The following is a 57671-nucleotide window of genomic DNA, read 5'->3' on the forward strand; positions in this document are numbered from 1 at the left end:
CGGCATTGGTCTTGAAGACACCGACGGCGCGCGCCATCCGGCCGATCTCGTCGCCACGTTCCGCATGTGCGACCGCGACCGACAGATCCCCAGCCGCGAGCGATGTCATCGCGCCTTCAAGACCGCGCAGCGGCCACGTGATGGAGCGCCCGACCAGCCAGGCCAGCAGCGCGGCGAGACCGATAACGCCGCCGGCGACAAGGCCTGTCCGGATTTCAAGCGCGCTGTTTTCGGATTCCAGATCGTCAACAAACACGCCAGTGGAAATAACCATATTCCAGGGCGGGAAGCTCTCGACATAGTTCATTTTGGGCACCGGAATCGTGGTGCCCGGCCGCGGAAACAGCGACTGCACGATACCACCGCCCTCCGCGGCTTTGGTGAACAGATCCCGCACCGTATAGTTGCCTGCCGGGTCCTTCATGTCGAAGCGGTTCGTGCCTTCAGCTTGCGGCTGCGGCGGAAGCGCGATGAGTGTGCCATCGGTCAGGTAGGCAAATATGTAATCACCGGCGCCATATCGCATGGCGTGCAGGCTCTGCCGGAAATCCTCCACGGCGGCCGCATGGGTCAGTTTACCGGTCACTTCCTGTGCACGCAGACTGTGTGCGATCCCGTTGGCGACCTGAACCAGCGCGTGCAGCTCGGTCGCGCGGGCGTCCAGGGCGCGGTTTTTCTCGATGTGCAGGGCATCGACGATCGTCGCAAGGAAGCCAACGACCAGCAGGGCGACCATCCCCTGCAGTCGCAGGGCGAGCGGGATGTTGCGCAGGCGGGTCATCGACGGTCCTCGGTTTATGAAACACCGGGGATCATTCAGGATAAAGATGAAAAAGCAGTTAAAATCGGAGGACACGCGCAAAAATGGCCGCCGGCGCGTTGCACGACGGTCAGCCGATCACGAATCCAGAGGAGACATCGCGTAGGCTGCCTCGGCCAGCGCGACCGCGGCTGCGTTGTCCGCCAAATCGGCGATCGGCTTCCGCCCGTCCTTCAGCCGTTGCAGCGTGTCCCGCACGAAAGTCGGATAGAAATGCACGTTGGTCAGCTTCATCGGCCGCGTGCTGCGTTTACGATCGTTGGTTATGATCTCCAGCGTGCTGTCATCGCGCGCGGCGAAGTAATGGTTTTCCGTGCGGATGGAGTAATGCAGGTCGAACACCGAATTCGGCGCCGGATACAGATATCCCGTCTCTACCATGCAACTCGCCCCGCCGCCTTGCATCAACACGACGGCATGGTCCTCAATGGTCAAATGGGCGTTGCGGTTGGACATCATCGCGCCGGTCACGGTCAGATCCGCCCCGGGCAGCAGCACGCGACACAGATCCAGGAAATGCACGCCCAAATTCAGCAACGGGCCGCCGCCGGAGGTCTTGCGGTCGATCACCCATTCGACCTGCTGCTGGTGATACCGGTCCACCATGCCGCCGACGAACTTGAACGTGATGTACTGGACCGGTTCGTTCATCGATAAGATCGTTTCGACCAACGGGCTGTAGCGGATCACGTAGGGCACTGCCGCGAACACCCCCGCCGCCGCCGCCCGTGCGGCGATGTCGGCGGCCTCCGCTGCGTTGATCGCGCATGGCTTCTCCATGGCGAACGGGATGCGCTGGTCGATCAGGAACCGAGCCAGTTCGGCCATGTCGCAATGCCGAGCGAGCGCGAAGGCGAAGTCGGGCTTCAGGGCCGCGCACATTTCCCGGTAGTCGGCGAACGCCTTGCAACCGGCCTTGGCCGCTGTCGGTTCGGCCCGTGCCAGGTCGGGATCGCTGACGCCGACGATGGCGACGTCCCCCATCTCCAGGCATGGATTGAGGAAGAACGGGGTATGCCAATGAGAAACCCCGATCAGGACCACGCGCATGATGCTTCCCCCCTTTTGCCGGATCATTCCCTGGCGCATCGTGGCGGTTCCCGCAAGCCAAGAGGATCGCGATGATCACCCTGTCGGAGAATTTCCGCGCGCTGTTTTATACACCGTTCTATGCGGCGCACGCGACCGGCGCCTATGCGCGGCAAGGCGTGGAGGTCGAGTTTCGCCTGTCCTCCGATCCCGGCCGCACCGCCGCCGCGCTGCGTTCGGGGCAGGTCGAGGTGATGTGGGGCGGTCCTTTGCGGGTGATGCTGACGCATGACGCCGATCCATCCTCCGACGTCGTCTGCTTTTGTGATGTGGTTGCCAGGGATCCATTTTTCGTCATTGGCCGGGAACCACGCCCGTCTTTCCGGCCCGCCGACCTGACTGCTGTCCGCTTGGGCACTGTGTCCGAAGTCCCGACGCCGTGGCTGTGTTTGCAGGATGATATCCGCCGCGATGGCGCGGACCCGTCCGCGGTGACGCGGGTTACGGACGGGACGATGGCCGAGAACACTGCCGCGTTGCGTGCGGGAAAACTGGACGCCGTGCAGGTGTTCCAGCCATACGCGGAGGAATTGCTCGCCTCCGGCGCCGGGCATCTTTGGTATGCGGCAGCCAACCGCGGCCTGACCGCCTATACCACGCTGGTGACAAGGCGGTCTGTCCTGGAACGGAAACGAGACGAATTGCTGGGCATGGTGCGGGCAATGCATCAGACGTTGCGTTGGATCAGGGCAACGCCGGGGGCCGAAATCCAGCAAGTGCTGGCCAGTTATTTTCCCGACGTGCCCGCCGCGATTTATGCGGCGGCGATCGACCGTTACCGCGCGCTGGACCTGTACGGACCTGATCCGGTGACCCGCCGTGAGGGCTTCGACAGGCTCGCTGCGGCCATGCGGTCCGGCGGCGCATTGAAGCGTGACGTGCCGTTCGAGGCCTGTGTGGACAACAGTTTGGCCGAACAGGTGGTCGGCGAGGGGGCGTGATGGACACGATCACGGCCCACGGTCTGCGTATGCCTCGCCTCGGCCTGGGCACGTATCGCATGACCGGCGCGCGTTGCCAGGCCGCCGTGGAGTCGGCGCTGGCCCTGGGTTATCGCCATATCGATACGGCCCAGATGTACGGGAACCAGGATGCCGTCGGTGCCGGCTGGCAGACGTCCGGCGTGGTTCGCGAAGACATCCACCTGACCAGCAAGGGGCATCACGCCATCCAGGACCCGGACCAGATACGCACTGCGTGCGCCGAGAGCCTGAGTCTGTTGCGGACCGATTACCTGGACCTCTACATGCTGCACTGGCCGCGTCCCGGCACCAACCTTCCCGCGGCGCTGGAGGCGATGATGGGTCTGCGCGACGCGGGATTGGTCAGGCAGATCGGTGTGGCGAACTGCACGGTGGCGCATCTCCGCGTGGCGATCGAGGACGTGCGCGCGCCGATCGTGTGCAACCAGATCGAATACCACGTGCTGATCGATCAAACGCCGGTGCTAACTTATATGCGTGCGCACGATCTTCCGGTGATCGCCCATGTACCCCTCGCGCAGGGGATGCTGGCCGATCATGAGGCGTTGGCGACGATCGGACGTCGTTACGATATCAGCGCGGCGCAAGTAGCGCTGGCCTGGCTGCTGGATCAGCCGGATGTCGCCGTTATCCCGAAAGCCGAACGACGCGAAAGCCAGTTGGCGAACCTTGAAGTCCTGTCGTTGCGGTTGGACGACGCGGATCGTGCGGTGATCGCCGCGCTGCCGAAGACGTTGCGTTGCGTAAATCCGCCCTTTGCCCCGAGGTGGGATTAGCTGGCCGCCGGTTCAGTCCTCAATAATCACCGCCTTCTCGATCACCCTCAGGGCTCCGGCTGCCATCGTGGCGCCCTGTTCCACCAGCGCGATCGTCCGAGCTTCCGCGGCCCGCACCTGCGCCAGCCGATCCAGCACCTGACGCAGCCGGCCAGCCGGCACCACCACCACGCCATCGGCGTCGCCGACGATCACGTCGCCTGGCTCTATATGGACGTCCCCCAGCGTGATCGGCGCGCCGACCACGCCGGGCCCGTTCATCGCCGGTGAGTTCGGTTGGATCCCCTGACAGAACACCGGCAATCCAGTCGCCACGACCCCAGCCTTGTCGCGTGCCAGCCCGTCGGTCACGAACGCCGCGACACCCTTGTTCTTCATCATGCCGGCAGCGATATCGCCCAGCACCGCCGTGCGGGTATAGCCGTCGTTCGCGACGACGATCACGTCGCCTGGTTGGGCTTCCGACAGCGCACCGAACATCGCCACGATATCGGCGGGATAGGCAAACGCGGTCAGGGCCGGGCCGACGAACGAGGCGTTCATCGGGTCGAGCGGTTTGATGCGGTAGTCCAGCGCCCCGCGCCCGTCCATTGCGTCCGCCAGATGCGAGGTCTGGGCGCCGCGGAATGCCTCGATCAAGGTCTTGTCGGGGCGGCGAAACCCGCGATGGATCGTCAGTAGCGGTGGGTTATCAAGCACTTTGTTTTCTTCCCCGTGGTCTATCGGTGGTTATTCGGCGCCCCATCCGCCGTCGATGACAAGGCTTTGTCCGGTCATGAACGCCGAGGCATCGCTGGCCAGGAACACCACGCCACCCGCCATATCCAGCGGCGTCGCGAAGCGTCCCAGCGGGGTGCGGTCCAGCAGCCGCTTGCCATGGACGTCGTGTTCGAGAAGCCCGTGCGTCAGGTCGGTATCGACCCACCCTGGCGCCAGCGTGTTGACCCGCACCTTCCGCTTCGCCCAGTCCAGTGCCAGCGCCTTGGTGAACATCTCCACCCCGCCCTTGGATGCGCAATACGGACCCGACCGAGGCAACCCGCCATGCCCGGCGACGGAACTGACATTGATCACCGACCCGCCTTCGCCGATCGCGCCGCCGAGATGTTTGCAGCACAGGAACACGCCGGTCAGGTTGACGTCGATGATGTCCTGCCATTCGGCGAGCGTGGTGCGCTCGATCGTCTTGAAGATTGCGTTCACGCCGGCGTTATTGACCAGGACATCGATTTTGCCGTGGCGCTGCAGCACCGCGTCGCGCAGGGCGAGGACGTCGGGTTCCTTGGATACGTCGGCGGTCTGAATGGTTGCCTTGTCGCCGATCGCGGTGGCGGCTTCTTCCAACGTGGTGCGGGTGCGGCCACTGAGCACCACCGTGGCGCCGTGGCGGGCCAGCCCTTCCGCCATGCCGCGGCCGATGCCTCGCCCGGCACCGGTGACGACGCAGACCTTGCCGGTCAGATCGAAGTCCTTGCTCACCAGTTGGCTCCGTTGCGGGCGATACGTTGTGCGAGGCTCCAGCGATGCACTTCCGACGGGCCGTCGTAAATGCGGAAGCCGCGCACTTCGTTGAAGATTCGGGCGACCAGGGTTTCGCCGGTGACCCCCTGTCCACCCAGCACCTGCACGCAACGATCGACGACACGCCAGACAGCTTCCGAGACGAAGACTTTCGCCATCGAAGATTCGGTGCCGCCGCGTTCGCCCTGATCCAGCAGCCAGGCGGTGTGCAAGATGGACAGCCGGCTCATGCGGATATCCATTTCGTTGTCGGCTAGCATGAAGCCAACACCTTCGTGGCCAATCAGCTTCGAACCGAACACTTCCCGCTTCAACGCGTAATCCGTGGCGATCTTGTGCGCGCGTTTCGCGGCACCGAGCCAGCGCATGCAATGGGTCAGCCGGGCGGGGGCGAGGCGAACCTGGGCGTAGCGGAAGCCTTTGCCGGGTTCCCCCAGGATGTCGGTGGCGGGGATGCGGACGTTGGTGAACCGCACGACCGCATGGCCGCCGGCGAAGGCGCTGTCCAGGCTATCCATCGCTCGGACGATCTCGATGCCGGGCGTGTCCATGTCGGCCAGGAACATCGTCGCGTGGCCGTCTTCGTCCTTTGCCATGATGATGGCAAAGGCGGCGCCGACCGCGCCAGTGATGAACCATTTGTCGCCGTTGATGACGTAATGATTGCCGTCCTTCACCGCTGTCGTCAGCATCGCCGAGGGGTCCGATCCGGCGCCGGGCGCGGGTTCGGTCATGCAGAAGCAGGACCGTGTCTTGCCGGCCGCCAAAGGCCGCAGCCAACGGTCCTTTTGTTCGGTGGAAGCAACAGTCTCCAGCAGGTGCATGTTGCCTTCGTCGGGTGCGAAGATGTGCATGGCGACGGGACCAAGCAGGGAGTATCCGGCTTCCTCGAACACCACGGCCTTGCCGACATGGGACAGGCCCATGCCGCCGTATTCGACACCGACATGGGGGGCGACAAGGCCCTCGGCTGCGGCGAGAGCGACCAGTTCGTGGCGGAATTCTTCTGTGGGGCCGTGATGGGTCTGCCGGTTATCGCCTTCCAGCGGAATGATCTTGTCGTGGATGAACGCGCGTGTGCGTTGCTGTAGTTCCACGAGGTCGGGGGGGAGGGAAAAGTCCATGCGGCAATCCTCTGGAGTCGTGGATGGCCGGGTCACGCCCGGCCATGACGGGTTAAAAAGCGCGTCCTTGGGCGATCTCGTGGGTGAATTCCAGGATACCGGTGCCGATGCCGGTCAGCGGCGCGTAACGCGGCTCCTGCGTCACGCCGGTGCGGTAGCGCAGGCCAAGCTGCAGGAAGATGACGGACAATTTGTACATCGCCAGCACGCGGTGGAACAGGAAGTCGGACATGTCGCTGCCGGATATGCGGGCGTATTCTGCCACGGCGTCCTGACGCGAGCATAGACAGGCCTCGACCGCCGGCATCTGCTCCATGTCGTGCATGGCGGGTGGATCGTCGGCGTGGATCCAGTAGCTCAGCAGGGTGGCGAAATCGAACAACGGATCGCCGCGCGTGCCCTGGTCCCAGTCAATCACGGCGCGCGGAGAAAAATCATCCGGATCCAGGATGATGTTGTTGAGTTTGAAATCATTGTGCAGCAGCGCAGGCGGACCGTCCGGCACGATGTGCTGTTCCAGCCACAGACCGACATCGTTGTGCAGGCTTTCGGTCCCTTCCTGCATCGCCACCAGCCCGCGCTTGCGCCAACCGGACACGCCTCGCGCCAGAAACCCTTCCGGACGCCCCAGATCATCCAGTCCGACCGCCTTGGTATCGACGGCGTGAATGGCGGCGATGGTTTCCAGCAGCATGCGGGACAGCCGTGCTCCGACCTCCGGCCGATGCGCGAGTTCGGGTGGCAGATGCTCGCGGATCACCAGGCCAGGCCGGTATTCGATGATCTGGAAGCGCTGTCCGATGATCGACGGGTCGTCGCACAGATGCAGACCTCGCGCGATGAACGGCAACGCGTCGGGCAGACGGGACAAAATGCGAAACTCACGTGCCATGTCGAAGGCGCCGGCCGGCAGTTCGCCCATCGGCGGACGGCGCAGCACGGCGGGTTTGCCATTCAGGTGGATCAGATAGTTCAGGTTGGCCAGGCCGCCGGCGAACTGGCGCGGCGGCGGATCGGCGTCCAGGCGATGGCCGTGTGCCGCCAGATACGTGCGAACCTTGGACCAATCCAAGGGGACACTGTCAGCGGCGGACCGCAGGCCGGTTTCGGTTGGCACGAATCCTCCTGTTCTTGATGCGATCGTTCAATACAGCAGCAGGCCTTGGAGGGTCTAATCGGCGGCCTCGCCAAACCCGACCAGCATCTGGCCTTCCTGCACCATCTCTCCCGCCGCGCACGAGACTGACGCCACGATTGTATCGGCGGGCGCCGACAGGCGGAACACTGTCTTCATCGCCTCCAGCACCACCAGCACCTGGCCGCGCACCACGTGGTCGCCCACCGTCGCCATGACCTGGGTCACCAGACCCGGGATCGGCGCCACCAGGCGGTCGCCGGCATCCTCTTCCTCATCGGCCGCTGCCAGCGGGTCCGGCAGCGTCAGCCGCCATGTCGAACCGTGGTCCCGCAGCGTCACCACATGCTGGTCGAGCATCGCGCTGACCGTCCGCCAGACGCCATTTAGCGACACGCGCAGTCGTCCGCCGTCCAGGCGTTCCGCGTTGCCCAGAATGTCGCCGATCCGCCATTTGCCGTCTTCGCGTGTGATCGAAACCGGATAGCTTGTTTCCCCGTCGGTAAATTCCAGCACCCGCGCCGGCGTTGTGTTCAGCCACCACAGGTCGGTGGAGTCCCATGGGTCGTCGCCCGCCGGCGGTTCGGCGCTCAGCACGGTCAGGGCCGCCATGGCCAGGATGTCCGCTGGTGGTGCCGTTTGGGCGGCCAGTAGTGTTGCGCCCTCCCGAGCTATAAAGCCGGTATCGATGCCGCCGGCCGCGAAATCCGCGTGCGCGGCGATGCGCCCAAGCAAATCGAGATTGCTGGCGACGCCGACCACCGCGCAATCGGCCAGCGCCTGCTGCATCCGACGCAGAGCGGTATCCCGCGTGGGACCGTAGCAGATCAGTTTCGCCAGCATCGCATCGTAATGGATCGACACCGTATCGCCCGTGGCGAAGCCGGTATCGACACGCACTCCGTCCGTCTCGATTGGGGTTCGGAACAGAGCCAGCCGCCCGACGGAGGGGGCAAAATCCCGCGCCGGGTCCTCGGCATAGATGCGGGCCTCGATGGCGTGGCCGGTCAGCGTGATCGCCGACTGCGCCACCGGCAGGACTTCGCCTGCGGCCACGCGCAACTGCCATTCCACCAGGTCGAATCCGGTGATCATTTCGGTAACCGGATGCTCGACCTGTAGCCGCGTATTCATCTCGAGGAAGAAGAAGCCGTCGGTATCGGCAACGAATTCCACCGTTCCGGCCCCGACGTAGCCGACCGCTTTTGCGGCTGCGACGGCGGCCGATCCCATCTGTTCCCGCTGGGCCGATGACAGTCCGGGCGCGGGCGCTTCTTCCAGCACTTTCTGGTGCCGGCGTTGGGCCGAGCAGTCGCGTTCGAACAGGTGGACCGCATTGCCGTGGGTGTCGGCGAAGACCTGGACCTCGATATGCCGTGGCCGTTGCAGGTAGCGTTCCACCAGCACCCGGTCGTCACCGAACGCGGATGCTGCTTCCTGTCGAGCGGATTCCAGCGCGGCGGCGAATTCTGTTGCGGACGCGACGACTCGCATGCCGCGTCCACCGCCGCCGGATACCGCCTTGATCACCACCGGAAAACCGATCCGCGCTGCCTGATCCGCCAGGAACGCGGCGTCCTGCCGATCCCCGTGGTAGCCCGGCAGCAGCGGCACCTCGGATTTCTCCATCAGTGCCTTCGCTGCCGACTTCGATCCCATTGCCCGCATCGCCGAGGCCGGTGGACCGACGAACACAATGCCCGCTTCGGCACAGGCATCGGCGAAGGCCGGATTCTCGGACAGAAAGCCATAACCCGGATGGATCGCGTCCGCGCCGGCCGCCAGTGCCGTTTCAATAATCCGGGGAATATTCAGATAGCTTTCGCGTGCTGGGGCCGCCCCAATCGGATAGGCCCGATCCGCCGCCAATACGTGCAGCGCGCGAGCGTCAGCTTCCGAATAAACCGCGATCGTTTCAATACCCATGCGTCGGGCGGTGCGGGCGACGCGACAGGCGATTTCGCCTCGATTGGCGATCAACAGGGAGCGGAACATGCCGGTCACATCCGGAACACGCCGAAGCGCGTATCCTGCAAGGGTTTATTCAGCGCGGCGGATAGCGACAGACCCAGCACGCGGCGACTGTCGGCAGGATCGATGATACCATCGTCCCAAATCCGCGCACTCGCATAATAAGGATGTCCTTGCGTATCATACTGCTTTCGGATGGGTGCCTTGAACGCCTCTTCCTGTTCCTTGGTCCAATCGGCGGACCCGCTGCGGACGGTCGTCAAAACGCCGGCGGCCTGTTCGCCGCCCATCACCGAAATCCGCGCATTCGGCCACATGAACAGAAACCGCGGATCGTACGCTCGGCCGCACATACCGTAGTTACCCGCGCCATAACTGCCACCGATGATCATCGTGATCTTCGGAACGGCGGTGGTCGCGACGGCCGTAACGAGTTTAGCACCATCCTTCGCGATGCCGCCGGATTCATATTTGCGCCCAACCATGAATCCGGTGATGTTCTGAAGGAAAACAAGCGGAATGTTCCGCTGGCTGCACAGCTCGATGAAATGCGCGCCCTTCAGGGATGATTCGGAAAACAGGATACCGTTGTTGGCGACGATTCCGATCGGGTAACCGAACAGGTGCGCGAACCCGCAGACCAGAGTGGTGCCGTACAGCCGCTTGAACTCATCGAAGTCACTGCCATCGACAATACGAGCAATGACTTCCCGCACGTCGTAGGGGGCTCGCAAATCGACCGGCACCACACCGTGCATTTCCGCCGGATCGTATCGGGGCGGTTCGGGTGCCCGTCGCTCCAGGACCGCCGGCTTCACGCGGTTCAGCCCGGCCACGATACGCCGGCAAATTGACAGCGCGTGGTGATCGTTCCGAGCGTAATGATCCACCACGCCGGAGGTGCGGGCATGGACGTCCGCGCCACCTAAGTCCTCAGCCGAAACGATCTCTCCCGTCGCTGCCTGCACCAATGGCGGGCCGGCGAGGAAGATCGTGCCTTGTTTGCGCACGATGATGCTCTCATCGCTCATGGCGGGCACATAGGCGCCCCCGGCTGTGCAGGACCCCATGACGACGGCGATTTGGGGAATCCCTTCAGCCGACATGTTGGCCTGGTTGAAGAAGATCCGGCCGAAATGGTCGCGATCGGGGAAAATCTCGTCCTGCATCGGCAGAAACGCACCGCCGGAATCCACCAGGTACAGGCAGGGCAACCCGTTCCGGCGCGCAATCTCCTGCGCCCGAAGATGTTTCTTGACCGTCATAGGGAAGTAGGTGCCCCCTTTGACGGTGGCATCGTTGGCGACGATCACACATTCCCGCCCCGACACCCGGCCGATGCCGGTGACGATACCAGCCGCGGGGACGTCGCCGCCATACAGTCCGAACGCGGCCAGTTGGGAGAATTCCAGAAATGGCGAACCCGGATCGATCAACGCCGCCACGCGATCTCGCGGCAGCAGCTTGCCGCGTGCGACGTGGCGTTCACGCGCGGCCGCGCCGCCGCCTTGGGCAATGTCGCCAACACGGGCGCGAAGGTCAGCGACCAAGCCACGCATCGCCTCGGCGTTGGCAGCGAAGTCGGCGGAGCGGGGAGAGATATCGGAACGAATCGCGGCCATCTAACGAGACACCTCTTCCCGACGAGACAACGGTAGAGCCATCACGCCGTCTCCGCGAACAACTCACGTCCGATCAGCATTCGCCGGATCTCGCTTGTTCCTGCCCCAATTTCATAAAGCTTCGCATCCCGTAACAACCGCCCCGTTGGATAGTCGTTGATATACCCGTTCCCGCCCAGCGCCTGGATTGCCTCCAGCGCCATCCATGTCGCCTTCTCCGCCGCGTAAAGAATGGCCCCGGCAGCATCTTTCCGGGTGGTTTCCCCGCGGTCGCACGCCTTCGCCACGGCGTAGACGTAGGCCCGCGCGGCGTTCATCGTCGTGTACATGTCTGCCAGCTTGCCCTGCATCAACTGGAATTCGCCGATCGCCTGGCCGAATTGCTGACGCTCATGCACGTACGGCATCACGACATCCATACAAGCCTGCATGATCCCCAGCGGCCCGGCCGCCAGCACCACACGCTCATAATCCAGCCCGCTCATCAGCACGTTCACGCCGCGCCCGATCGTCGAAAGAACGTTCTCCTCCGGTACCTCGCAGTCCTCAAACACCAGCTCGCAGGTGTTCGATCCGCGCATCCCCAATTTGTCCAGCTTCTGCGCGGTGGAGAATCCCTTGAACCCTTTTTCCACCAGAAACGCCGTGATTCCCCGCGGTCCCGCCGCCATATCGGTCTTCGCGTAGATCACCAGGACATCCGCGTCCGGCCCATTGGTGATCCACATCTTGCTGCCGTTCAGCACATACCGGTCACCGCGGCGATCAGCCCGCGTGCGCATTCCCACGACATCCGATCCCGCGCCCGGCTCGCTCATTGCCAACGCGCCGACGCGGGTCCCGTCGATCAACCCCGGCAGATACCGCCGCCTCTGCGCGTCCGACCCGTTCCGGGAAATCTGGTTGACGCACAAATTCGAATGCGCCCCATACGACAGTCCCACCGACGCCGACGCTCGGGAGATCTCCTCCATCGCCACCACATGCTCCAGGTAGCCCATGCCGGCGCCGCCGTAGTCCTCCGGCGCCGTCACTCCCAGCACGCCCAGCGCCCCCATCTTCGGCCACAGATCCATCGGGAACGCGTTGTCCAGATCGATCGCTGCCGCCCTGGGTGCGATTTCCGCCGCCGCGAACGCCTCGACCGAGGCGCGCAGCATGTCCGCGTTCTCCCCCAAATCGAAGTTCAGTCCCGGCAGGCTGGCCATCGCATGTTCCCTTCCCAATGCGACCGCACACTGCCCCACCCATCCGTCCTCGCCAAGCACGCTCGACTCGGAGCCGTTGTTCCTGCTCGTCATGCGCCGTGATAAGTACCATGCATGCCCGATTTCCGGTTTCTGCACGCGGCCGACCTGCATCTCGACAGCCCCTTGCGAGGCCTCGAGGCCGACCCCTCTGCCCCCGCCGAACTGATCCGCGGTGCCACCCGCCGAGCTTTGGGGTGCCTGGTGGATCTCGCCATCGACGAAAAAGTTGATTTCGTCCTGATCGCCGGCGACATCTACGACGGCGACTGGCCGGATTTCGGCACGGGACTGTTCTTCGCCGCGCAGATGCGCCGCCTGGCCCAGGCCGAGATCCCCGTCTTCGCCATCCGCGGCAACCACGACGCCGCCAACCGCATGACCCGTTCCCTGCGGATGCCACCGAACGTCACGATCTTCGACCATGGCAAAGCCCACACAATCCGGCTGTCAGCGCTGGAGGTTGCCATCCATGGCCAGAGCTTCGGCGACCCGAAGGAACCGAACGACCTGTCCCGGGCCTATCCGCCGCCGGATAAAAACCTGTTCAACATCGGGCTGCTGCACACCTCGGCCGAGGGTTACGCCGCTCATGCCCGGTACGCCCCGTGTGACCCGGCGCGTTTGAAAGCCCACGGTTACGACTATTGGGCGCTGGGTCACATCCACGAACGGCAGGAGCTTTCCCAAGACCCGTGGATCGTGTTTTCCGGCAACCTGCAGGGCCGTCACATCGGCGAAACCGGACCCAAGGGTGCCACCTTGGTGACTGTCGCCGACCACCGCATCGCTTCGGCCGAGCATCGCGTGCTGGATGTTTTGCGCTGGACCCATATCGAAGTGGACGTCGACGGCACGGCCGATGAGGTGGATGCGCTGACCCGCGTTCAATCCGCCCTGGAAACGGCATTACGGGACGCCGATCCCCGTCCGCTTGCCGCCCGCATTACCCTTACCGGCACGACCGCCGCCCTTTCCGCGGACGGACTGCGGGAAAAAATCCTGAACGAGGCTCAAGGCCTGCCCGGCGAGCACCGGCTATGGCTGGAGTCCGTCAAGCTGAAGACCCGCCCCCCGCGCGACAACACATCCCGCCCGGACAATCTGGGTCGCCTGCTGGCCGAGGTCGACACGATCACCGCCAACTCGCCCTCTGACCTTCTGGGCGACTGGCCCGCCTTGCTGCTGGGGAAATTGCGGGAGGCTTTGCCCGACGACCATCCCCTGCATGCAGCCGCCGCCGGCAATGCCCCGGACATCCTGGAGCAGGCAAAACGCCGCCTTGAAGCCGCCCTGGCCGGCGAATCCTGATGCAATTCGGCAAATTCCGGCTGGAACGTTACGGGCCGTTCGAGCAACTCGATCTTCCGCTCGATCCCACCCCCGGACGCATCAACCTGATCGTCGCCCCCAACGGCTACGGCAAGTCGGTCATCCGCCGAGCGATCACCGAGTTCCTGTTCGGTATTGAAGTTCGGACGCCGATGACTTTCCGCTTCGGCACCGAACGGATGCGGCTGCTCGCGGACATCGTCCATGACGGCGCAACCCGGTCGCTGGTGCGCCGCAAGGGCAACGGCAACACCCTGGCCTTCGCCGACGGCACCGAAGTGTCCATACCTGAAGCGCAACGCCTTCTCGGCGGCGCCAACGAAACGATTTTTCAGGAGTTGTTCGGCCTCGACACCGCGCTGCTCCGCTCCGGCGGCCGGGACCTCATCCGTAGCCAGGGCCGGCTTGGGCAGGTGCTGTTCGCTGCCGGCGGTGGCATGGGCCGGGTGCGCGATCTGTTGACCGAACTGGAGCGGCAGCGCGACGAACTCGGCAAGGCCAACGCGCGCCATCGCTCCCGTCCGATCTGGAACGCCCTGAGCAACTGGGAACAAGGCAACGCCGACCTGCGCCGGACGGCGTTACGGCCGGACGGCTGGACGGCGCTGGAACGGCAGGCGACAGAGGCTGCCCGCGCCTTGGAAGCCCTTCTTGCGGAACAAACCGAAGAAAGCCGTGAACGCGACCGCTTGCGTACCATCGGCGCCTGCCGCCCATGGTTGGATCGCCTGAGGGCCGCACAACACACCCTGACCGAGGCCGCCGACGCCCCGGAGCTGGACGAAACCTTCGAAAAGCGCTGGCGCGACGCGCTGGAAAACGGCGTCAAATCGACCAGTGCCGCCATGGCCGCCCGGACGGAACTGCAGGCAGCGCAGGAAGCTCGCGCAAGGCTGGCATTCGACCCGGCTTGGATCGCCGCCGAGACCGACATCTCGGCGCTGGCCGATTTGCGTGGCCGGGCGCTGGGCGCCGAGGCTGATTTGCCGAAAGTGGTTCGCGATCTGACTGCTGACCAGGCCAGATCGGCCACGCTGCGGCGTGACCTGGGCTGGGACGACATCTTCCCCCTGCCGCCCGCGTCCGTCGTCAAGGACGCGCAACGACGCTTGCAACAACATCTGAAACTCGCCCAGGAAGCTGCGACCGCCGCGGATCGTTTAGCCGATGCCGATCGGCAGGTGACTGCGTCTCTGGCCGAACTGGATGCTTTGCCAGGGCAAAACGACATCACCACGGTCAACGACCTTGCCACGTTACTCCGTGCGGCAGGCGATCCGGCTGCACGCCTGGACATCGGCCGCCGCGAGGTGCGGGATGCTGAGGCTGCGTTGCGTGCCGCATTAAGCGCCATTCCCGACCACACACTGGCGGAATCAGCACTCGGCACCACCGCCGCGCCGTCGGATGCAAGACTGGATGCCGCCGGCAAGGCCCTCGGCCGTGCCGAGACCGCATACGACCGTGCCGAGCAGACGCACGCCGCCCGATTGACCGCCGTCGACACCGAACGCACAAAACTGGCCACATTGGAGCGGGCGGCGATGTTGCCTCCGCCCAGCGCCCTGGCGGCCGCCCGCGCACATCGTGATGCATTGTGGGCGCAATTGTGCCTGCCGATCCCGGCGCATCCCGACCCGTCCGCCGCGGTGGCGCTGGACCGAGCGATACGCGATGCGGACGCGGTTGCGGATGCGTTGATCGCGCACGGCCAGGACGTTGCGGAAGCTGGCGCGATGCGGGTTCGGCTGGATGGCTTGGCTGCCGATCTCGCCACGGATGCGGACGTGGTAATCCGGACGGCAACCGTCCTAATCGACGCCCGCGGCACACTTCTGACCATCGCTCGGGCTGCCGGTGGCGACACCGATGACGTGTCGGCCTTGCGCGCCTTCCTGCGTGCCCGGCAAACTGCCGTTGTTGCCCGCGACGTACGGGATGCCGCCGTGGCCGAACGCGCGGACATCGAGACAAGCCTGGCCTCGCTCGGCCAGCGCCTGGCCGCGGCGATGGACGTGGCCATGCCCGAACTGACGGCACTGGGCGCCCTGCTGGCGGAAGCGGACCGGCGAATCAAGGCCGACCAAGAACTATCTGCCCATCGCAAGACGTTGACGGATCAGGCCGGCAAGCAGCGCACGACGCGCGCGACGGCCGCCGCCGCAGTCACCAAGGCCGAACAGGTGCTGGCAGGTTGGGTTGAGCAGTGGAGACCGGTGGGGACGGCATTGGCACGTCCCGACGGTGAGACCATGACCATGACCGCCGATGCCCTGGTTCGGATCGAGGAACTGCGCGCCATCGAACATCAAGGTGGCGAAGCGCAACGCCGGATCGACGACATGCGGGCCGCGATCGCTTTGCTGGCGGCGAAGGTTGCCCAAGTGTCGGCGTTGTTTCCGGACATGCCCGCCTTGCCACCGATCGAAGCCGCCGCTTCGTTCCAGCAGCGTCTTCAGACCGAACGCCAGGAAGCCGCCCGCTGTGCCGACGCCGACCGCCGGATCGAACAGGCAACTCAAAAGCTGAACCAGGCCGTCGATGACGAACAGATTGCCACCCGTACTCTCGGCGGCCTGCGCGCGGCGCTCCGCACCGAGACCGACGAGCAGGCGGAACATCAACTCCGGCGCTGCCGATCCGTTGCCGCGGCCCGTTTCGACAGCGCCGAGGCGCTGCGGCACCTCGCGGAGCAAGGTGGCGGCCTGAGTATCGAAACCCTATCCGCACGAGCCGCCGAAACCACGCCCGAGGCGGATGCCGCCCGCATCGCCGGCATCGATGCTGCCCATGCAAGCCGCCTGCCTTTGATCGAGGCCGCTCGTGACGCCAGTACCGCCGCCGCGGCTGCACTCGACCAGGCGGGCACCGGCATGGATGCGGCCGAGGCGGCGCAACGGCGGGAAGCGGCGCAGGCGATGCTGGCCCGGACCGCCGAGGAGGCACTGGTGCTGCACGCCACACATGCTTTGTTGCAGACGGCGCTCGATCGGCAGGCCGCCGGTGCCGACCAGCCGCTGCTGGCGCGCATCGGCGCCGTGTTCCGCACCATTACCGGTGGCGTCCAGGCGGGCGTCCGGATCGAGGAGACCAAGGACGGCCAGACGATGGTGGCGCTGGAGGCGGACGGGGTGACGCGGAAATCGCTGGACCAGTTGAGCGAGGGGACCTGCGATCAGTTGTATCTCGCACTACGGATCGCGGCGCTGGAGGATTACGCGAAGACCGCTTCACCGCTGCCGTTCATCGCCGACGATATTCTGCAAACGTTCGACGATCCGCGGACGACCGCGACGCTGCGGGCGCTGTTGGAACTGAGCGAGCGGGTGCAGGTGATCGTGCTGACGCATCATCCGCATGTTGGGGATCTGGCGGCTCGGATTCCGGGGGACGCGGTGCGGGTAATGCGACTGGAAGGGTAGGATGTGCCGCATTCATGTGTCTGACCTTATCCCTCCGGCGGCAGCGTCCGAGGCACGCCGTGATCGTCCACCGCGACCAGTACGAACTCCGCCGCCGTGACCCGCACCCGTTCTCCCTGATTGCGCCGCAGTACATAGGCTTCCACCCCGACGGTGATCGACGTCCGCCCCGTCCTGGTGATGTCGGTATAGACGCACACGACGTCGCCGACCTTCACCGGCTGCAGGAAACTCAGGTTTGACACCGCCGCGGTTGCCACCCGCCCCTTCGCCCGCGTGCCTGCCGCCACGCCGGCCGCCAAATCCATCAGCGACATGATCCAGCCGCCGAAGATGTCGCCCGCGGGATTGGTATCCGCCGGCATTGCCACGGTGCGTAGCGACAGTTCCCCGCGCGGTCCCAGGCTGCTGCTCGGCATGTCGGTATCCTTCTGCTATGATCCCGCCATCATGTCCGAAATCCTGCTTCGCCACGACAGCGACGATATCGCAACCCTGACCCTCAACCGCCCGGCGGCGCGCAACGCGCTGTCGATCGGCCTGATGGAGGCGCTGGACGCCGCACTGGCCGCCATCGCCGAGGACCGTTCGGTCAAAGTCGTTATCATCGCCGCCAATGGACCGGCCTTCTGCGCCGGCCACGACCTGCGCGAAATCCGCGCCACGCCCACCCGAACGGCCTATGAGCAAGTCTTCGCCCTGTGTTCGCGCCTGATGCAGCGCATTGTCCGCCTACCCAAGCCGGTGATCGCCCAGGTCCACGGCGTGGCCACCGCCGCCGGCTGTCAACTGGTCGCCTCCGCCGATCTGGCCGTCGCCGCCGATACCGCCCGGTTCGCCACACCCGGCGTGGATATCGGCCTGTTCTGCTCCACCCCTATGGTCGCGCTGTCCCGTACCGTCGGCCGCAAGGCGGCGATGGAGATGCTGCTGACCGGCGACATGGTCTCCGCGACGCGCGCAAAAGACCTCGGCCTGGTCAACCGCGTGGTCCCCGAGGCGGACCTGCACGACGCCACGCGTGCCCTGGCGGCCCAGATTGTTGCGAAAAGCCCGCTGACCGTGGCGATCGGCAAAGAAGCTTTCTACCGCCAGGCCGAAATGCACATGGCCGAGGCTTATGACTACGCGTCGGATGTCATGACCCGGAACATGCTGGCCCGCGACGCCGCGGAAGGCATCGACGCCTTCCTGGCGAAACGCCGACCACATTGGACCGGGACTTGATCGGGCGCGGCGTCGTCTCTACGTGATCGGGACCGATGACAGACCCATACGAAACTCTTGGCGTCCAGCGCACCGACGATGAAGCAGCCATCCGAGCGGCCTACCGCAAGCTGGCGAAGAAGCATCATCCGGATGTCAACCCCGGCAAGCCGGACGCCGCTACGCGGTTCGGCGAGATCAGTTCCGCCTACGACCTGCTGTCCGACAAGGACAAGCGCGCCCGCTTCGACCGGGGCGAGATCGACGCCGAGGGCCATGAACGCCAGCAGCAACGCCAATACTACCGCGATGCGCCAGGCCAGGAACGCTACGATCCTGCCGGTGGGTTCAGCCAGGAAGACCTGGAAGCTTTCTTCGCTCAGCAGTTTGGCGATGCTGGCCGCCGCTCCGATTGGGGGGCAACCGGCCGTGTCAGACCAGGGCGAGACATGCAGTATTCGCTGACCGTCAGCTTCGTCGATGCGGCTGGCGGCACGACGCGGCGGCTGGCTTTGCCCGACGGCAAGACGCTGGATGTGCGCATCCCGCCGGGCACCGAGGATGGCCATGTCCTGCGTCTGCGTGGCCAAGGCGGTCCGGGATACAACGGCGCCCCCGCCGGCGATGCCCTGATCGAGATCACCGTCGCTCCCGATCCTCGCTTTCACCGCGATGGCGACGATATCGTTACCGACGTGCCTGTCTCGTTGAAGGAGGCGGTGCTGGGTGCGTCGCTGGAAGTCCCGACGATCCATGGACCGGTTCGTTTGTCGATCCCGCCTGGCTCCGGTACCGGCAGCCGGCTACGATTGCGCGGCAAGGGCATCCGGCAGGGGCATCAGTTCGTCCAGCTTCAGGTTGTAATCCCGCCGGGGGATGAGCCGGAACTGGCTGAATTCCTGAAAACCTGGACCCCGAAGGGAAGCTTCACGCCGAGGGAGGGATCATGATGCGCTTCACCGCCGTCATCGCTCTGTTTCCCGACCTGCGGGAAGCAGAACTCCATGCCTGGGTGGAACGCGGCTGGGTGCGCCCCGCGGGGATCGAACCCGACTGGATTTTCCAGGAGATCGACGTCGCCCGCGTGCGGCTGATCCACGACTTCCGCCACACGATGGACGTGCATGAGGAGACGATCCCGCTGGTGCTGTCGCTGCTGGACCAGGTCTACGCGCTGCGCGGCCAGGTGCGGGCGATTGCCCGGGCCGTGGAAGGGCAGCCGGAATCGGTGCGGGCAGCGATCCTGGCGGCGATCAGGGGATAGGCGCCACCTGCACCGCTAGGTATGACATGCCCGGCGACGAACATCCGGACGATCTTTGTGGTCGGATCCGATGAATCCAACAACAGCTTTGGTCGTTTCCTTCTGTCGTCGCCGGCCGACGTTTCATACGTTAACGGCCGCCTTTCGATGTACAGACGGAGAGGATGCTTTACTGTTTCGCACCCCGGTCGCTATGGTACCCGAACAAGAAAGACGGCTGGAATAATCCGGCCGCGACAGGGAGACTCCACGATGAAGACAACCAGCGCGATCTCGCGCCGCCTGGTGTTGGCCGGAAGCGCCGGCCTGCTTGCCGCCCCCCCGATCCTTGGACGCGCCGCCGCCGCCACCCGCGGCGTGACCGATACCGAGATCATTATCGGCACGATGACCGATCTTTCCGGTGTCACCGCGGTGCAAGGCGTCAACAACGCCAATGCCATGCACATGGCGTTCGATGACGTAAACGCGCGCGGTGGGATTCACGGCCGCAAGATCCGCTTCATCGTCGAGGACAACGAATACATCGTCCCCAAGGCGGTGCAGGCGATGAACAAGCTCCTCAATCTCGACAACATCTTTTTCGCGCTCGGCAATGGCGGGACGCCGCATAATGACGCGGTGATGCCGGCGATGTTCGAGAAGAATGTGCCGAATGTCTTTCCGCTGACCTGCGCCCGTTCGATGTACGAGCCGTTCAACCGGCTTAAATTCGGTCAGTTCTCCTCCTATTACGATCAGATGCGGGCCGGCGTGAAATACTTCGTTGAGAAACGCGGCAAGAAGGTCATCGGCTCGATGTACCAGGACACCGATTTCGGCCGGGATGTTCATGCCGGCGTGGTGGCCCAACTGTCGGCGATGGGGTTGAAGCTGGCGGCCGAGACGGCGCACCGGCCGACCGATACCGATTTCAACGCGGCGATCGATCGCCAGCATGATGCCAAGTGCGACCTGGTCTGCATGGGCACCATCGTCAAAGACACCACGATTATCCTGCAGACCGCGCGCAAGATCGGCTGGAAGCCTGATTTCTGCGGTCAGTTCGCCAGCTATTCCACTGCCGTGGCGGAAGCGCCGGGTGAGCCGGCGGAGGGGTTTTACTCGATGGCTCCGGCGCTGTACCGCTATCCGGACGATCCCGAACCGAAGGTGAAGGCGTTCGCCGAGAAGTATCGCAAGACGTTCGGCATCGACGTGAATTATTTGGGCGAGGCTGGCTATACCGCCGCCACGTTTGTCGTTGCGGTGCTGGAAAAGGCCGGCCGCGACCTGACCCTGGACAGCTTCATCAGCGCGATGGAGAGCATGAAAGACTGGCGCGACATCTTCGGTGGGCCGGCACTGTCGATGAGCCCGACCAACCATCATGCGTCCAGCGTGTCATTCCTGTCCCAGGTCAAGGGCAAGCGCTGGGCACCGGTGATTGAGGCGCCGCTGAGCTTCTGAACTGCAAGCGGGCTCTACGGTGCCGCCGGCTGTCTTGCTGGCGGCGCCCGTATGCTGGAAGTGACAGGCGATCTGGTCCCAACGCTTGGAAAGCAGGTGTTGGGACCGGACTGTCAGGACACCGTAATCGCCGATGTAACAAGGGCACCCGTCGTGGTGCCGCTCGCACTCTGCGCCAGCATCCAAAGATAGTAGGTGCCGGCCGTGGCGGGTGCATTGAAGTATTGCCCCCATCCGTTGGTCTGGCCGTCGGTGCTGGCCGCGATCAAACCGGTGGTCGGAAGCGTGGATGCGCTGGCCGACCAGGCGAAGTTGCCCCCGGTCACCGCGGTTGGCGCGGCGGTCGCGGTCATCTGAATGCCGCCGTTCGGTGCCACGCTTGTGCCGTGAACCTGCGTGGCCGCGGCCACCCAGTTGCCTGGCACAACGGTGACGCCCCAGCTTGTCCCGGTGGTGATAGCGGACCATGCACCCGGGCTTGCCGCGGCGCTGGTGGCCTGGACCTCGATGTCGATCGCGGTTGCGCCCGCCAGTCCGGCCAGCGTGTACGGGCTGGTGACCCCTGACACCGTCGTCCAGGTACCAGCGCCGCTCGGGCTGGAGCGCAGGTTGTAGCCGGTCGCCGCGCCGTGGGTGGCGTCGACCACAGGGGCGGCCCACGTGACGGTCAACTTGCTGTTGGTGCCGTCCGGTGGCGGCGCGACGCTGGCGATCACCGGGGCGTTCGGAGCATACGGTCCGCCCGCGGCTGTGGTCAGCGTGCTGGTGGCCGACCATGCGCTGGTGCCGGCGGCATTCGTGCTCTGTATCTGAACGTCGATGGCCGCGCCGGAAGCGAGGCCCGACAGGGTGTAGGGACTGGTGACACCGGATACGATCGTCCAGGTGCCGGCGCCGGAGGGGCTGGATTGTAGGTTGTAACCGGTGGCGGCACCGTGCGTGCTGTCGGCCGCCGGGGCTGTCCAGGTCACGGTCAGACTGCTGCCGGCGCCTTGTGCGAGCGACGCGGCGCCAGGCGTGTTCGGTCCGCCGGTGGCTGTGGTGATCGTGCTGGTGACGGACCATGCGCTGCTGCCGGCGGCGTTCGTGCTCTCGGTCTGAACGTCGATCGCCGCACCAGCCGCCAGGCCTGACAGGATGTAAGGGCTGACGACGTTCGACACCGTCGTCCAGGTACCGGCGCCGGAGGGGCTGGACCTCAGGTTGAATCCAGTGGCGGTGTCGTGGGTGCTGTCGGTCGCCGGGGCTGTCCAAATCACGGTGAGGCTGCTGCCGGGGCCCTGTGTCAGGATCGCGGCGTTCGGCGGGTTCGGTTCGCCGGTGGCCGTGGTGAGCGTGCTGGTAGCCGACCATGCGCTGGTGCCGGCGCCGTTCGCACTCTGGACCTGAACGTCGATTGCCGAACCAGCCGGCAGGCCCGACAGAAGATAGGGGCTGGTGACACCTGACACGGTCGTCCAGGTTGCGGCGCCGGCTGGGCTGGATCGCAGATTGAATCCGGTTGCGGCGTCATGGGTGGTGTCGATTGCCGGAGCTACCCAGGTCACCGTGAGGGCGCCGCCCGGGGCTTGTGCCAGTGATGCGGCGCCCGGCGTGTTGGCTATCAGGGGCGTCGGCGCGGCCGCTGGGGTGTTTCGGGCTCCATAGGCGCGCATCGTGGCCGTTTGCCGGTGCGCTGGGGTTGGTGTGGGACGGTATACTGGCATCTTTGAAATGGGTCCTGTCGACGTCAAAAAAAGCATGTGGTGGTATAGGTGCTGCGCCCATATGTTAGTATAAATATCAAAATTCAAGAGAGGCATCCCTTTGGATCGGCGATAATACCAACGGCCGATGACGTTGACCCATCAGCCTCGCCATGGCCCAGACTGCCGCCGGGACGTGACGAACTAAGAGTCGACTTTAACAGCGGCTGAGTAGAATTCGCGAAAACACCGTAACGCAGTGCGGCGCGAATTTTAGTCAGGATATGTTAATAGAAATAACCAATTCGAGGGGTTCGGCCTAATGTGAGGCAACGCCCAACCAGCGGTCCAACAGGGCAGGGTCGGCAGCGAGCCGGTCGCTGGGGCCGTGGTGAACGACGCGCCCGCGTTCGAGCACGAGGGCGTCGCGGGTAATCGGCAATATCTGGAGGGCATGCTGCTCGACCAGGATGACCGCCATGCCGCCGTCCCGCATCATGTGCGCGATAATGCCCAACAATTCCCGCACGATCAGTGGGGCCAGCCCCTCCAGCGGCTCATCAAGCAGCAGCAGCCTCGGGTTCAGCATCAGCGCCCGGGCGAGGGCGAGCATCTGCTGTTCACCCCCCGATAGCTGGTTGCCCATATTGGCGCGCCGCTCCCGCAGGCGGGGAAATGTCGCGTAGACTTTTTTCAGGCCCCACGGACCGGGGCGGGCGACGACGGTCAGGTTCTCCTCAACGCTGAGCGAGGGGAAGATGTCGCGCTCCTGCGGCACCCACCCCAGGCCGGCCTGCGCTCGGCGGTGGCTGGGCAGGATGCCGAGGTCCTGGCCGTCGAAATGGATATGACCGCGCAACAGCCGGGTCGCCCCCATCAAGGTAGCAAGCAACGTGGTCTTCCCCATGCCGTTCCGGCCGAGCAAGGCGAGGCTGGCGCAGGGTTCGAGGGTGAACGAGATGTCTTCCAGCACGGTCGCGTTGCCGTAGCCGGCCCAGACCCCTTCGACCCGCAGAAGCTCAGCCATGGCCGGCGTCCCCGAGGTAGACTTCCCGGACCCGCGGGTCGGCGGCAATCATGTCCGGCACATCCTCGGTCAGCAGGGCACCCGCGACCAGAACGGAAATCCGGTCGGCGAAGCGGAACACCAGGTCCATGTCATGCTCGATCAGCAAGACGGTGACTTCGCGCGGCAGCCGGGCGATGGTTTCGAACAACTCGCGGCTTTCACCAGTGGGCACGCCGGCCGCCGGTTCGTCCAGCAGCAGCACGCTGGGTTGCGCCGCGAGAGCCAGCGCGATCTCTATCAGGCGCTGCTTGCCGTAGGGCAGGTCCTTCGTGGGCACGTGCGCGACCTCGAGCAGGCCAAGTTGGGACAGCAACGACGCGGCATCGTCGATGGCCTCGCCATGCGCGCTGACAGGGCGCCACCAGTGCCCGGCGATCCCCCGTCGCTCATTCACCGCGAGGATGACGGATTGCAGCGCGGTCATGTCGGCGAACAGCCGGTTGATCTGGAACGTGCGGGCCAGGCCGCGCTTGACCCGGCGATGCTGCGGCTGGCGGGTGACGTCCTCATTCTTCAGGATCACCGAACCGGAGGTGGGTTCGAGAAACCCGGTCAGCAGGTTGATCAGCGTCGTCTTGCCGGCGCCGTTGGGGCCGATCAGGGCATGGCGCGCGCCCTCGGCGACGTTGAGCGTGACATCGTTGGTGGCGAGGAACCCGCCGAAGCGTTTGAACAGGTTGCGGGTCTGCAAAGCGTAGGTCATGCCCGGACTTTGGATGCGAGGCGAAGGGTGCCCATGATGCCGCCGCGGGCGAAGAGCACGACGACGATCAGCAGCAAGCCCAGCCAGAATTGCCAGTACAGCGGGTCGATGCCAGAGAGATATTCATGTACCGTCATGAAAACGACGGCACCGAGAATGCCGCCGTACAGGCTGCCGATGCCGCCGAGGACCAGGATCAACAACACCTCGGCGGACCGGGAAAAACTGAACACATCGATCGAAACGAATTGGGTGGTCTGGGTCAGCAGCGCGCCGGCGATGCCGGCATAGGCGGCGCCGAGTGTATAGACGGCAACCAGGCGGGCATTGACGGGGGTGCCCAGCGCCGGCATCCGAACGGCATTTTGGCGGATGCCCTGCAGTGACAGGCCGAATGGCGAATGCACGACACGCCGCGCGATCCAGAACATGACGAAGAGGATGATGGTGCAGTAGACATAGGCGGTTTTGCCGTACAGATCGAAGGCGAACTGTCCGAAGATGGGTTTCATCTCGACGCCCTGCAGGCCATCCAGGCCGCCGGTGATGTCGGTCAGTTTGTTGGCCAACACATACAGCATCGATGCCACCCCCAGGGTGACCATGAGGCGTGTCAGGTCGGCGCCGCGCAGCACCAGGAAACTGGTGGCGAACCCGGTGACGGCGGCTGCGAGCGTGGCGCAGGCGAGACCGAGAACGGGGTCTCCCCATCCGGCCTGGGCAAGCAATCCGGCGGCGTAGGCACCAATGCCGAAGAACGCGGCATGCCCGAGCGAAACGATTCCGGCGTATCCGAGGATGAGGTCGAGGGATACGGCGAACAGTGCGGCGATGGCGATCTGTGCCAGCAGGGCCAGGTGGTCGGGGAACACGAAATATGCAACGATCGGCAGTGCCCAGAAGGCGTATTCGGCCGGGTGCCATCGCGATGCATCACGCCGTGTCATTTCGCTGCCATACGGCCGAATAGGCCCTGAGGGCGGAAGATCAGCGTGACCACCATCACCAGATAGATGACGAAGGCGCCGATCTGCGGCACGTAGTACTTGCCCTCGACATCGCAGATGCCAAGGATCAGGGACGCGATGAGCGATCCCTTGATATTGCCGCTGCCGCCGACCGCGACGACGATCAGGAAGTAAACGATGTAGGTGATCGGAAACTCGGGATCCAGACCCAGCATTTCGATACCCAGCGCGCCGCCGAGGGCAGCCAGAGCGGAGCCCAGTGCAAAGGTGACAACGAACACCCGATCGACGTCGATGCCGAGGCCTCGCGCGATCCGTGGATTGTCTACGGCGGCGCGCAGGCTGGCTCCGAATTTCGTTCCGGTGACCAACCACTGAAGGCCGCCGGCGAGAACGAGGCCGACGACGATCAGGAATAGGCGATAGGCGCCGATATCGGCTCCGGCCACATGAAATTGACCTGACAGCATAGGCGGCAGATGCAGTGGTTGCTGATGGTCACCGAAGAAGTAGTTTGCGGTGGAGATCGACATGAATACCAGCCCGATTGAGAACAGAACCTGATCCAAATGCGGGGCGCCATACAGGCGGCGATACAATGTGCGTTCCAGCACGACACCGGCCAATGCCGATACGATCATGGCGATCGGCAGTGTCGCCAGGAAGGGCACGCCATAACGGTTGAGTAGAACGACGCAGACGTAGCCTCCGAGCATCGCGAACGCACCGTGGGCGAGGTTCACAAAATTCATTAAGCCCAGCGTGACTGACAACCCGACGCTGATCAGGAAGAGCAGCAGGCCTGAGGCGATGCCGTCGAACAGGACTGTCATCGTGTCTCCTCAGGCTGAGGCTGTGGGAGCGACTCGGCTCGGCGAGAACCTCGTCGCTTCGCGTTTGGGGACGTTATTGCTTACCGGGGTCCTTGACGGCGGATACGTGGTCGAATTCGACATTTTGCAATTTGCCGCCGACTTTCTCCACCTTGCGGATGTAGATGTCCTGCACGATGTCGCGGGTGTCGGGGTCGATGCTGATCGGGCCGCGCGGGCTTACCCATTTCATCCCCTTGGCGGCGGCGACGAACGCATCGGCGTCGGTGCTGCCATGGGTTTTGTCCAGCACCGCGGCGATCAGGTGCATCCCGTCGTAGCCGGCGACCGACATGAAGTCCGGCCGGTCGTCCGGATAGGCTTTGTGATAGGCCGTGGTGAACGCGGCGTTCTCCGGCGATTTATGTGCCTCGGAGTAATGGAAAGACGTGATCATTCCGAGTGCCTGATCACCGATGGAGTCGAGAATTTCCTCGTCTGTCAGGTCGCCTGTGGCGATCATCTTGATGCCGGCTTTGTCGAGACCGCGTTCCTCGAAGCCTTTCATGAACGCGATGGTTCCGGCGCCGGGGGGCAGGAACAGGAAGACGGCGTCGGGCTTGCTGTCCTTGATCCGCTCAAGGAATGGTCCGTAGTCGGGATTCTTGACCGGCGCGCGCACGTCGCCGACGATTTGGCCACCGGCGGCTTCGAAGGTTTTCTTGAACTGGCCCTCGGCGTCGTAGCCGGGGCCGTAGTCGGCGACCAGGATGAAGACCTTCTTGATGCCGTTCTTGGCCGCCCAACTGGCCATCGGCGCCGTGTTCTGCGGTAGGGTCATGGACGTGCGAACGATGTAGGGCGACTTGGTGGTGATCGCCGAGGTGGCGGCATTCATGACGATCATCGGCTTTTTTGCCTCGGTGGCGACGGGGGCCACGGCGAAGGCCGATGGGGTCAGGGTGAAGCCGGCGAGGATATCGACCTTATCCTGAACGACGAGTTCCTGCGCGAGGCGTTTGCTGACGTCGCCTGCGGTACCAGGGCTGTCATCCTTGATGACCAGTTGAACCTTGCGGCCGCCGAAGGTGTCGCCATTGGTCTTGAGATAGAGTTCGACACCATGCTCGATCTGCTTGCCATAGGCGCCGAAAGGACCGGTCAGGGCCAGGATCAGTCCAACCTTGACCGGTTCGGCGGCCGATGCGCCGCCAGTCAGCGTCATAGCCAGCGCCAGGGTGGCGAGGCATTTTTTCAGAATCATGCGTTTCTCTCCCTGCGGTCGTTCGTCATTCGGGTCATCATGCGCCCATGGCGGCAACTTGACAGTAAGCCGGAATGTGTCAACGACTTTGATTCGGATCGGTCACGTCCGACCTTAGCTGTATTGTTTTCGCAGTTCCCGCTTTAGCAATTTGCCCGCCGTGTTACGCGGCAGGTTGTCGACGAACACGACTTTCTTGGGTAATTTGTAGGGGGCCAGATGCGCCCGAGCCAACGCCACCAATGTGGCTTCGTCGACTGTCTGGCCGGGGCGGAGGACCACGAACGCGGTGACTGCCTCGATCCATTTATCGTCGGGCAGGCCGACCACGGCGACCTCCGACACCGCGGGGTGGGTGAACAATATTTCCTCGACCTCACGACTGGCCACCAGCACGCCGCCGGTGTTGATCACATCGCGGATGCGATCGACGATATAAAGGTAGCCTTCCTCATCGAAGTAGCCGACATCGCCGGAGTGAAACCAGCCGCCGGCGAAAGCTTCGGCGGTTTCCGCCGGTTTGTCCCAGTAGCCGGTCAGCAGATGCGGCGAACGGTGCACGATTTCGCCGTGGGTTCCTGGCGGCACGTCGTTCATGTCGGGATCGACGACCCGGGTCTCGACGTTCAGGCAAGGCCGCCCGCAGGAGGCGGGACGGGCGTCATGCTCCTCCGGCCGCAGGACGGTGGCGAGCGGAGCGATCTCGGTCTGGCCATAACAGTTGTAGGGACGCGCGCGCGGCAGCCGTTCGCGCAACTCGTTGAGCACCGGAACCGGCATGATCGAGGCGCCGTAATAGATTTTTTCCAGTGACGACAAATCGCGTGTCGCAAAATCGGGGTGCCGCAACAGGCTGATCCATACCGTCGGTGGGGCGAAGAACGAGGTGATGCGTTCCTGCTCGATCAACCGCAGCACGAGATCCGGCACAGGCGCCTCGATCAGAATGTTGCGGGCACCGACGAGAAGCTGCGGCATGGTAAAGGCGTGGGTCTGCGCCGTGTGATACAATGGCAGTGCCGCGAGAGCTTGATCGGACTCGGCATAATCCATGTTGTGGATGACCGAGTAGTATTGCGACAGCATCGCCTTGTGCGTCATCATCGCACCCTTGGGTGCGGCTGTGGTGCCTGATGTATAGACAATCTGCGCCAGGGTGTCGTCGTCCAGGTCCGGGTCCGGTCCGGTTGGCGCATCCGGATTCAGAGCGATGGCGACAAGGTCATTCAGAGGGCGGGCATCGACGTCGATCTCGGCGAGGTTTGCCTCCAGGCCGGCGCCGGTCAACACAAGGCGGGACCCGGATTGCCGCACGATGTACGACAGTTCCTCACCGGTCAGTGCATAGTTCACCGGTACATGCACGAAGCCGCCGCGCACGCAGGCCAGCCAGGCGATGAAATACGCGTCGGAGTTCCGGCCGTAGGCGGCGATCCGGTCACCGGCGTTCAGCCCGAGGCCTGCGAAATGCCCGGCCACCCGATCGGCGGCGCGATCCAGCGCGTTGAACGACCAGTCGCGATCCCCGAACACCAAAGCCGATCGATCTCGGAACAATCGCGCCGATCGGCGGATCGCGTCGCCAACGGTGTTGCGGCGGATCAGGTTCATGTCACGCCACCGCTTCGGCTTCGATTTCCACCACCCAGGCCGGGTCCGCCAAACCGGCGACGAACAGCAGCGTTGAGGCTGGCGGCGCCTCATCGCCGAACACCGCGCCCCGAGCCTGACGATAGCTCGGCAGCAGGCCTCGATCGGTGAGGAAAGCGGTCGTCTTGACGATGTTGGCCAGCGTCATGTCATTCGCCGCCAGGACGGCGCGGAGATTGGCGAAAGCCTGGGCGATCTGCCCTTCGGCATTGTCGGGGATGGAACCATCCGGCGCGACGCCGACCTGGCCGGAGATGATCAGGCGGCGGTAGTTTCCGGTGATTTGGACGGCGAGTGTATATCCGGTCGGAGTGCGAACGGCGGGCGGATTGCTGCGGGTGACCTCGGCGGCCATGACGTATCTCCCTGTTTTATTGGGCGAGGTGGGCTCGCACTTCGTTCTGGATGAACAGCATATCGGTCGGATTTGCAACCGGATTGCCAGCCCGATGACCCCAGATACTGGGGATCGGCCGCAGTGTGGCGTTGGCCAGGAATGGCAGCTCCGCCTGGTTGTCGGCGGTGCGGAAATACAGGTCGGTCGCGCCCGGCATCAGCAGGACGCGGGCCTGGATGGCCCGCAACGCCGCGGTCAGGTCGCCGTCGTAGAGGTCGTTGGCAGCAATGTCGGCGGCGTCCCAGGTGCGGAGCTGAGCGTACAGATTGGCGGCCGGGCGGGCACCGAAACGGTCTTCCCAGTCGGTTTTCAGGAAGGTCTCCAAATCGGGCGCGCCCAGGTTGGGGGCAGGGCCGTCGGCCAGATGCAGGCCAGCCCGATAAAAGTCCTGGCTGAGCGCCCAGGCGGCGTAAATCCGCCCGAAAGCGCGTTTCGCGGCACGCGGTTCGGCGGAGAAGCGGCCGTTGCCGATGTGTTGCGGAGCCGCTTCCAACGTCGCCATCAATGAGCGCAGGAAGATCTGGTTATGCACGGACGTGCGGGCGACACCGCAATTCACGACGATGCGGTCCACCCGGTCGGGGAACAATGCGGCCCAGTGGTAGGCCTGCAATGCACCCATCGACCAGCCGTATACGCAGGCGATGCGATCGATGCCGAACAATTCGGTCAATGCTCGGCGTTGCGTCTGAACATTGTCATGGATGGTGACCAGCGTGGGATAGTCGTCCGTATCGGACGGCGATGACGATCGGCCGTTGCCGAACATGTCGGGGATGACGATGAACCAGCGCTGCGGGTCCAGGACCTTGTCAGGGCCGATCAGCCACTCCAGGTCCGGATGCTGCGCGCCATAGCTGGTTGGGTAGATGATGACGTTGTCGCGGGCCGGGGACAGCGTACCGTGGGTTTTCCAGGACAGCCGAGCGGACGGTAGGCGAGCGCCGGATTGGAGCGTGATGTCGCCGGCTTCGAATGTGCCTTGCTGTGTTGGCCAGGTCATGGAGGCTCCGTGTTTCGTCCCGGCGTCATTATGGGACACGTTACCGGTGTTGGGCAGCGCGTTTTTTCCTTGCGTTCGACCTGCAACCTGACGTAGAAAGATGACGAACAAACAAAGAACATACGCTATGAGCGACACCACCAGCTCGATCCAGTCTCCCGAGCGTCTGCATGCCCAGGCGATTGCCGCGCTGGTGCCGTTCTTTGTCGATGGACCGACAAGGGACGTAAAGGCTGCTCGCCGCGTCGCTGAGGGTCTGCTGACCGACTACAAGGTCGGCACGCCGAAGGAACTGCAGCTTGCCACCCAGATCGTGGCGCTTGGATGGGCGGCGTTGGCCTGTCTGCGTGCCGCGGCGGCGGTCAAGAACCTGTCGATCGATGGAATGCTGGATTTGCAAGATGACGCTATCCTGCTGAATCGTCTGGCCCTGAAAGCGACCAAGATGCTGGAGGCGCGGCAGAAGGAACGAGCAAAAAATCCCCGAACGATGACCCTGGAGAACACGAAGTGGGATGAGGGCGCGTTTCAACTGGCGATCAATCAGGCGTTGGATAAATACAACGACGCAAACGCCAAGCTGACGGCCTATATGGCGACGCTGGAACCCGTCGTGCCTAAAACCAAGCTGGCGATCCTATCCGCCGAACAGATGACTCCCGCGGTTCTGGCGCGCCGGGCTCAAGGCAACTGAGGCCGCGTCAACTACTGCCGATCAGGATTCCGACGCCGAATACCAGCGCCCCGCCGAACGCGACCTGAAGCGTTGCCGACAGCGGCGGGGTATCCATGTATTTCCATCGCACCCAGGAAATCACCGCCAGTTCCACGATCACCACGGCGATCGCGACCACCATCGCCGTCCAGAACGACGGTATAAGGAATGGCAGTGTGTGGCCGATTCCGCCGGCCGTGGTCATTAGCCCGCAGATGGCGCCGCGGATCAGTGGCGCGCCTCGGCCGGTCAGGCTGCCGTTGTCCGACAGCGCCTCGGCGAAGCCCATCGAAATGCCGGCACCGACCGATGCCGCCAGACCGACCAGGAATGTCTCCCACGTGTTGTTGGACGCGAACGCGGCGGCGAACACTGGCGCCAGGGTGGATACGGACCCGTCCATAAGCCCGGCCAGGCCCGGCTGAACAACGCGCAGGACGAAGGATTGGCGGGCGTGGGCGTCCTCGGCACCGCGTATGCTGGCGGGCAGGTTTTCTTCCACCAGCTGGTCCGCGCGATGCTCGTGCTCGACCTCGGCGTCGGCGAGATCGCCGAGCAGCTTACGGATAGTGACGTCCTCGCTGCGGGCGGCGGCTCGGCGATAGAAGCGCTGGGTCTCGGTTTCCAGGCTTTCCGCGAGGCTGCGCACGGCGTCCAGATTGAGCGGTGTCATTTGCCAGACGGGCTTGTGATGGACGAAGCCGCGGACGTCATGGCGCCGGATCAGCGGAATATGCTCACCGAACTTACTGCGATAGACGTCCAGCAGGCGACGACGGTGTTCACCTTCCTCGCCGGCCATCTCGGTGAACACGTTCGCGCTGCCGGGATAGTCCGCGCGCAGCCCTTCGGCGATGTCGAGGTAGATACGGCCGTCTTCTTCCTCATTGGCGATGGCAAGGGCGAGAATCTCGCGTTCGGTCAGGTCTGAGAAATTGCGCATGGCGCGGAATGTGGCCGGGCCAGCCATTTCGTCAAGTAGAAAGCGTAATGATGCGAATGAGTTGCAGGGGCGCCGCTTCTCGATCGCCATAATCCGGGGCATGACGAGCGATCGCGGCGGAACGCTGGAACAACTTGGCCCCTGATATGGAGGGGGCGTGAGCCGCCCCCTCCATATCGCTCTATTCGACCTTGAAGCCGCGTTGCGCGAACGCCGCGCGCGCCTGCGGACCGGCCAGGAACTTGAGCAACGCCCGCGCGTCGGGCGTGTCGCCGGATTTCGTCACCGCGAACGGATAGGTGATCGGATCATGGCTGCTCGCGGGGAAGGTTCCCGCCACCATCACGCCCTTCGATACAGCCGCATCGGTCCGGTAAACGATACCGGCCGGCGCTTCACCGCGTTCCACCAATAGCAGGCCAGACCGCACGTCGTCGGTACGCGCCAGCCGTTGCTCGATGCTGTCCCACAATCCCAGCTTCTTCAGCGCCTGTTCGGCATAGATGCCAACCGGCACATGGGCCGGGTCACCCACCGCCAGCCGACCGTTCGCGCCAAGCAAGCCCGCCAGGTTGAACTTCGGTCCGATGGTGACGTGCAGAGGCTTGTTCGCGGGGACCACCAGGACAAGGTCGTTACCCAACAGGTCCTTTCGCGTGTCGGGGATGATCAGGTTCTTCTGCGCCGCGTAATCCATCCACTTCTCATCGGCGGAGGCGAACAGGTTCGCCGGCGCACCTTGCTCGATCTGCCGTGCCAGGGTGGAACTGGCGCCGAACGACATGGTCAGTGCCGGGTGGCCCGCTTTCACCCACAGCGCCGAGACATCTTTCATCGCGTCAGTCAGGCTGGCCGCGGCGAATACCGTCACTGCCTGGGCGCGCGCGGCCAACGGCATAAGCAGCATGCAGAGAAACAACAGAAAACGCATGGATTGGACCTCTCAGGGGTGAACGGAACGGACATCCGACAGCACGGAGGCAAGCGCCGCCGGCGTCAATGTGTGGTCATAGAGAACCGCACTGGACAGGGCGGCGAGCGTCACAGGGTCGCGTCCGCTGAGCCACGCCAGTCCGATCAGGCGGTTGACCGATGGCGGTTCCTCGAGCCAGCCGAACGGCAGGCTGGGAGCAACGAGGGCATGACCTTCCCGGACCGCCCGCACACCCTTCCATGCGTCGGAGTGCGCGATCGTTTCACGCATAGCCGGATCGGAGAAGACCAGCATGTCGGGATCGAGTGCCTTGATCGCGTCGATGCTGGCCGGCCGGAAAACCCCCTGCCCATCCGGGGCGACAACCTGCCAGCCGAGGCGACTAAAGACCTCGGTCACGTCAGTGTTCGGCGCCGCGACCAGCAGGCCGTCGGAGCCACGCGCGTACAGCACCTTCGGGTGGTTGTTTGGAATGGGGAGTACCAGCAGGGCTTCGGCGAACTTCGCCAGCATTTCGCCGCGGTCCTGACGGTGCAGGATAGTGCCGAGTTCGCGAAACGTGTCGGGGATTTTGGCCAGTGAACCGTCGAGCAGGATGGTTGGGATACCGGTTCGTTGCTGCGTTGCCCTGGCCAGATCTGCATAACGCGGCGACACGGTGCCGTAGTCCAGGATCAGGTCCGGCTTCAGGGTGTCGATCTGCCGCGAAACGTCGTCATGCCCGGTCACGCGTGGAATTTGCGGCAGTTTCGCCGCATCCGGCGATAGCAGCGCGCGCGCATCCGCCGATACCGGGAAGGGCCATCCCGCCATCAGGTCCGGTGCTATGGCCTCCAGAAGAACAGCGGCGGGCGGCCCGGCGGGTATGACATGGGCGATATGGTCCGGGACCTGAACCGTTCGGCCCGTCGCGTCGACGATCTGGGCCGCGACCGCATTGGCCGACCACATCATGACCAAAAGCAGGATCGCGCGACCGCGCATGCTGTTCTCCCCTGGGGGCCACGGTATAGTCCGCCCGATACAACGGCAACAGGGGGCCGCGGGCTAGCCGCCTGTTGGTGACCTGCTATCGTCTTTTGGGCTTTCCCGGCGGAGAAACGGACGTTGCAAGCGATCGCCCCCTGGCTGGTTCTTCTGGCCTTCAGCGCCATGACCTGGTGGGTAACGCCGAGGCGGGTGAATGCGGCTCAGTTCTTCGATGGAAGGACGGACACCGGCGGGCCACCCGGCGTCCTGATGGTCGCCATGAGTGCCGCCATCACCTGGGTGTTCGCTAAATCGATCGCCAACGCATCCGACCTTGCCTACGGCTATGGACTGACCGGGGGCATCGGCTACGCACTGTATTATCTCAGCTTTGTCGTCGCGGGAGTCGCAATCTATCTGCTCCGCACCCGAGGCGGCTACCTGTCGTTGCCGCATTTCCTGGTCTCGAAATACGGGGCCGGCGCGGCGAAGCTATTCATGGTGCTGGTCACCTTCCGGCTGGTCAACGAAATCTGGTCCAACACCAAGGTCATGTCGCTTTACTTCGGGTCGGAGGGCAGCGGGCCGTACTGGACGGCCGTGGTGCTGATCAGCGCGTTTACCATTGCCTATGCGTGGCGAGGCGGCATGCGGGCCAGCCTGACGACCGATCGCATTCATATTTTCCTGGCGTTCGTTCTGCTCGCCCTCGTCCTGACCGTGCTGTTTCCCGGGCTGGCGGCGAAAGGCATTCCAACGGTGGCGCAGGCCACGCACGATAGTGGTGTCACTTTCTGTCTGCTGGCACTCGTCCAGATATTTTCCTACCCGTTCCATGATCCGGTGCTGACCGACCGGGGCTTCCTCAACAGGCCGGGGCAGGCGTTGCGTGCCTTTCTGCTGGCGGCGGTGCTGAGCGGCGGGTTCATCTTCCTGTTCAGTATCATCGGGCTGTATGGGCTGGCGTCTGGGTTGCAGACCCCGCCGAGCGTTACCGTGCCCAGCGCGTTCGGCCTGGCGATGCTGATGGTGTTCAACGCCATCATGCTGATGACCGGTGGTTCGACCATCGACTCTACCCTGACCAGCATCGCGAAACTGACCGGGCGAGATTGGCGGAGCAATGGACTGGATGCGGTGCCGACCCAGGTCACCACGGGCCGGTTGGCAATGGTCGTCGTGGCGATCGTTGGCAACCTGCCGCTGCTGACGATTTACCTGGGTGATAAGGTCGGCCCGGCGATCATCGCCGCGACTACCATCAGCGGCACCATGGTGATGGGATTGGCACCGGTCTTCCTGCTGTCCTGGCTTCGGCAAGCGGGTGCCGTCAGTTTTCACATGGCATTCTGGCCAGGCGTTGCTATCGGCCTGACCCGGGCGACGGAGACGTTCGGGCACCTGCATATCTTCCCCGACGTAGTCATGCTGGGCACCGGCCCGTTCGCCTTGGACCTGGGGGTTAACCTATGGGGTCTTGGTCTTTGTACCGTGGGTTTCGTTGCTGGCGCCCTGCTGGCGCCTCGATCCGCGACGGCTTGGGCGCACGCGGGGAAAGCCTGAGGTGATCCCGGTCCTCGAACCGCGTGGGCCGGTGCTGTTGTTTGGCGGTTGCTACAGCAATTTGCAGGCAACGCAGGCTCTGCTTGATGAGGCTGACCGGCTGGGCATTCCACCGAATCAGATCATCTGCACCGGTGATGTGGTTGCGTATGCCGCCGATCCGGTGGCCACAGTCGATCTGGTTCGTGCGAGCGGCATGCATGTCGTGATGGGCAATTGCGAGGAATCGTTGGGGTATGGCGCCGCCGATTGCGGCTGCGGGTTCACGGCTGGATCGGCTTGCGACCTGTTGTCCGTCGCGTGGTATGCACATGCCAATGCCAGTCTCGATGATGGTGCCCGCGCGTGGATGCGCGGTTTGCCGCGTCGTATCGATCTGGTCATCGGCGGCCGCCGGTTTGCGGTCATCCATGGCGGTCCCGGAAGCATCAACCAGTTTGTCTTTGCGTCAGCGCCGGACTCGGTCCTTCGCGATCTAGTTGCGTCGTCGGGTTGTGACGGCGTGATCGGCGGCCATTGCGGCATTCCGTTCACCCGGGTGGCGGATGGCAAGCTCTGGCATAACCCGGGCGCGATCGGCGTTCCGGCGCACGATGGTACGCCGCGAGTCTGGTTCAGTGTCATGACGGCGCAAGGCCGGGACATCGCGATCCGGCATCTGCCATTGGAGTACGACCATGCGGCGGCGGCAACCGCGATGCGAACCGCGGGTTTGCCGCCGGGTTATGCCGATGCCCTGGGAACCGGGCTGTGGCCGAGCACCGACGTCCTGCCGGCTGCGGAACGGGCCAACGGCGGCCTGCCGTTGGAATTCGCTCCGGTCGTTTGGTCGGGCAAGTCGTAGCGAAAGGGTCGGGTCGGCAGCCGGTGCTTTACCGCCGAACCGCCGCCGCCAACGCCCGCACCTGATCCAAAACCTTCTCCACCGCCCCCGGCCGCGCTTTTCCATCAGCATCGAGGTTCGCCGACAGTGTGTCGATCAGGGCGGACGCCACCACCGCGGCATCGGCGATTCGCGATGCCGTACCGGCCTGCTCCGGTGAGCGGACGCCAAAGCCGATGGCGATCGGCAAGTTGGTGGCTTTGCGGAGGCGAGGAATCGCGGCCTCAAGATGTTCGGCGGTGGCGCTGCGTGTGCCGGTGATGCCGGTGATGGCAACGTAATAGACGAAGCCCGAACTGCCGCTCAGGACATGCGGTAACCGTTTGTCGTCGGTTGTCGGGGCGATCAGGCGGATGAAGTCCAGGCCGTTGGCGTTGCTGTAGGGCAGCAGTACGTCGGCTTCCTCGGTCGGCAGGTCGACGATGATCAAGCCGTCCACGCCGGCGGCGGCAGCATCGACACAGAAGCGTTCGGGGCCGTAGGACAGGATGGGATTCAGGTAACCCATCAGCACGATCGGCGTTGCTTCGTCGGCCACCCGGAAATCGCGCACCATCGTCAGCACGTCGGCGACCTTCACCCCGGCGGCGAGGCCTCGCTTGCCGGCTGCCTGGATGATCGGGCCGTCGGCCATCGGATCGGTGAACGGCATACCGATCTCGATCAGGTCGGCGCCAGCTTCCGGCATCCCGCGCAGCAGCGCCATGGAGGTCGCGTGGTCGGGGTCCCAGGCTTCGACGAATGGGATCAGGGCGCCGCGGCCCTGGCGCTTCAGGTCGGCGAAGCGCGCGGCGATGCGGCTCACAGCTTCACCCCCAGATGTTCGGCGACGGCAAAGATGTCTTTGTCGCCTCGGCCACAGAGGTTCATCAGGATGATCTGGTCGGCGGCCATGGTGGGGGCGAGTTTGGTCACGTGGGCCAGGGCATGGGCGGGTTCCAGGGCGGGAATGATGCCCTCGGTTCGGGTGCAAAGCTGGAACGCGGCGAGCGCTTCCCGATCGGTGGCGGAGACGTATTCGACCCGGCCGATGTCGTGCAGCCAGGAATGTTCCGGGCCGATACCGGGGTAGTCCAGACCGGCGCTGATGCTGTGCGCCTCGATGATCTGGCCGTCGTCGTCTTGCAGCAGGTAGGTGCGGTTGCCGTGCAGCACGCCGGGACGGCCGCCGGTCAGGCTGGCAGCGTGTTCGCCGGTCTCGATGCCATGGCCGCCAGCTTCGACGCCGATCAGGCGGACGGTGGCGTCGTCCAGGAACGGGTGGAACAGGCCCATGGCATTGGAACCGCCGCCGATGCAGGCGACGGCGACGTCGGGCAGGCGGCCTTCGGCTTCCTGCAACTGTTGCTTGGCTTCCTCGCCGATCACGGATTGGAAGTCGCGGACCATCATCGGGTACGGGTGCGGGCCGGCGACGGTGCCAATCAGGTAGTAGGTGTCGGTGACGTTGGCGACCCAGTCGCGCATCGCCTCATTCATCGCGTCCTTCAGGGTGCCGGCGCCGGAGGTGACGGGTTTCACCTCGGCTCCCAGCAGCTTCATGCGGAAGACGTTGGGGGATTGGCGCTCGACGTCGGTGGCGCCCATGTAGACGGTGCAGGGCAGGCCGAACAACGCACACATGGTGGCGGTGGCGACGCCGTGCTGGCCGGCGCCGGTCTCGGCGATGATGCGGGTCTTGCCCATGCGGCGGGCCAGCAGGATCTGGCCCATGCAGTTGTTGGCCTTGTGGCTGCCGGTGTGGTTCAGCTCGTCGCGCTTGAAGTAAACCTTGGCGCCGCCGAGGTGCTTCGTCAGGCGTTCGGCGAACCATAGCGGGCTGGGACGGCCGACGTAGTGCTTCAGGTAATATTGCAACTCGGCGTCGAATGCAGGGTCGGCCTTGGCGGCGTCGTACGCCTGTTCGACCTCAAGGATGAGGGGCATCAGCGTTTCGGCGACGAAGCGGCCGCCGAACTCTCCGAAGCGGCCACGTTCGTTGGGGCCGGTGCGCAGACTGTTGGCGACTGGGGCGTTGTTCAAAGCGGGGTCTCCTTGCGGGGAGCGGTTCTAGAGGTTGGGTCTGTTTGGTCAAGGTGAAGCCGCTCAGGCCGGATATCTGATTTCGATGCCCCGGTGGCTGTGCCGAAGGGACGAACGCTGGCGGATCGTGTTATGCGGTTGATATTGGAAACGACACCTGGGGGGATTCGTGACCGGAAGCCAACCGATCCTTGTCGCCGGTGCCGGTATCGGCGGCCTGGCGACGGCGCTGGGACTGGCGCGTAACGGCTTCGACGTCGTCGTGCTGGAACGCGCTTCGGTGCTGGGTGAGATCGGCGCCGGCATCCAGCTTGGCCCGAACGCCTTTCACGCATTCGACTGGCTCGGCATTGGCGACGCCGCTCGGGCCATGGCCGTCTATGTGGACAAGTTGCGCCTGATGGATGCGATGACGGCGGAGGACATCTGCTCGATCGACCTGGGCGAGCCGTTCCGGCAACGGTTCGGCAATCCGTACGCCGTGGTGCATCGCGGCGACCTGCATGGCGTGTTTCAGCGGGCCTGTCTGGAGAACCCCCGGATCACCATCCGGACCGGCTGCGCCGTCGAGGGCTACGATCAGGATGGCGATTCAGTCACGGTCCGCCTGGCCGGCGGTGAAACGGTGACGGGCCGCTTGCTGGTCGGCGCGGATGGGCTGTGGTCGAAAGTCCGCCAACAGGTCGTCGGCGACGGTGCGCCGCGCGTGACCGGTCACAGTACGTATCGCTCAGTGATTCCTACGGAACAGATGCCGGAGGATTTGCGCTGGAACGCCGCCACGTGCTGGGCTGGACCGAAGTGCCACATCGTCCATTATCCGTTGTCGGACTGGAAGGTGTTCAACCTGGTCGTCACTTACCATAACGACGCGCCGGCGCCGGTCGCCGGGCTTCCGGTCACGGAAGAAGAGGTGATGGCCGGTTTCCATCATGTCCACCCGAAGGCGCGCGATTTGATTCGTCACGGCAAGGACTGGAGACTGTGGGTCCTGTGCGACCGCGATCCGGTCGAGAACTGGATCGACGGCCGGGTCGCCCTGCTGGGCGATGCTGCGCATCCGACGTTGCAATACATGGCTCAGGGCGCATGCATGGCGATGGAAGACGGGGTCTGCCTGGCGCACGAACTGGCCGGCAGTCCCGACGACCGCGCCGCGGCGCTGGAGCGGTATCGGCGTCAGCGCGTCCTGCGCACCGCCCGAATTCAGCTTCAGTCGCGGGCGATGGGCGACCATGTCCTGCATCCGTCCGGCGCACATGCGGCGCTGCGCAATGCCATCATGTCGGCGAAAACCAACGCGGAGTGGTATGACAGCCTGGCTTGGCTGTATGGCGGCACCGGGCTGGGTGGCGCGGTCTGAGGGGCAACGGGACCATGCCCATAACCTGCATCCGCAACGCAGCCTGGATCGTCGCCTGGGATCCCGCCGCTGGCCGTCACGCGTATCTCCGCGATGCGGATCTCGTCTTCGAGGGCGGCCGCATCAGCTTTATCGGCCGGCTCTACCCCGGTGCCTTCGACACCGAAATTCCCGGCCACGACCTGCTGGTCATGCCCGGTCTGGTGGATATCCATTCCCATCCCAGCACCGAACCGTTCTTTCGTGGTATCCGGGAGGAACATGGCCTGCCCACCATGTTCATGACCGGCCTCTACGAGCGCGGTTTCGCTTTTCGTCCCGACGCGGTGGGACGCGTTGCCGGCAAGACCACCGCCTATTGCGAGATGCTGCTGACCGGGATCACCTCCGTCGCCGATTTGTCCGGCATCGACGAAGGCTGGGTCGATCTCGCGGCGCGATCCGGATTGCGGGTCTTTCTGGCCCCCAGCTATGCATCCGCCAAGTGGCATCTGACCAACAACTGGCAACTGCAATACAATTGGGACGAACCGGCGGGGCGGAACGGCTTCGACGCCGCCCTTCAGGTGATCGATGCGGCGCAGGCCGACCCGAGCGGGCGGTTGAGCGGCATCATTTCTCCGGCGCAAATCGATACCTGCACGGAAGACCTGTTGCGCGACAGCCATGATGCGGCGGTGGCGCGAAACCTGCCTTTCACCACCCACTGCGCCAAAAGCGTCAATGAGTTCAATGAAATGACCAACCGCCACGGCATCACGCCGGTGCAATGGGCGCGCGACATCGGTATTCTTGGCCGCAACACCATCCTGGGTCATGCAATCTTCATCGACGAACACTCCTGGCTGCATTGGCACACACGGGAGGACCTTGGGATCCTGGCGGCAACGGACACATCCATCGCCCACTGCCCGTCTCCGTTCGCCCGTTACGGCCAGACCCTGGAAGACTTTGGACGGTACACGCGCAGGGGTGTGAATATCGGCATGGGCACCGACGTTGCACCGCACAACCTGATCGAGGAGATGCGTCTCGCCGCCGCCTTGGCCCGTGTCGCCGCCGAGGACATTACCGCGACGTCCCTCACCGATGTCTTCTATGCTGCCACCGCCGGCGGCGCCCGAGCACTGGGGCGCACCGACATCGGCCGCCTGGAACCGGGCGCGAAGGCCGACCTTGTGCTGGTGGACCTGAAAAACCCGTGGATGATGCCGGCCCGCGATCCGTTGCGTTCCCTGGTCTACACCGCCGCCGACCGAGCGATTCACAAGGTGTTCATCGACGGCCGCCTTGTGGTGGATGGGGGCAAGGTGCTGACGCTGGATCACGCCGCGGCTCTGGAGGCGCTGACCGAGGCCCAGGCTCGCATGATTGCTACTGTTCCAGGCTACGATTGGGCTCAGCGTTCGGCCGACCAGCTTACGCCGCTGAGCCTGCCAATGGTCAAAGGGCTGAACTGACCTCGTGGTCATTCGGCGTGACGTTGCGTATAGTCCACCTTATAAATGCCATGCTCGCGGTGGAGCGTGAACCGGCCCGGTGAGGCTGGACGCCTCCACCGTTGCTTGGCGTGTTGACAACGTTGACTAAGGTAGGAAACCGACCCTTGACGCATGCTCCCGCGAACAAGAACGCATGGACAAAACACGCCGCGGCGGCGTTGGCTGGCACTGGTGTGCATGCATCACGCCCCGTTCATTCCAATCAAACCGCGCCGGCCCTGGTTGCCGAGGCACTCCGCCGTCACGAAGGTCGCCTGTCGGTCGATGGCGCCTTCATGGTGGAAACCGGCGTGCATACCGGCCGCTCCGTCCAGGACAAGTTCGTGGTGGATGAGCCTTCGGTCACTGCCGATATCTGGTGGGGCAAGGTTAATCAGCCCATGCCGGTGGATCGCTTCAACGCGCTGAAGGGTCGTGTCCAGGCGTATTTGCAGGGACAGGAGTTGTTCACCCAGGACCTGTATGCGGGCGCCGATCCGGAGCATCGCGTCCGCGTCCGGCTCGTGACCACCCAGGCCTGGAACGCCCTGTTTGCTCGTAATATGTTCATTCGTCCGCCGGAGGCAGACCTTCCGGCGTTCGAGCCGGATTATGTCATTCTGCATGCGCCACTGTTCCAGACCGACCCCGAGGTCGATGGCGTGCGGTCATCCACCACCATTGCGCTGTCGTTCGAGCAGAAGCTGATCGTCATCGCCGGCAGCGAGTATGCGGGTGAGGTGAAGAAGTCGATCTTTGCCGTCATGAATTGGCTGCTGCCCCCCAAGGGCGTGATGCCGATGCATTGCAGCGCCAATATCGGCCGTGATGGCGACGTGGCGTTGTTCTTCGGGCTGTCCGGCACCGGCAAGACGACGTTGTCCTCCGATCCCGAACGCAAGCTGATCGGCGACGATGAACATGGCTGGGGGGAGAACGGCACCTTCAACTTTGAGGGCGGTTGCTACGCCAAGGTCATCAACTTGTCGCAAGAAGCCGAACCGGAGATCTGGGCCGCGTCCAATCGCTTCGGTTCGGTGCTGGAAAACGTCATCGGCGATGAACACGGCAACCTGGACCTGGCGGACGGCTCGCTGACCGAGAACACACGGTCCTGCTACCCGGTGGAATTCATCCCCAACGTCAACCTGGCAGGTCGCGGCGGGCAGCCGAAGAACGTGTTCATGCTGACGTGTGACGCCTTCGGCGTGCTGCCGCCGATTTCACGGCTGACCCCGGCGCAGGCGATGTATCATTTTCTGTCCGGCTACACCGCGCAGGTCGCCGGCACGGAAAAGGGTCTTGGCAGCGAGCCGAAGGCCGCGTTCAGCACCTGCTTCGCGCATCCATTCCTGCCGCGCCGGCCCGAGGTTTACGGGCAGATGTTCGCCGACCTGATCGCCAAGCACGGCGCCACCTGCTGGCTGGTGAACACCGGCTGGAGCGGTGGTCAGTTCGGCGTCGGCAAACGCATGGCGATCAAACACACAAGAGCCCTGTTGCGTGGCGCGTTGGATGGATCGCTGACGAAGATGGAGTTTCGCAAGGAACCGTTCTTCGGCCTGGCCATCCCCCTGCATGTGTCGGGTATTCCCGATGAGGTTCTCGATCCACGCCAATCCTGGGCGGACAAGGCGGGGTACGACCGGGTGGCGAAGCAGTTGATCGGCCGGTTCGAGGAGAACTTCGCGGCGTACGAAGCCGGCGTGGCCGACGACGTCAAGGCGGCTGCGATCCGAGCGGCAGCATAGGGCTACGGGCTACCATCCGCGGGCGTGTAGGGCGCGCCCGCGGATGATTTGCCTCAGAACATCGCGTCGCCGCCATTGACGTGCAGTACTTGGCCGGTGACGAAACCGGCACCCACCAGATATGTGCAGGCATCAGCGATGTCGTCGACATGACCGACGCGTCGTACCGGTATTTGCTTGGTCCGCTCTCCGTAGCCGTTGGCAAAGTGCGGGTATTGCGTCCAGTCCCGGGTCGTATCGATGACACCGGGCGCCACCGTGTTGGCGGTGATGCCGTAGGGACCAAGTTCGACGGCGATCGCCTTTGACAGTGCGAACATGCCGGCTTTGCAGGTCACGTTGTGCGCTCGATTGGGAATGGCCCTGAAGCCGTCCACGCCGGAAATATGAATGATGCGGCCCCACCCTTTTTCCTTCATCAGAGGAGCGACCGCGTGCGCCAGGTAGAATGAGGCGCTGAGGTTGGAGTTGATGATGCGCTGCCATTCCTCGATAGAGAGATCCAGAAACGGGGTATGCAGCCGGGTTGAGACGTTCGATACGGCAATGTCGACGCTGCCGAACTCGTCGACCGCCCGATCCACCATCGACTGCACCGCGGCGGGATCGCCGACATCGGCAAGCACCGCCATCGCGCGCACACCCAATGCGCGTATTTCGTCCGCAACGGCATCGATCGCCGCCTGATTGCGGTGGCCATTGACGACCACGTTCGCACCGCCCCGCGCGAATGCCAGGGCAATGGCTCGGCCGATATTCTGACCGGAACCGGTAACGATCGCAGTACGGCCCTCAAACGGCCGGGGAGAAGCAGAAGCGGACATCACGGAGAACCTCTGGGATATGAATGGCAAGCCAACAACCGTGAGTTTGGCATCATTGGTGTTTCGCGCAATCTTGCGGCGCAACCTGCCTCCAAGCCCACCGGTGGCTTGGAGCGGCCGGCGGGGAATCCCAGGCGGCATGATGGCCGGATTTTACACCGGACACCGATGATCTAGACTTCCATCAACCACGGGGAGGAATCATTCATGACGCACGCTGAACCGGTAACCGGCGCTGAGTACCTGGCGCGCAGCCTGGCTGCGAATGGTACCACCCACGTCTTTTTCATCGACGCCGTGTTACGGCGCACGCTGATAGAATTGGGTACGCTGGGCGTTCAGCGTGTTCTGGGTCACAGCGAGAAAGCTGTCGCCTACATGGCGGACGGTTATGCCCGCATCGCCGGACGGCCGGGAATTTGCTTCGCGCAGTCGGTGGGTGCGGCGAATTTGGCGGCCGGGCTGCAGGATGCGTATCTCGGCCGCACGCCGGTGATTGCGATGACGGGGCACAAACAGCCATCGATGCAGCATCGCAACGCGTACCAGGAAATTCCACACACGCCCCTGTTCGCGCCAGTGACGAAATTCTCGGCGCGGGTGGATCAGGCCGCCGACCTGCCGAGGCTGATGCGGCAGGCGTGGCGGGAGGCGATGACCGGAACGCCGCGTCCCGCGCATCTCGACCTGAATGGCTTGCAGGCGGAGGTCATCGAAACCGGTGTCGTTCATGAAGCCCCTGTCGCGGACCCAGCGTTCCAGCTAACCCTGCCGCCACACCGTCCCGTGGCATCGCCTGCCGAAATCGAGCGGGCCGCGGAACGAATATTGCGTGCGAGAAAGGTTGTGATCGTGGCGGGGGAGGGAGCGACCGCATCGGCTGCCGGCAAGGAACTGCTGGCGTTGGGTGAGTTGCTGGTCGCGCCGATCGCCACGTCGTTGGGCGCTCGCGGCCTGATCCCGACCCGACATCGGCTGTCGATTGGTTGCGCCGGCAACTATGCCGCGCCGCCCGCGAACCAGATCGTGCATGAGGCGGAATTGGTGGTGTTTGTCGGTTGCGAGACCGGGGATCAGGTCACACATACCTGGCGCATTCCGGCGATCGATACGCCTTGCGTGCAAATCGACCTCGATCCGACCGATATCGGTCGTTCTTATCCCAATACAGTGGGTGTGATGGGCGATCCGAAGGCGACGCTGGCCGCGCTGATTGCCGCGTTGGGCCGGCCCGAACGGGATACCGCGTTTGCGGATCGGGCGGCGGAGATCATGGCGACGTGGCGGCAAAACCGGGCGGCGGCGCTGGCGAGCAATGCGTCACCGATCTGGCCGGATCGGCTGTGCGCGGAGATAACCCGAGCCCTGCCGGCGGATGGGATTTTGGTTGCGGATACGGGTTATTCCAGTATCTGGAGCAGTTCGCTGATCGAACTGAACGGCGAGGGACAGACATATCTGCGCGCGGCAGGATCGCTCGGATGGTCTTTCCCAGCGGCGTTGGGCGCGAAATGCGCGGCGCCGCATCGCAAGGTGATCTGCTGGTCCGGCGATGGCGCGCTGTATTACCACCTGACCGAACTGGAGACGGCGCGTCGCCGTGGCATCGCGGTGGTGCTGGTGGTCAATAACAACTCCGGTTTTGGCCAGGGGTGGCCGAACATCCAGCGGCAGCAGGGCAACAAGCCCGGCGACGTGGCCGAACTGGTGCGCTTCGGGCCGACGAATTTCGCCGACGTGGCCAAGGTTTTCGGCCTGCGCGGCATCCGCGTGGAGGATCCGTCGCAGATTGGGCCGGCATTGCGCGACGCGCTGGCATCTGATGAAACCGTTGTCGTCGATGTGGCGACCGACATCGATTGCCGGGCGCCCGAGCCCTGGTTGCCGGAGGGGATGTAGCATGGCCGAAGTAGCGGTTGTCGGCGCGGGTCTGATGGGGCATGCGCTGGCCTTGGTTTTCGCGTTGGGTGGACATCAGGTTCGCCTGACCGACAACAACGCCGAATCGCTGGAGCGGGCGCCGGGTTTGATGGCGACCGCGCTTGCGACCTTGGCCGAGGCAAGCGAGGTGGACGGAACCTGGAATCGGCAGCGACTGTCGAAAGCCGTGCGTTGCATGCCGTCGCTGGCGGACACCGTGAGAGGTGCGTCCATCGTGGTCGAGGCGGTGGTGGAACGGCCGGATGTGAAGCTGGCGCTGTATGACCAGCTTCAATCACTGATGGATCCGGATGCGATCCTGGCCAGCAACACCTCCAACCTGGATATTTTCCCGCTGGTGCCGGCGGCGTTGCAGGAACGCACTATTATCGCCCATTGGTATACGCCGCCTTATCTGTGCGACCTGGTTGATCTGTGTCCCGGGCCAGGGACGAAGCCGGGGGTGATCGAGACCGTCCGAGGTATGGTTGAGGCGATGGGCAAGGCGCCGGTGGTGTTCAAGCAGATGGTGCAGGGCTACGTCGCCAACCGGCTACAGGCGGCGATGCAGTTGGAAGTCTATCGACTGCTGGATGAGGGGCTGGTCACGCCCAAAGATATCGACGATTCGGTGCTGCACGGGCTGGCGTTGCGTATCCCGATCCTGGGGATCATGGCGAAGGCGGATTTTACCGGCCTGTTGTTGATGCAGCAGGGGATGCAGAACCGCAGTTATACGCCGCCGGTGCCGCAAGGGTGCAGCGAGACACTGGACAAGCTGATCGCCGAGGGCCGCACCGGGGTGATGGCGGGCAAGGGATATTTCGACTGGGGTGACCGTTCGCCAGAAGAGTTGTTCCGGGAACGTGACCGGAAGTTGCTGGCATTGAAACAGGCGTTGCGGGCGATCGGCCCGATGGAGGGCACATGATTCGATACGATCTGACCGGCAAGACCGCACTGGTGACAGGCGGCGCGTCCGGTATCGGTTTCGCCACCGCGAAGATGCTTTCCGGGTTTGGCGCCACGGTCGCGGTAAACTTCCTGACCGACGACCCGCGCGGACCGGAGGCAGTGGATAAGCTGATCGCGGCCGGTGGGAAGGCGGTGATGGCGCCCGGCAGCGTTGGTGATGCGGCGGACTCGGTGCGGATGGTTCAGCAGGCCGTTGCCGACCTGGGGCGACTGGATCTGTTGGTGAACAACGCCGGCACGCCAGGGACGCGGCATCGGATCGCGCCGCCAGACCTCGACCTGATTACCGAGGAACTCTGGTCGGTTCTGTTGGAAACCAATCTACTGGGTGTGTTCCGCTGTGCCAAGGCGGCGGCCCCGGCGTTGAAGAAGGCGGGCGGCGCGATCGTCAATACCGCCTCGATCGCTGGATTGGGACGCGCCGGCAGCAGTTTGGCATACGGTGCCACCAAAGCCGGTGTGGTCAGCCTGACACAGAACCTCGCTCGGGCGCTCGCGCCGGAGGTGCGGGTGAACGCCATAGCGCCGGGCGCGGTTGACAGCTCCTGGATGATCGAATGGACGAATGAGGAACGGCAGCAGTCGATCGAGCGTGCGTTACTGAAACGGCGCTGCCAACCCGAAGACCTTGCTGAGGTCATCGTTTTCCTGGGCTTCGGCGCCGCGATGGTGACCGGACAGACGATCACCGTGGATGGTGGTTTGACATTGTAGAAAGCAGACAGGCCAGGGTGTGATCCCTGGCCTGCGAAGCTGTCCGATCCGAACAAGGTTTAGAATGTCAGGACCACGTCGGACGCGACGGTGAACGAGCTGTTGGCCGTTCCGCCGTTGTAGGCGCTGGCTCCGCCCAGATCGGTATCCCACCGGATTTCCGGACGAATCAGCAGGCCGCTGATCACCGGGGGCAGTCCGGCCGGTTTGTAGGTTACGCCAAGGGTCAGTTCGCCATAAGTCGTTGCGTGCTTTGCCCCAGAGACGAGGGGGGTCGGGAAGCCTTGCTGGAACTGATCGAAACCGTTGTTGTTGGCAAAGCCGGAGACGAAGAAGTTGTTATCGTCCCGATACACTTCGGCCCGTCCGTTGAGCGTGAGCGTGTCGGTCAGTGTATAGCTGGCGTACTGGGCGACACCGAAGGCATTGGCCGGTGCCGGCTTGCCGGTGAGAAGACCATTGCCGAAATCGTCGCGAACCCAGTTTAACTCAGTCGTAAGTGTCAGCGCCGAGGTCGCCTTGTAGGTGATCACGATATCGTTATAGTACCGATAATATCCATCGGCATTGTACCCAAATGGCGACAGTGCGCGAGATGAATTTTCGGGCCCGATATGTGTCAGCGCGAGCGCGGTCAGATTGCCGCCCAACAGGGTCAGGTTGACGCCGCCCAGGAACGCGATGGCGCTGTTGTCGTCGCCCGACGATCCGAAACTGGTGTTGGCACCAGTATCGAGACCCAGATAAACGTCCAGCATCGAGTTGACGTGGCTGGTCGTCAGGATTCCGGTATGCTTCAGCGGCAGGCCGAAATTGAAGATGTAGGAGTGCGAATAGAACGGATTGGTGGATGGGTCGATCGTTTCGAACCCAAGCGGCGTCGAATATTGACCGGCTTTCACATCGATACCGCCATCAAACAACACCGGCAGATGGAACAGAACATTGGCCTCGACGATATCGAACTGATTGCGGTCGTAAGGATTGACCCAGTCGAATTCACCAAGGAAGTGGGTATAGCGGGCGTCCGAACCATACATGCCCTGCAGCTTGAAGCCCCAATCGAAGCCGGTGGCCTTCGGATCGAGCGGCTTGTTTGCCGTCAACAGAATTTGGTTCAGCAGAACGGTGTTCGGCTTGTCTGTGAAAAGCTGGCCGAAATTCTGCTTCGGGCCATCGAAGTTGCCCGTGATGCCGGCCTCGATCTGGGCGGAAAGGTGGATTCCATCAATCCAGAGGCCCGGTGGTGGTGCAGCGGGCGCGGGAGCGGGCGTCGGCGCCGCTGTGGTGGCCGCCGCCGCGGGGGGAGCAGCCGCTGCGGGAGGAGCCGCCGCCGCGGGGGGAGCAACCGTTTGTGCGGACGCCGTCCCCCAACCCGCGGCGATCGTCGCCGCGGCGGCAAGCCAAGCGCTTTGCCAGAGTTTGTTTGTCGTCATTCGCTTGTTTCCATCTTAAAGGCAGTAAACGCCATCTACCTAGATCGTTCCCGCATAAATGAACCATATAATATATATACATTCATATAGCAGGAAAATAGGAAAGTCCTGGGCTTCCCCAGGACCTTCCGCTGGAACCTTAGAAGATTTGTTCGCCGTGCAGGACGATATCCAGGCCTTCCCGCTCCTCTTCTTCGTCAACCCGCAGTCCGACAAGGGCCTTGGTCACCATCAGCAGGATCAGTGTCATGATTCCGCTATAGGCAATGGTCGAACAGACGCCGATTGCCTGCAGCTTGAGCTGCGCCAGGCCACCAGGGCTGCCGTCGGGTGAGGCATCCGTGGCTGACAGAGGCCCGTAGGCGAACACACCGGTCAGCAAGGCGCCGATGATACCGCCGATACCATGGACACCGAATGCGTCCAGGCTGTCGTCATAGCCCAACATATGCTTCAGGGTCGTTGCGGACCAGAAGCAGATCACGCCCGCGGCGACACCGATGACGATCGACCCGCCCGGAAGCACGAAACCCGAAGCCGGCGTGATTGCCACCAGCCCGGCAACCGCGCCAGAGGCCGCGCCGAGAACCGAGGGTTTGCCCTTGGTGATCCACTCGGCGAACATCCAGCCAAGCGCCGCAGCCGCCGTGGCGATCTGCGTCACGGACATCGCCATGCCGGCGCGGCCGTTGGAGGCGACCGCGGAACCCGCGTTGAACCCGAACCAGCCCACCCACAGCAGGGAGGCACCAATGACCGCGTAGCCCACGTTGTACGGCGCCATGTTGTCAGTGCCGTAACCCACCCGTTTGCCAAGGACCAAGGCGCAGACCAGACCGGCGACACCGGCGTTGATATGCACGACGGTGCCGCCCGCGAAGTCGAGCACACCCAACTGATTGGCCCAGCCCGACGGTGCCCAGACCCAATGGGCGATGGGCGAATAGACCAGCAGGGACCAAAGCGCCATGAAGATGCACATCGCCGAGAACTTCATGCGATCGGCGAACGCCCCTGCGATCAGGGCCGGCGTGATGATCGCGAAGGTCATCTGGAACATCATGTAGACGGTCTCGGGGATCGTCGTGCCCATGTCAGCGACGTCCTTGATTCCCGAGGCAAGCACGAAGGCCTGGGAGTCATTCCCTTTGACGATATGGTCGGCGATGCCGTTCAGCATGAAGCGGGAGAAGTCGCCCATGTATTCGTTGCCGGTGGTGAAGGCGACGCTGTAGCCGGCGATCGTCCAGACCATGGTGACGATGCAGCAGATCGTGAACGACTGCATCATGGTTGCCAGCACGTTCTTCTTGCGTACCATACCGGCATAGAACAGTGCGAGGCCCGGGATGGTCATCAGCAGCACCAGCGCGGTGCTGCTCAGCATCCACGCGGTATCGCCGGAATCAAGCTTCGGCGGCCCAGCGGGGGCAGCCGCCGCGGCGGCTGCCGCGACGGCGGGCGCGGCCGGGGCAGCCGCAGTCTGCGCCAATGCCGGTAGTGCGAGCAACAGAGCGAACAGCAGTGCGCTCAGTCCCCAAAAATAGCGGGGTCTCTTCATAGTCCTGTTTCCCTATGCTTCTTGTTTACAGCGCGTCGGTATCGACTTCGCCGGTGCGGATCCGCATGGCGCGTTCGATGTCGATGACGAAAATCTTGCCGTCGCCGATTTTGCCGGTATGAGCAGATTTCGATATCGCCTCGATAACCTGGTCGGCCAGGTCATCAGGTACTACGACTTCGATCTTGATCTTCGGCAGGAAACTCACGTGATATTCCGCGCCGCGATAGATTTCAGTCTGGCCTTTCTGCCGGCCAAAGCCCTTGACTTCCGACACGGTCAGCCCCTGAACCCCAAGTGGGGTCAAGGCCTCCCGGACGTCGTCAAGCTTGAAGGGCTTGATGATGGCCATGATGAGTTTCATGTCGGCCGGTCCTCCGGTCTTTCATTGGGGTTACGGGAAGCCTGCATTGTCGTGTCCTGTGTCGCCATTTCGCCGCGCCGCTGCGAGGAGCAACGGCCGGACGTGACATCTGTAGAATCAACAATCGTGCCAACATCGCATTGCGCTGTGCGGGCGCGGTTTTTATCTACAATCAGCCGATATGCGGGATAATAATGCACATTAATCGAGCAATTGCTCTTTACTGCCCCAATAATGCTGGGACCGGCATTGTTGATGCCGTATCCATAGGGGCACATTCCATTGCCGCACACACGCTCATCGCCTCAACCCGATCAGTGGCGGCTGCAAAACTCGGATGACCGACAAGACGGCGGTCTATACGTGACCGGTACTTCCGATATCAAAATGGACGTGAATTGTCATAGATAGCCGCATTGACCGCGACATCAGGCCGTAACGGTCCTGATTGGCTTTAATACCGACAATAAAAAACCCCGCCGCATGATACGGCGGGGTTTTCCGAATGGTCTGGGGGATTTAGACCGAGTAGTACATCTCGAACTCAACCGGGTGCGGGGTGTGCTCGAACCGGTACACTTCATTCCATTTCAGTTCGATATAGCTTTCGATCTGGTCGGTACTGAACACCCCGCCTTCCAGCAGGAAGTCGTGGTCCGCCGCCAGCGCGCCCAGGGCTTCACGCAGGCTGCCGCATACCGTCGGGATGCCTTTCAGCTCTTCCGGCGGCAGATCGTACAGATCCTTGTCCATCGGGTCGCCGGGATGGATTTTGTTCTTGATCCCGTCCAGCGCCGCCATGGTGATCGCGGAATAGGACAGATAAGGGTTGCAGCTCGGATCGGGGAAGCGAACCTCGACACGCTTCGCCTTTGGGCTGGTCGTGTACGGGATGCGGCAGGACGCCGACCGGTTACGGGCCGAATAAGCCAGCAGAACCGGCGCCTCGAACCCCGGGATCAACCGCTTGTAACTGTTGGTCGAGGGATTGGAGAATGCGTTGATCGCCTTCGCGTGCTTGATGATGCCACCGATGGCATAAAGGCACATCTCCGACAGATCGGCATAGCCGTTGCCGGCGAACAACGGCTTGCCGGCTTTCCAGATCGAGATATGCGTATGCATACCCGAACCGTTGTCGCCATAGATCGGCTTCGGCATGAACGTCGCGGTCTTGCCGTAGCTGTGGGCGACGTTGTGGACGCAGTATTTGTAAATCTGCATCTGGTCGGCCATCGTGGTCAGCGAGCCGAACTTGGTGCCAAGCTCGTGCTGCGATTGCGCCACTTCGTGGTGGTGCTTTTCGATCGGCAGGCCCATCTCGCCCATCGTCGACAGCATTTCCGCGCGGAGGTCGCTGTCGCCATCGACCGGCGGAACCGGGAAATAGCCGCCCTTCACCGACGGACGGTGACCCATGTTGCCTTCCGGATAGTCCTTCAGGTTGGAACCCGGACCCTCGACGCTATCGACCTGGAAACTGCCGAAATTGCCGCCGGTGCCGAACTTCACGCTGTCGAAGATGAAGAATTCCGCCTCGGCACCGATGGAGACGGTGTCGCCGATGCCGCTGGACTTGACGTACGCCTCGCACAGCTTGGCGGTTGCCCGCGGGTCACGCGAATAGAACTGCCCGGTCGAGGGCTCGACGATATCGCAGAACACGATCAGGCTCGGCTTGGCGGAGAACGGATCCATCGTGGCCGTGGCCGCGTCCGGCATCAGGATCATGTCGCTCTCGTTAATCGCCTTCCAGCCGGCGATGGAGGAGCCATCGAACATGATCCCGTCGCGGAATGCATCTTCACCCATGGTAGAGATATGTTGGGCAGTGTGCTGCCACTTGCCGCGGGGATCGGTGAACCGAAGGTCCACATACTCCACGGAATTGTCACTCAGCATCTTGAGCACCTTGCTCACGTCCCCACTGGGACCTGATGCTGACGCTGTTGCCGGCTTCTTCGCCATCCTGATTTCCCCGTTGTCTGTTTGGTCGCCGCGACTGTCCCGCCCGTCACGGGACGCGACAGGACACGGCATGCGATAGTCCCGCACCACGCGGAACCTTATCGCCCGGCGCTCGTCTACGCCGATGCGTCGGAAGCCGAAAGTGGAATAAGGCTGATGTTTGAACGGGCTGCCTCATGCCGGCGGGAACCGCTGAAAGCGGTGCCCCGGGTGCGAAAGCCCTAGATCGCGTCCTCCCCACGTTCGCCGGTACGGATCCGGATTACCTCTTCGACCGAGGAGATAAAGATCTTCCCGTCGCCGATCCGGCCGGTGCGGGCGGCATTGACGATCGCCTCCACGGCCCGTTCCACGACGGAATCCTCGCAGATGACTTCGATCTTCACCTTCGGCAGGAAGTCCACGACATATTCCGCGCCCCGGTAAAGTTCGGTATGGCCCTTCTGGCGGCCGAAACCCTTGGCTTCCACCACGGTGATACCTTGCAGTCCAACCTCATGCAGGGCTTCCTTAACCTCATCGAGTTTGAACGGCTTGATGACAGCTTCGATCTTTTTCATGTCGATCAAGCCCGGTTTAGCCGGGCCTCCCACTAAGTTCAGGCTGCCCGTTTCGCTGCAAAGATGTCAGCGGCGTGAACAGCACCATAGGTTTGCATGTGGCGTGCCAAGCAGCAACGGCCAAGGTGATGGATGGCCTATCTTCCGTGCGAACGGCCATCCGCGGCTTTTTTGGACACCTCCGTACTGTATGCCAGCGCATCCTGCACCGGACCAGGGAGGGCAGATTGCGCCCGGCAACGGCAAAAACCGCCGGTCCAAGGGTGCCGTCGGATCAGGTTCGGGTGGTGGGGAAAGGCGTTGCCCGGTATTTGCGCAGTTGAAACGGATGCATGTCGCCCGTTTTTTATGCAGAAAGTGGGGCAAATATATACGGCCCGTACATATCCTCCTGGCCTTTCCAACTTGACCCGGGGGCGATATTCCGTATCGCCTAGCGACTGGTCAGGGCGGAGTGTCATCGATGCGTGCGGCGAACACCTATCTGGGATCTATCGGCACCACCATCTTTACGGTGATGTCGGCGCTCGCGACCGAACATAAGTCGATCAATTTGGGGCAGGGGTTCCCCGATACCGAAGGGCCGGCCGACGTCGTCCTGGCCGCCGCGGACGCGCTGAACGACAGCCGCAACCAATATCCGCCGATGCCGGGGGTGCCTGAACTGCGCCAGGCCGTCGCGGCGGCGAACCGGCGATTTTATGGCCTGGATATCGACTGGGCGAAGGAGGTGACGGTCACATCGGGTGCCACCGAGGCGATCACCGCCAGCCTGATGGCCGTGCTCGATCCCGGTGATGAGGTTGTGCTGATCGAGCCGCTGTACGATACCTACGTGCCGGTCGTTCGTATGCTGGGGGCCATCCCGCGCATCGTGCGTCTGGCGCCGCCACGCTGGGACCTGCCGCACGCCGAGCTGGCCGATGCGTTCGGGCCGAAGACCAAGGCGATTCTGTTCAACTCCCCGATGAACCCGTGCGGGAAAGTGTTCACGGCGGAGGAGCTGGGCTTCATCGCCGATCTGGTGGCGCGGCATGACACCTACGCCATTTGCGATGAGGTTTATGAGCATCTGGTGTTCGATGGAGCCAGGCATATCCCGTTGATGACATTGCCGGGGATGCGGGATCGGACGATGCGGATCGGCAGTGCCGGCAAGACGTTTTCGCTGACCGGGTGGAAGGTTGGGTATGTGACGGCGGGGGCGGCGCTGACGCCGCTGGTGCAGAAGGCGCACCAAAACCTGACCTTCACCACCGCGCCTAACCTTCAGCGCGCCGTGGCCGTGGGTCTCGCAAAAGACGATGCCTATTTCGCCTCCCTGGCCGGCAATCTTCAGGCTCGGCGAGACCAACTGGCCGAGGGGCTGGCGGCGGTCGGGCTCTCGGTCCTGCCGACCCAGGGCACCTATTTCATCACCACCGATTTCTCGCCTTTGGGCTTCAACGGCGACGACGTCGCGTTCTGCCGGCACATCACCGAACAGGCCGGTGTCACTGCGATCCCGGTTTCGGCGTTCTATGATGAGGGCGAGGCACCGCGGCACTATGCCCGTTTCGCCTTCTGCAAGCGGGAGGCGGTGCTGGCGGAGGCGATCGACCGGCTGCAACGGCACTTTCGCGGGTGAATTGCGTATCGACAACGACACACTATAGTGCGCCGCAGATGACGGTGGCCCGCAAGGGCTTAAACGGGAACTGCCGAAAGGCGGCTGCCCTCGCAACTGTAAGCGGCGAGCCGGGTCCAGATGCCATTGCCCCCTGTGGGGCGAGAAGGCGGACCCAAGGCCGAGACCCGCGAGCCAGGAGACCGGCCGGAATCGAGACTGCGCGCGTGTGCCGGGCGAGGTGAACCGGGGCGGCGGGGAGAAACCCGCATGCGAGCAATCGACACATTGGTCGATGGAGTACCCCCGGCATGCGCCTGTATCGCGCTTTGACGGCACTAACCCTGCTATCCATTACGGCGGCGCAGGCCGACGATGCGCCGGTGACTGCGCCCGAAACGGTCGTGACAGCAACGCGCGTGCCCACCCCGATCGAGGAAATCGCCGCCGGCGTGACCGTGATCGACCGAGCCACGATCGAGGCGCATGGCTACAACACGCTGACCGACGCGCTGGCCGACATCCCCGGCCTGCATGTCAGCCCGTCCGGCGGTCCCGGCGGCCAGGCCAGTGTCTTTATTCGCGGCACCAACTCGGACCACGTCTTGGTGCTGCGCGACGGGATGCCAATTACCGATGGGTCGGATCCTACCGGGGCATTTAACTTCGGTGTCGATACGCTGTCCGATATCGAGCGGATCGAGATCATCCGCGGCCCCATGGCCGCCCTATACGGTTCCGGCGCGATCGGAGGCGTGATCAACCTGATTTCGCGCCGTGGCACCCAGGAAGGTGTGCATTGGGCGGGTGATTTGGCGGGCGGATATCCAGCTTTGGTACGCGGCGCTGTCACCGCCAGCGGGGTCGAGGGACCGCTGGACTTCGCCCTGACAGCCGAGTCGCAATCGCAACAAGGCTATGATTATATCCCGCAAAGGGAAAGTGCCTACCAAGGCACGCCGCAAGGCTTCCGCGACCGGATCATAACGATGAACCTGGGCTATACACCCGTGGAGGGAACGCGGCTGTCGTTGTTCCTGCGGGCGCGCGCGGCCGATTTCGGCAACGATTCCTTTAGCAGCGCCGATGCATCGGGGAATGTCTATACCAGCGTGAGCGATACATCATTGTTTGGCCGGATTGGCGGCACCACCCATCTGTTCGATGGAAAACTGGAAACGGGTGTATTCATCGGCCAGCTTCAAGATGACAGGCGCTATTTCGAACCCTTCTCGCCGGACAACACGGGGCAGACATCCGGCGATGACCGGTATCACTCCTATCGGACTGACGCACAGTGGAACAACACGCTGCATCTGCCCGATTTACCGGGTCTGTCGGGCAACGCGATAACGTTTGGATACGAGTATATCGGTGACACCGCCAGGGTGCGAACGAATGACGTTTTTCCCGGAGAAACGTTTGCTCAGTCGGTAGCGGCCACGGCGACCGACAACGCGGTTTATGCCGGGCTGCAGACCACAGTGCTGCAACGTTTGGCCTTGACCGCCCAACTGCGCCAGGAGTGGGTCGCGAACGACTCGCCCGGCACGTGGCGCGTCGGTGGCGTCTACGACCTGAAGGAGATCGCCACCCATCTGAAGCTAGCCTACGGCACCGCATTCCGGGCACCGTCGCTGTACGACCGTTACGGTAACTTTGTCAGCGACTCCGGTGGGTCGCTCTTCAACTACGTCGGCAATCCCAATCTTAAGCCCGAACAATCGGCCGGATGGGAAGTGGGTTTCACGACCGACATTCCGGGCGCGGGTCGAACCGACCTGGTCACCTTCGGGGCCACCTATTTCGATCAGCGCGTGCTCGACCTGATCGAGTTCACAACCTTGTCCTCGACCACCGAGACCGAGATCAACGTATCGTCCGCTCACGTGCATGGAATCGAAACAGAGCTCACGCTGCACCCGGTACACTGGCTGGATCTCCATGCCGAGTACACGTTGCTGAACACGAACTCAGACGGTCAGCCGACAGGACAAACCCAGCAACTGCTTAATCGGCCACAGAACCAGGTTTCCGGCAGTGTGACATTGCGACCGTCGGAGGGACTGCGGTTCGTCGCGACCCTTATCTACACGGGGACAAGTTATCAGTTTCTTTCCGACAACAACGGCAATTCGCTGTTTCCGCCGGGCGTCGGTCAGCACGGTCTGGTGGCCAACGTGACGGGCAGCTATGCGGTTACGCCGGCGGTTGAACTCTATTTCAGCGGCTTCAATATCTTCGATTCGAAGTTCGAGCCGGTGAACGGGTTCCAGATGCCCGGTCCGACGGTGCTGGCGGGGGTGCGGTTCAAGCTCTAACTCAGCCCGCCGCGCGCCGCGACCGGCCACAGGCATTCAACCCGGCCGTTGCGCACCCCGACATACCAGTCGAACTTGTCGACTGTCGGGTCGCAATGGCCGGGGACCAGCCTCAACATCTCCCCGACCTTGGGTGCAGCTGTTTCACTGCCGTATTGCAACTTGCCGTGCTCATCTGAGGCGCTGGTATAACGGATATCCGGCCGCTGCCAGACCGTCGGCAGCCCGGAATCCACGGCAACCGCCTTATGTCCGGCATCCAACACGGCGACCCCGGCCTGGGCCT

The 57671-nt window shown here is 63.5% G+C and carries 50 protein-coding genes and 1 riboswitch (1 of these 51 cut by a window edge); of the genes, 19 read left to right on the top strand and 31 right to left on the bottom strand.

Annotation, left to right across the window (positions count from 1 at the left end; all coding sequences use genetic code 11):
• Both GSQ89_RS13125 and GSQ89_RS13130 read right to left on the bottom strand, forming a co-directional pair.
• Nucleotides 1–781 (bottom strand): cache domain-containing protein (locus GSQ89_RS13125; protein ID WP_158925767.1); only part of this gene is annotated, 781 nt, incomplete at its 3' end.
• Between the two features lie 117 nt (nt 782–898).
• On the bottom strand, nt 899–1870 hold the full coding sequence (locus GSQ89_RS13130) for a Gfo/Idh/MocA family protein (protein WP_158925769.1): 972 nt from the start codon (nt 1868–1870) through the stop codon (nt 899–901).
• A 71-nt stretch (nt 1871–1941) separates the two neighbouring features.
• On the opposite strand from GSQ89_RS13130, the gene GSQ89_RS13135 reads away from it, so the two are divergent.
• Together GSQ89_RS13135 and GSQ89_RS13140 are read left to right on the top strand one after the other, a co-directional pair.
• Nucleotides 1942–2850, top strand: a complete 909-nt coding sequence (locus GSQ89_RS13135) for an ABC transporter substrate-binding protein (protein WP_158925771.1) — start codon at nt 1942–1944, stop codon at nt 2848–2850.
• Nucleotides 2850–3668, top strand: a complete 819-nt coding sequence (locus GSQ89_RS13140; protein ID WP_158925773.1) for an aldo/keto reductase — start codon at nt 2850–2852, stop codon at nt 3666–3668. The genes GSQ89_RS13135 and GSQ89_RS13140 overlap by 1 nt, the downstream gene beginning before the upstream one ends.
• 12 nt (nt 3669–3680) lie before the next feature.
• Here the strand turns inward: GSQ89_RS13140 and GSQ89_RS13145 are convergent, their stop codons facing one another.
• From GSQ89_RS13145 to GSQ89_RS13175, 7 genes are read right to left on the bottom strand one after another with little or no spacing between them, the layout of a single operon-like run.
• Complete coding sequence (locus tag GSQ89_RS13145) at nt 3681–4367, bottom strand: RraA family protein (RefSeq protein WP_158925775.1); 687 nt, start codon at nt 4365–4367, stop codon at nt 3681–3683.
• 30 nt (nt 4368–4397) lie between these two features.
• Nucleotides 4398–5147, bottom strand: a complete 750-nt coding sequence (locus tag GSQ89_RS13150; RefSeq protein ID WP_158925777.1) for an SDR family NAD(P)-dependent oxidoreductase — start codon at nt 5145–5147, stop codon at nt 4398–4400.
• Nucleotides 5144–6313 carry an acyl-CoA dehydrogenase family protein gene (locus tag GSQ89_RS13155; protein ID WP_158925779.1) on the bottom strand — a complete coding sequence of 390 codons (1170 nt, stop codon included), beginning with the start codon at nt 6311–6313 and terminating at the stop codon, nt 5144–5146. The genes GSQ89_RS13150 and GSQ89_RS13155 overlap by 4 nt, the downstream gene beginning before the upstream one ends.
• A 52-nt stretch (nt 6314–6365) precedes the next feature.
• Nucleotides 6366–7430 carry a phosphotransferase family protein gene (locus GSQ89_RS13160; protein ID WP_158925781.1) on the bottom strand — a complete coding sequence of 355 codons (1065 nt, stop codon included), beginning with the start codon at nt 7428–7430 and terminating at the stop codon, nt 6366–6368.
• Between the two features lie 54 nt (nt 7431–7484).
• The gene (locus tag GSQ89_RS13165) at nt 7485–9443 is read right to left on the bottom strand and encodes an acetyl/propionyl/methylcrotonyl-CoA carboxylase subunit alpha (protein ID WP_158925783.1); all 1959 of its coding nucleotides are present in this window, start codon (nt 9441–9443) and stop codon (nt 7485–7487) included.
• Between the two features lie 5 nt (nt 9444–9448).
• Nucleotides 9449–11041, bottom strand: coding sequence for a carboxyl transferase domain-containing protein (locus GSQ89_RS13170; protein ID WP_158925785.1), 1593 nt, complete (start codon nt 11039–11041; stop codon nt 9449–9451).
• 41 nt (nt 11042–11082) lie between these two features.
• On the bottom strand, nt 11083–12249 hold the full coding sequence (locus GSQ89_RS13175; RefSeq protein WP_158925787.1) for an isovaleryl-CoA dehydrogenase: 1167 nt from the start codon (nt 12247–12249) through the stop codon (nt 11083–11085).
• A 114-nt stretch (nt 12250–12363) separates the two neighbouring features.
• On the opposite strand from GSQ89_RS13175, the gene GSQ89_RS13180 reads away from it, so the two are divergent.
• Together GSQ89_RS13180 and GSQ89_RS13185 are read left to right on the top strand one after the other, a co-directional pair.
• The gene (locus tag GSQ89_RS13180) at nt 12364–13599 is read left to right on the top strand and encodes a DNA repair exonuclease (protein WP_158925789.1); all 1236 of its coding nucleotides are present in this window, start codon (nt 12364–12366) and stop codon (nt 13597–13599) included.
• Entirely contained in the window at nt 13599–17042 is a 3444-nt protein-coding gene (locus GSQ89_RS13185; RefSeq protein ID WP_158925791.1) for an AAA family ATPase, read from the top strand. Before GSQ89_RS13180 ends, GSQ89_RS13185 begins: the two co-directional genes overlap by 1 nt.
• 26 nt (nt 17043–17068) lie before the next feature.
• Here the strand turns inward: GSQ89_RS13185 and GSQ89_RS13190 are convergent, their stop codons facing one another.
• Nucleotides 17069–17461: an acyl-CoA thioesterase gene (locus GSQ89_RS13190; protein WP_158925793.1), complete on the bottom strand. Its 393-nt coding sequence runs from the start codon at nt 17459–17461 to the stop codon at nt 17069–17071.
• A 31-nt stretch (nt 17462–17492) separates the two neighbouring features.
• On the opposite strand from GSQ89_RS13190, the gene GSQ89_RS13195 reads away from it, so the two are divergent.
• From GSQ89_RS13195 to GSQ89_RS13210, 4 genes are all read left to right on the top strand, one after another.
• Nucleotides 17493–18269, top strand: coding sequence for an enoyl-CoA hydratase (locus GSQ89_RS13195; RefSeq protein ID WP_158925794.1), 777 nt, complete (start codon nt 17493–17495; stop codon nt 18267–18269).
• A gap of 35 nt (nt 18270–18304) precedes the next feature.
• A complete protein-coding gene (locus GSQ89_RS13200; RefSeq protein ID WP_158925795.1) occupies nt 18305–19198 on the top strand; it encodes a DnaJ C-terminal domain-containing protein in 894 nt (297 codons plus the stop codon).
• Nucleotides 19195–19512 (top strand): chaperone modulator CbpM, encoded by a 318-nt coding sequence (locus tag GSQ89_RS13205; RefSeq protein WP_158925796.1) that lies wholly within the window; start codon nt 19195–19197, stop codon nt 19510–19512. The genes GSQ89_RS13200 and GSQ89_RS13205 overlap by 4 nt, the downstream gene beginning before the upstream one ends.
• Nucleotides 19513–19764: 252 nt before the next feature.
• Nucleotides 19765–20961, top strand: coding sequence for an ABC transporter substrate-binding protein (locus tag GSQ89_RS13210; protein ID WP_158925797.1), 1197 nt, complete (start codon nt 19765–19767; stop codon nt 20959–20961).
• A gap of 113 nt (nt 20962–21074) precedes the next feature.
• On the opposite strand, the gene GSQ89_RS13215 is transcribed toward GSQ89_RS13210, so the two are convergent.
• The 9 genes from GSQ89_RS13215 to GSQ89_RS13255 all read right to left on the bottom strand — a co-directional run bounded on the left by GSQ89_RS13215 (nt 21075) and on the right by GSQ89_RS13255 (nt 30512).
• A complete protein-coding gene (locus GSQ89_RS13215; RefSeq protein WP_158925798.1) occupies nt 21075–22616 on the bottom strand; it encodes a fibronectin type III domain-containing protein in 1542 nt (513 codons plus the stop codon).
• A 349-nt stretch (nt 22617–22965) separates the two neighbouring features.
• Nucleotides 22966–23673: an ABC transporter ATP-binding protein gene (locus GSQ89_RS13220; RefSeq protein ID WP_158925799.1), complete on the bottom strand. Its 708-nt coding sequence runs from the start codon at nt 23671–23673 to the stop codon at nt 22966–22968.
• Nucleotides 23666–24418 carry an ABC transporter ATP-binding protein gene (locus GSQ89_RS13225; RefSeq protein WP_158925800.1) on the bottom strand — a complete coding sequence of 251 codons (753 nt, stop codon included), beginning with the start codon at nt 24416–24418 and terminating at the stop codon, nt 23666–23668. Before GSQ89_RS13225 ends, GSQ89_RS13220 begins: the two co-directional genes overlap by 8 nt.
• The gene (locus tag GSQ89_RS13230; protein WP_158925801.1) at nt 24415–25365 is read right to left on the bottom strand and encodes a branched-chain amino acid ABC transporter permease; all 951 of its coding nucleotides are present in this window, start codon (nt 25363–25365) and stop codon (nt 24415–24417) included. Before GSQ89_RS13230 ends, GSQ89_RS13225 begins: the two co-directional genes overlap by 4 nt.
• Complete coding sequence (locus tag GSQ89_RS13235) at nt 25362–26219, bottom strand: branched-chain amino acid ABC transporter permease (RefSeq protein ID WP_158925802.1); 858 nt, start codon at nt 26217–26219, stop codon at nt 25362–25364. Before GSQ89_RS13235 ends, GSQ89_RS13230 begins: the two co-directional genes overlap by 4 nt.
• A 73-nt stretch (nt 26220–26292) precedes the next feature.
• Nucleotides 26293–27462: an ABC transporter substrate-binding protein gene (locus tag GSQ89_RS13240; RefSeq protein ID WP_158925803.1), complete on the bottom strand. Its 1170-nt coding sequence runs from the start codon at nt 27460–27462 to the stop codon at nt 26293–26295.
• Nucleotides 27463–27576: 114 nt separating this feature from the next.
• Nucleotides 27577–29073 (bottom strand): fatty acyl-CoA synthetase, encoded by a 1497-nt coding sequence (locus GSQ89_RS13245; RefSeq protein ID WP_158925804.1) that lies wholly within the window; start codon nt 29071–29073, stop codon nt 27577–27579.
• Nucleotide 29074: 1 nt separating this feature from the next.
• Nucleotides 29075–29467, bottom strand: a complete 393-nt coding sequence (locus tag GSQ89_RS13250; protein ID WP_158925805.1) for a RidA family protein — start codon at nt 29465–29467, stop codon at nt 29075–29077.
• 16 nt (nt 29468–29483) lie between these two features.
• Nucleotides 29484–30512, bottom strand: a complete 1029-nt coding sequence (locus GSQ89_RS13255; protein WP_158925806.1) for an alpha/beta fold hydrolase — start codon at nt 30510–30512, stop codon at nt 29484–29486.
• Nucleotides 30513–30639: 127 nt separating this feature from the next.
• Here GSQ89_RS13255 and GSQ89_RS13260 point away from each other — a divergent pair, with 127 nt between their 5' ends.
• Nucleotides 30640–31206 carry a hypothetical protein gene (locus GSQ89_RS13260; protein ID WP_158925808.1) on the top strand — a complete coding sequence of 189 codons (567 nt, stop codon included), beginning with the start codon at nt 30640–30642 and terminating at the stop codon, nt 31204–31206.
• A 7-nt stretch (nt 31207–31213) separates the two neighbouring features.
• Here GSQ89_RS13260 and mbfA read toward each other — a convergent pair whose 3' ends face one another.
• The 3 genes from mbfA to GSQ89_RS13275 form a co-directional block, all read right to left on the bottom strand.
• Nucleotides 31214–32170 (bottom strand): iron exporter MbfA, encoded by a 957-nt coding sequence (gene mbfA, locus GSQ89_RS13265; protein ID WP_158926237.1) that lies wholly within the window; start codon nt 32168–32170, stop codon nt 31214–31216.
• Nucleotides 32171–32351: 181 nt separating this feature from the next.
• Nucleotides 32352–33101, bottom strand: coding sequence for a molybdate ABC transporter substrate-binding protein (modA, locus tag GSQ89_RS13270; RefSeq protein WP_158925810.1), 750 nt, complete (start codon nt 33099–33101; stop codon nt 32352–32354).
• 12 nt (nt 33102–33113) lie between these two features.
• Nucleotides 33114–34088 carry an ABC transporter substrate-binding protein gene (locus GSQ89_RS13275; protein ID WP_158925812.1) on the bottom strand — a complete coding sequence of 325 codons (975 nt, stop codon included), beginning with the start codon at nt 34086–34088 and terminating at the stop codon, nt 33114–33116.
• A gap of 123 nt (nt 34089–34211) precedes the next feature.
• On the opposite strand from GSQ89_RS13275, the gene GSQ89_RS13280 reads away from it, so the two are divergent.
• Both GSQ89_RS13280 and GSQ89_RS13285 read left to right on the top strand, forming a co-directional pair.
• Nucleotides 34212–35636: a hypothetical protein gene (locus GSQ89_RS13280; RefSeq protein WP_216856148.1), complete on the top strand. Its 1425-nt coding sequence runs from the start codon at nt 34212–34214 to the stop codon at nt 35634–35636.
• Between the two features lies 1 nt (nt 35637).
• The gene (locus tag GSQ89_RS13285) at nt 35638–36480 is read left to right on the top strand and encodes a metallophosphoesterase (protein WP_254073193.1); all 843 of its coding nucleotides are present in this window, start codon (nt 35638–35640) and stop codon (nt 36478–36480) included.
• A 28-nt stretch (nt 36481–36508) separates the two neighbouring features.
• Here GSQ89_RS13285 and trpA read toward each other — a convergent pair whose 3' ends face one another.
• Both trpA and trpB read right to left on the bottom strand, forming a co-directional pair.
• On the bottom strand, nt 36509–37324 hold the full coding sequence (gene trpA, locus GSQ89_RS13290) for a tryptophan synthase subunit alpha (RefSeq protein ID WP_158925814.1): 816 nt from the start codon (nt 37322–37324) through the stop codon (nt 36509–36511).
• Nucleotides 37321–38541, bottom strand: a complete 1221-nt coding sequence (gene trpB / locus GSQ89_RS13295; protein ID WP_158925816.1) for a tryptophan synthase subunit beta — start codon at nt 38539–38541, stop codon at nt 37321–37323. Before trpB ends, trpA begins: the two co-directional genes overlap by 4 nt.
• Before the next feature lie 169 nt (nt 38542–38710).
• On the opposite strand from trpB, the gene GSQ89_RS13300 reads away from it, so the two are divergent.
• From GSQ89_RS13300 to pckA, 3 genes are all read left to right on the top strand, one after another.
• Nucleotides 38711–39904, top strand: coding sequence for a 3-hydroxybenzoate 6-monooxygenase (locus GSQ89_RS13300; protein ID WP_158925818.1), 1194 nt, complete (start codon nt 38711–38713; stop codon nt 39902–39904).
• A 14-nt stretch (nt 39905–39918) separates the two neighbouring features.
• Complete coding sequence (locus GSQ89_RS13305; protein ID WP_158925820.1) at nt 39919–41364, top strand: amidohydrolase family protein; 1446 nt, start codon at nt 39919–39921, stop codon at nt 41362–41364.
• Between the two features lie 146 nt (nt 41365–41510).
• Complete coding sequence (gene pckA, locus GSQ89_RS13310) at nt 41511–43136, top strand: phosphoenolpyruvate carboxykinase (ATP) (RefSeq protein ID WP_158925822.1); 1626 nt, start codon at nt 41511–41513, stop codon at nt 43134–43136.
• A 53-nt stretch (nt 43137–43189) separates the two neighbouring features.
• Here the strand turns inward: pckA and GSQ89_RS13315 are convergent, their stop codons facing one another.
• Complete coding sequence (locus tag GSQ89_RS13315; protein ID WP_158925824.1) at nt 43190–43960, bottom strand: SDR family NAD(P)-dependent oxidoreductase; 771 nt, start codon at nt 43958–43960, stop codon at nt 43190–43192.
• A gap of 207 nt (nt 43961–44167) precedes the next feature.
• Between GSQ89_RS13315 and GSQ89_RS13320 the strand changes: the two genes are divergently transcribed.
• From GSQ89_RS13320 to GSQ89_RS13330, 3 genes are read left to right on the top strand one after another with little or no spacing between them, the layout of a single operon-like run.
• Complete coding sequence (locus GSQ89_RS13320) at nt 44168–45859, top strand: thiamine pyrophosphate-binding protein (protein ID WP_158925826.1); 1692 nt, start codon at nt 44168–44170, stop codon at nt 45857–45859.
• Nucleotide 45860: 1 nt separating this feature from the next.
• A complete protein-coding gene (locus tag GSQ89_RS13325; RefSeq protein WP_158925828.1) occupies nt 45861–46811 on the top strand; it encodes a 3-hydroxyacyl-CoA dehydrogenase family protein in 951 nt (316 codons plus the stop codon).
• Nucleotides 46808–47569: an SDR family NAD(P)-dependent oxidoreductase gene (locus GSQ89_RS13330; protein ID WP_158925830.1), complete on the top strand. Its 762-nt coding sequence runs from the start codon at nt 46808–46810 to the stop codon at nt 47567–47569. Before GSQ89_RS13325 ends, GSQ89_RS13330 begins: the two co-directional genes overlap by 4 nt.
• Nucleotides 47570–47628: 59 nt before the next feature.
• On the opposite strand, the gene GSQ89_RS13335 is transcribed toward GSQ89_RS13330, so the two are convergent.
• The 5 genes from GSQ89_RS13335 to GSQ89_RS13355 all read right to left on the bottom strand — a co-directional run bounded on the left by GSQ89_RS13335 (nt 47629) and on the right by GSQ89_RS13355 (nt 53458).
• The gene (locus tag GSQ89_RS13335; protein WP_158925832.1) at nt 47629–49005 is read right to left on the bottom strand and encodes an outer membrane beta-barrel protein; all 1377 of its coding nucleotides are present in this window, start codon (nt 49003–49005) and stop codon (nt 47629–47631) included.
• Between the two features lie 139 nt (nt 49006–49144).
• Complete coding sequence (locus GSQ89_RS13340; RefSeq protein WP_158925834.1) at nt 49145–50566, bottom strand: ammonium transporter; 1422 nt, start codon at nt 50564–50566, stop codon at nt 49145–49147.
• 25 nt (nt 50567–50591) lie between these two features.
• Nucleotides 50592–50930, bottom strand: coding sequence for a P-II family nitrogen regulator (locus GSQ89_RS13345; protein ID WP_158925843.1), 339 nt, complete (start codon nt 50928–50930; stop codon nt 50592–50594).
• Nucleotides 50931–51449: 519 nt separating this feature from the next.
• A complete protein-coding gene (gene glnA / locus GSQ89_RS13350; protein ID WP_158925845.1) occupies nt 51450–52898 on the bottom strand; it encodes a type I glutamate--ammonia ligase in 1449 nt (482 codons plus the stop codon).
• A gap of 221 nt (nt 52899–53119) precedes the next feature.
• Nucleotides 53120–53458 carry a P-II family nitrogen regulator gene (locus tag GSQ89_RS13355; RefSeq protein WP_158925853.1) on the bottom strand — a complete coding sequence of 113 codons (339 nt, stop codon included), beginning with the start codon at nt 53456–53458 and terminating at the stop codon, nt 53120–53122.
• Between the two features lie 463 nt (nt 53459–53921).
• Between GSQ89_RS13355 and GSQ89_RS13360 the strand changes: the two genes are divergently transcribed.
• A complete protein-coding gene (locus GSQ89_RS13360; protein ID WP_158925855.1) occupies nt 53922–55085 on the top strand; it encodes an aminotransferase in 1164 nt (387 codons plus the stop codon).
• A gap of 25 nt (nt 55086–55110) precedes the next feature.
• Nucleotides 55111–55291, top strand: a riboswitch (cobalamin riboswitch).
• Between the two features lie 84 nt (nt 55292–55375).
• Entirely contained in the window at nt 55376–57385 is a 2010-nt protein-coding gene (locus GSQ89_RS13365) for a TonB-dependent siderophore receptor (RefSeq protein WP_158925857.1), read from the top strand.
• Here GSQ89_RS13365 and GSQ89_RS13370 read toward each other — a convergent pair.
• On the bottom strand, nt 57382–57671 hold the final stretch of the coding sequence (locus tag GSQ89_RS13370) for a DSD1 family PLP-dependent enzyme (protein ID WP_158925859.1). The gene runs 835 nt beyond the window's last position; the window shows 290 of its 1125 coding nt (coding positions 836–1125); its start codon lies beyond the right edge, outside the window — the gene reads right to left on this strand; it ends in the stop codon at nt 57382–57384. The genes GSQ89_RS13365 and GSQ89_RS13370 overlap by 4 nt on opposite strands.

The organism is Acidisphaera sp. S103 (genome assembly GCF_009765975.1).
GTDB lineage: Bacteria > Pseudomonadota > Alphaproteobacteria > Acetobacterales > Acetobacteraceae > Rhodopila.

What these genes read in the sequence shown, in the direction of transcription:
- GSQ89_RS13130 (WP_158925769.1), bottom strand. Translation starts at nt 1,870, where the DNA reads ATGCGCGTGGTCCTGATCGGGGTTTCTCATTGGCATACCCCGTTCTTC.
- GSQ89_RS13135 (WP_158925771.1), top strand. Translation starts at nt 1,942, where the DNA reads ATGATCACCCTGTCGGAGAATTTCCGCGCGCTGTTTTATACACCGTTC.
- GSQ89_RS13140 (WP_158925773.1), top strand. Translation starts at nt 2,850, where the DNA reads ATGGACACGATCACGGCCCACGGTCTGCGTATGCCTCGCCTCGGCCTG.
- GSQ89_RS13155 (WP_158925779.1), bottom strand. Translation starts at nt 6,313, where the DNA reads ATGGACTTTTCCCTCCCCCCCGACCTCGTGGAACTACAGCAACGCACA.
- GSQ89_RS13165 (WP_158925783.1), bottom strand. Translation starts at nt 9,443, where the DNA reads ATGTTCCGCTCCCTGTTGATCGCCAATCGAGGCGAAATCGCCTGTCGC.
- GSQ89_RS13170 (WP_158925785.1), bottom strand. Translation starts at nt 11,041, where the DNA reads ATGGCCGCGATTCGTTCCGATATCTCTCCCCGCTCCGCCGACTTCGCT.
- GSQ89_RS13175 (WP_158925787.1), bottom strand. Translation starts at nt 12,249, where the DNA reads ATGGCCAGCCTGCCGGGACTGAACTTCGATTTGGGGGAGAACGCGGAC.
- GSQ89_RS13180 (WP_158925789.1), top strand. Translation starts at nt 12,364, where the DNA reads ATGCCCGATTTCCGGTTTCTGCACGCGGCCGACCTGCATCTCGACAGC.
- GSQ89_RS13185 (WP_158925791.1), top strand. Translation starts at nt 13,599, where the DNA reads ATGCAATTCGGCAAATTCCGGCTGGAACGTTACGGGCCGTTCGAGCAA.
- GSQ89_RS13190 (WP_158925793.1), bottom strand. Translation starts at nt 17,461, where the DNA reads ATGCCGAGCAGCAGCCTGGGACCGCGCGGGGAACTGTCGCTACGCACC.
- GSQ89_RS13195 (WP_158925794.1), top strand. Translation starts at nt 17,493, where the DNA reads ATGTCCGAAATCCTGCTTCGCCACGACAGCGACGATATCGCAACCCTG.
- GSQ89_RS13200 (WP_158925795.1), top strand. Translation starts at nt 18,305, where the DNA reads ATGACAGACCCATACGAAACTCTTGGCGTCCAGCGCACCGACGATGAA.
- GSQ89_RS13205 (WP_158925796.1), top strand. Translation starts at nt 19,195, where the DNA reads ATGATGCGCTTCACCGCCGTCATCGCTCTGTTTCCCGACCTGCGGGAA.
- GSQ89_RS13210 (WP_158925797.1), top strand. Translation starts at nt 19,765, where the DNA reads ATGAAGACAACCAGCGCGATCTCGCGCCGCCTGGTGTTGGCCGGAAGC.
- GSQ89_RS13215 (WP_158925798.1), bottom strand. Translation starts at nt 22,616, where the DNA reads ATGCGCGCCTATGGAGCCCGAAACACCCCAGCGGCCGCGCCGACGCCC.
- GSQ89_RS13220 (WP_158925799.1), bottom strand. Translation starts at nt 23,673, where the DNA reads ATGGCTGAGCTTCTGCGGGTCGAAGGGGTCTGGGCCGGCTACGGCAAC.
- GSQ89_RS13225 (WP_158925800.1), bottom strand. Translation starts at nt 24,418, where the DNA reads ATGACCTACGCTTTGCAGACCCGCAACCTGTTCAAACGCTTCGGCGGG.
- GSQ89_RS13230 (WP_158925801.1), bottom strand. Translation starts at nt 25,365, where the DNA reads ATGACACGGCGTGATGCATCGCGATGGCACCCGGCCGAATACGCCTTC.
- GSQ89_RS13235 (WP_158925802.1), bottom strand. Translation starts at nt 26,219, where the DNA reads ATGACAGTCCTGTTCGACGGCATCGCCTCAGGCCTGCTGCTCTTCCTG.
- GSQ89_RS13240 (WP_158925803.1), bottom strand. Translation starts at nt 27,462, where the DNA reads ATGATTCTGAAAAAATGCCTCGCCACCCTGGCGCTGGCTATGACGCTG.
- GSQ89_RS13245 (WP_158925804.1), bottom strand. Translation starts at nt 29,073, where the DNA reads ATGAACCTGATCCGCCGCAACACCGTTGGCGACGCGATCCGCCGATCG.
- GSQ89_RS13250 (WP_158925805.1), bottom strand. Translation starts at nt 29,467, where the DNA reads ATGGCCGCCGAGGTCACCCGCAGCAATCCGCCCGCCGTTCGCACTCCG.
- GSQ89_RS13255 (WP_158925806.1), bottom strand. Translation starts at nt 30,512, where the DNA reads ATGACCTGGCCAACACAGCAAGGCACATTCGAAGCCGGCGACATCACG.
- GSQ89_RS13260 (WP_158925808.1), top strand. Translation starts at nt 30,640, where the DNA reads ATGAGCGACACCACCAGCTCGATCCAGTCTCCCGAGCGTCTGCATGCC.
- mbfA (WP_158926237.1), bottom strand. Translation starts at nt 32,170, where the DNA reads ATGCGCAATTTCTCAGACCTGACCGAACGCGAGATTCTCGCCCTTGCC.
- modA (WP_158925810.1), bottom strand. Translation starts at nt 33,101, where the DNA reads ATGCGTTTTCTGTTGTTTCTCTGCATGCTGCTTATGCCGTTGGCCGCG.
- GSQ89_RS13275 (WP_158925812.1), bottom strand. Translation starts at nt 34,088, where the DNA reads ATGCGCGGTCGCGCGATCCTGCTTTTGGTCATGATGTGGTCGGCCAAT.
- GSQ89_RS13305 (WP_158925820.1), top strand. Translation starts at nt 39,919, where the DNA reads ATGCCCATAACCTGCATCCGCAACGCAGCCTGGATCGTCGCCTGGGAT.
- GSQ89_RS13315 (WP_158925824.1), bottom strand. Translation starts at nt 43,960, where the DNA reads ATGTCCGCTTCTGCTTCTCCCCGGCCGTTTGAGGGCCGTACTGCGATC.
- GSQ89_RS13320 (WP_158925826.1), top strand. Translation starts at nt 44,168, where the DNA reads ATGACGCACGCTGAACCGGTAACCGGCGCTGAGTACCTGGCGCGCAGC.
- GSQ89_RS13325 (WP_158925828.1), top strand. Translation starts at nt 45,861, where the DNA reads ATGGCCGAAGTAGCGGTTGTCGGCGCGGGTCTGATGGGGCATGCGCTG.
- GSQ89_RS13330 (WP_158925830.1), top strand. Translation starts at nt 46,808, where the DNA reads ATGATTCGATACGATCTGACCGGCAAGACCGCACTGGTGACAGGCGGC.
- GSQ89_RS13335 (WP_158925832.1), bottom strand. Translation starts at nt 49,005, where the DNA reads ATGACGACAAACAAACTCTGGCAAAGCGCTTGGCTTGCCGCCGCGGCG.
- GSQ89_RS13340 (WP_158925834.1), bottom strand. Translation starts at nt 50,566, where the DNA reads ATGAAGAGACCCCGCTATTTTTGGGGACTGAGCGCACTGCTGTTCGCT.
- GSQ89_RS13345 (WP_158925843.1), bottom strand. Translation starts at nt 50,930, where the DNA reads ATGAAACTCATCATGGCCATCATCAAGCCCTTCAAGCTTGACGACGTC.
- glnA (WP_158925845.1), bottom strand. Translation starts at nt 52,898, where the DNA reads ATGGCGAAGAAGCCGGCAACAGCGTCAGCATCAGGTCCCAGTGGGGAC.
- GSQ89_RS13355 (WP_158925853.1), bottom strand. Translation starts at nt 53,458, where the DNA reads ATGAAAAAGATCGAAGCTGTCATCAAGCCGTTCAAACTCGATGAGGTT.
- GSQ89_RS13360 (WP_158925855.1), top strand. Translation starts at nt 53,922, where the DNA reads ATGCGTGCGGCGAACACCTATCTGGGATCTATCGGCACCACCATCTTT.
- GSQ89_RS13365 (WP_158925857.1), top strand. Translation starts at nt 55,376, where the DNA reads ATGCGCCTGTATCGCGCTTTGACGGCACTAACCCTGCTATCCATTACG.